This is a genomic window from Alteromonas macleodii (assembly GCF_903772925.1).
Lineage (GTDB): Bacteria > Pseudomonadota > Gammaproteobacteria > Enterobacterales > Alteromonadaceae > Alteromonas > Alteromonas macleodii_A.
In genome coordinates this window covers 115344-173014 of record NZ_LR812090.1, presented here as the reverse complement: position 1 = coordinate 173014, position 57671 = coordinate 115344, and the positions used below count along the sequence as shown (strand labels likewise).

Sequence of the window (57671 nt, the reverse complement as noted above, 5' to 3'; positions counted from 1 at the left end):
ATACTCTCAACACCAAAGCCCATATCGTTTGCTACATTCGAAAGCGTGGTTATCTTACTGCCCCATGGCCCGCTTTCTTTACCGTGAGAAAAAACAACCGTGGTCATTACCAATATCCCTATGTAAAAAATGAAAAATTTCTTCCCACTCTAGCGTACTTACTCGTTACTTGTCTTCCTTATGGAATAGTTTTTCTACCATAACGTAAAACATGGGAACGAAAAATATGGCTAAGAAGGTCGCAGCAAACATACCGCCCATTACTGCAATACCAATAGCATTTTGGCTTGCAGCTCCTGCACCACTGGAAAGTGCTAGAGGCGTAACCCCTAAAATAAATGCCATTGACGTCATCAATATTGGGCGGAAGCGCTGAGCAGCCGCGTTAGATACAGCAGTCATCAGGTCTTCACCTTTTTCGTACTGCTCTTTAGCAAACTCTACGATAAGAATGGCGTTTTTCGCTGCTAAGCCCACCGTTGTTAAGAACGCTACCTGCAAATACACATCATTCGGTAAATTAAAGATGAAAGCTGCGGTAACCGAGCCCAATATTCCTAACGGCACCACTAGCATTACCGCAAACGGTACCGACCAGCTTTCATATAGTGCAGCTAAGCAAAGGAATACGACTAAAATTGAAAGCGCATACAGCATAGGCGCCTGAGACCCGGCCTCTTGTTCTTCATAAGATAAGCCTGACCATTCAATGGCAAAACCAGCAGGCAATTGTTCAACCAACTTCTTCATTTCAGCCATCGCTTCACCTGAAGAGATTCCTGGTGCCGCACTACCTTGTATATTTACCGACGATATACCGTTAAAGCGCTCTAACTTGGGCGAGCCATATACCCACTCAGTTGTAGAGAAGGTGCTGAAAGCTACCATCTCACCGTCGCTATTGCGAACAAACCATTTATCAAGGTCTTCTGGCGTCATACGATGAGGAAGGTCCGCCTGCATGTAAACCCGCTTAATTCGCCCTTTATCAATGAAGTCGTTTACATAGCTTGAACCCCAGGCAATTTGCAGCGCACTATTGATATCACTTAGATTTAAGCCAAGCGCAGACGCCTTTTCACTATCAATATTAATTTTGAATTGGGGAACATCACTTAAACCGTTAGGACGGACACCCGCCAATTTCGGGTTTTGCGCAGCCATACCTAACAGCTGATTACGGGCATTCATTAGGGCTTCATGGCCGTTACCACCGCGGTCCACCAGCTGCATATCAAAGCCCGTGGCATTACCTAATTCCATAATAGGTGGCGGCACAATGGGAAATGCTGATGCATCTTGAATCTGACCAAATGCGCCAAAAGCTCGCTTCATCACTGCGAAGGCCGAGTTACTCTCGTCACGTACACTCCAGTCATTGAAGTTTAAAAACGCCATACCCGCATTTTGCGCTTGTCCTGCAAAGCTAAAGCCCACTACCGCAAACATACCGTTAACTGCTTCGCTCTCTTCTTCAAGAATGTAGTCTTCCACTTGCTTAATGGATTCGAGCGTACGACCCGCGGTAGCGCCTGGAGGTGTGCTGACCAATACCATCATTCGACCTTGGTCTTCATCTGGAAGGAAGGCACCAGGAAGCTGACTGAAGATAAACACCATCCCGCCAACAAGTAAGCCGTATACAACGAAGTAACGCTTAAAACGCTTCGCCATGTGGTTAGTCGTTTTCTGGTAGCGGTCACGCCCTTTGTTAAACGTGCGGTTGAACCACCCAAAGAAACCTTTATTTTTATCGTGATCCTCTGAGTGCTGCTTCAATAAAGTGGCACATAAAGAAGGCGAGAGCACGATAGCTACCAGCACAGAGAACGCCATCGCTGAAACGATAGTTACTGAAAACTGACGATAAATAGCCCCGGCTGATCCGCTAAAGAAGGCCATAGGGATAAAGACCGTTGAAAGTACCGCGGCAATGCCCACAAGTGCGCCAGTGATTTGCGACATAGACTTCTTAGTCGCTTCAGCAGGCGGCAAGCCTTCTTCTTCCATAATACGCTCAACGTTTTCTACAACAACGATAGCGTCATCAACAAGAAGACCGATAGCCAGTACCATGGCAAACATGGTCAATACGTTGATACTAAAACCAAAGGCTAATAGCACCGAGAAAGTCCCAAGTAGTACAACAGGTACGGCAATGGTGGGTATAAGCGTTGCGCGCCAGTTTTGGAGAAACAGCAGCATTACTAAGAAAACTAACACAACCGCTTCGATAAGCGTATGTACTACTGACTCTATAGAAAGCTCGATGAAAGGCGAACTGTCTACTGGGTAAACCACTTTCACCGTATCAGGTAGGTTTGAGCGTAGCTCTTCAACGCGAGCTTTCACTGCTTTGATAGTGTCTAGCGCGTTTGCGCCAGAAGCAAGGCTTATCGCCATGCCTGACGCGGGTTTGCGGTCGTAACGAACAATAACATCGTAACTTTGCGCACCCAGCTCTACTCGTGCCACATCACACACACGTACCTGAGAACCGTCTGTGTTCACACGTAGCACGATATTTTCAAAATCTTCAACGGTTTGAAGGCGGCTTTGCGCCTGAATAGTGGCGTTGATTTGCTGATTTTCGATAGCAGGTAACCCGCCCAACTGACCTGCTGAGACATCGGTATTTTGGACCTGAACTGCGGCCTGTACGTCAGTGGGCGTTAGGTTGAAGCTGTACAGCTTGTCTGGGTCTAGCCAAATACGCATAGAGCGCTGCGCACCAAAAACTCGTACGTTACCTACACCGTTTACCCGGGAAATAGGGTCCTGAAAGTTTGAGACGAGCATGTCACTCAGGTCATACTGTGTCATCGAATCGTCTTCAGAATAGAAGCCTACGGCTAGCGCAAATGCACTGTTTGCCTTGGTAACGGTAACCCCTTGCTGCTGAACCTGCGTTGGCAGTAAAGGTAACGCGCCCTGCACCTTATTTTGAGTCTGTACTTGGGCAATATCAGGGTCTGCACCTGGCTCAAACGTCAGGGTAATTGACATGCTGCTGTTAGAACTACTTGCCGAAAAATAACGGAGATTATCGATACCCGTTAAGCTTTGCTCAATGACCTGCGTTACCGAGTTTTCAACGGTTTCTGCTGAAGCACCAGGATAAGTTGCCGAGATAGTAACCGACGGTGGTGCTACCTTAGGGTATTGTTCAATGGGGAGTGAGGTTATCGCCAACACACCCGCCATCATTGTGATAATTGCCAGCACCCATGCAAACACGGGCCTGTCTATGAAAAAACGAGCCATATTACTTAAATCCCTTGTTTGCTATCGTGAGCCACGTGAAGAGGGTTGCCATTCTGACGGGTTAACTTTCGCCCCAGGCTTTACCTTTTGATAACCAGTTACGATGACTTTTTCGCCTTCATTTACGCCGCTTATTACCACGTACTGATCACGGTATATCTTGCCGATTTCTAAGGTTCGGCCTTCGACCTCGTTGTTCTGGTTCACTACGTAAACCGAAAGCGAACCGTCTGGCTGGCGAGTCGTCGCACGCTGAGGAATCAAAAGCGCGTTTTCACGTCCAGTAATAACATGGCCCTTTACAAATAAGCCGGGAAGCAACACGCCATCAGGGTTTGGCATTTCGGCGCGAAGGGTAACCGAGCCCGTAGATTCATCTACGGTCACTTCTGAAAACTTCACGCTGCCTGTTTTTTCGTAACGCTTGCCAGTGACTTCATCTACCGTCAGCTCAACATCCATTGAGCCCTGCTTACGCATAGACTGACGAAGTGTAATGATAGATGCGCCAGATTCCTGCATATCAATATAAACAGGGTCTAACTGAGTAATAGTGGCTAACTGCTGAGCTTGGTTCGTGGTAACCAATGTGCCTTCGGTAACATATGAACGGCTAATTCGACCGCTTATGGGCGCGTACACCTTGGTGTAGCCCATGTTTACCTTTGCTACATCTACTGCCGCTTCCGCCACACTGATAGCGGCTTGGGCCTGATCTTTTTGCGCAATTACGTCATCGTATTCCTGTTTACTTACTGCATTTTGTGCAACAAGGTCGTCATAACGTCGCGCCTTAGCTTCCAAGGTCTTTAAGTTTGCTTGAACACTTTTCAGATCCGCTTTTGCACTGTTTAACTGGGCTAGGTAACGTGCCTCATCAATTTGATACAGCTGCTGCCCTTTTTCCACATGTGCGCCTTCTTCAAACAAGCGCTCAGTGATAACACCATCCACCTGAGGTCGCACTTGCGATTGGCGCGACGGACTTACTCGCCCTGGCAACACCATTTCATGTACTACAGGTTGCTGTTTCAGCGTAACTACCGACACCGATGGCGCCGGCATACCTTGCTGAGCACCTTGCTGTGCTTGCTCGCCTTCATTCGAACACCCAGTAACACCTAATAGTGTTATTAGTGCTGCAGTAACATAAAAAATGCGACTCATAAATTTTCTATTTCCCAATAACTTTCACATAGAACGCGATTTGCGTTCTATACGGATAAATTAAACGTAAGTTTTGCTTCCAATGCGTCGATTCATCCTAATCCTATAACTTGGACATGAGGACAATCGGAAAAGACGTGGCATAGTTAAGCGATCATTGATACGAATCTACGCTCTTATAGGTCATATTGTGCGCATTTATCACATACAAGAAAAGTCAATGAAGCTGAAATTACCGATGTTGTCGGTCAATTACCGAAGCCTGTATACAATATGCGAATAATAAGAAGTTGAACGCCGATACACGTTCTATTTAAACGAATAATAACGGCAAAGGGTTTGGTAGGCGTGGATGACTGCTTGAGCATCTTGCTGTGTTCCACCTTTATCAGGGTGGGCCGATTGCAGCGAGCGTTTGTAGACACGTTTTAACTGCAGCAGCGTGACAGGCTGGTTCAGGGAAAGACCAAGCAAAAAATGCGCTTTTTCAATATCACCTTGCGTATAGCTGACAGTATCTCCCTTCAGCATTCTTTCCCAAAACGCGTTTAGCAGGTTATCGACCGTATCGCGATCAGCCTCTTCAAAATTTCCCCAGTCGAGGTAATACGTTGCAAGTGGGTCAGGGTTTTCCAGCGTCGTCATACCTAGACCATCATTGCTTTGCGTCAAATGACGCTCTTTAAACAGGTTTAGCTTTATGCCAAGTGCGTGAATCTCTAACACACCTTCGTTTTGTTCTATCCAATACTGCCTCAATTGATACAGTGCATTAAACAGAATAAAGTGCGTTTTAAAAAGCATGAGCGGGTCTCGCAAAGCATCTTCTTCGAAAAGCTGATAAGGCGGCTTTTTTAATATCTCAATAAGCGCATATTCAGTAATACCCTTAGTGAACTGGCTTTTTTGCGTCGATAAGATATCAACGAGGAGTTCAGCTTGCATTGCGTACGTGTGACTGGCGTCCGGTTGTGTATACAAAACCTTAGTACCTATAACTTGATGCCGATAAAAAGATCAGTTTACAAATATGTTGCACGCGGGCCTAGACGAATTTTTCTTTACGAAAGTAAACCAAATTGCCGCTTTCGCTGTTAAAGTAGGTTGGTCAAACTAAAAAGAATAACTTTGGAGTTCCCTTGAAAGCACTCATTGCCCTTACCAGTATTGTTGGTTTTTTGATGGTTGTGTTACCCGGACCACTATATCAGTATGCTGGTGTTAGTTTAGGCACCGCATTTACGTCACTTCGCTTTGGTGTATACGTAGGTGGTGCAGCGCTAATACTCATTATTTTACAAGTATTGATTAATCGTAAGAACGTAAGTTGGGGTAGTACATTTGTATGTGCTGTTCTTGCTTTAGTAGCCGTTGGCATGCCCGTTAGCATGATGAGTAAAGCTAGCGCCGTACCGCCAATTCACGACATTACAACCGATGTTACAAACCCACCTGAATTCGTTGCCATTGCACCGCTTAGAGAAGGCGCGCCAAATTCTATTGCCTATGAAGGCGGTGATGTAACGAAGCAACAGCTTGAAGCGTACCCTGAGATTAAAACTCAGCTACTACCTCAACCTATAAATCAAGTTTATATGGCTGCCGAAAAAGCCATAGAAGTTCTGGGTTGGGAGCGTGTTAATGAGGGCGCACTGCCAAACACACTAGAAGCCACAGATACAACGGCGTGGTTTGGCTTTAAGGACGATGTGGTCATTCGCTTAACAGTTAAAAGCGACGATACCCTTGTTGATATTCGCAGTAAGTCGCGCGTAGGTAAAAGTGACTTAGGCAAAAATGCTGAACGCATCGAAACCTTTATGGCCGAGCTCAGAAATCAGCTGGGTTATCACTAAACCAACCTGAAAAGCTCAGCAGATATTTAAAAGCCTGACAGTGAATCACTGTCAGGCTTTTTATTTTTATCAATCTATTAAACGGGCTAAACACAGCCTTTAAAACCAGAGCTTGGTTTTGTAGTACTAGTGCGCGAGTTTGAGTACCACAACGCCGGCCACAATAAGCGCCACGCCAAAGTAACGCGCTAATGACGACGGGTCGCCGTAAAACATTACGCCTACTAAAAACGTGCCCGCGGCACCTATCCCCGTCCATACAGCATACGCTGTACCTATGGGTATTTGCTTTTGTGCCATCCAAAGGCAAAAACCACTGGCAGCCATGAAGCCTATGGCTAGCAGAATTCCCATAATGCGGGTTTCCGCCTCTTGCGACATCTTAAGTCCTACGGGCCATCCAATTTCCAGTAAGCCCGCAACAATCAAATAAATCCAGCTCACTTATGTATCCTTCAAAACAGCAGGTTTGGCTTATTTGTAAAAGTATACTTATTCGTTGAAAGCAAGATACTCAACGCACCTTAGTATTTTGCTATTCAGCGTTTTTTCACTAAAGGCTCGCCAGCTGGATACTTACCATACCCAAAACCGCAGCATTTAAACGGTTAAACCAACGCCAAAAATTGGGCCGCTGCATATGATGGGCAAAACGTGCTGTAAGCGTACTTAAACCGATAAACCAAACGATAGATGCACCTATCGCACCACCCACAAACCACCATTTATTTTCCTGCCACTGACTTGCCAGATTACCCATTAGCAGCAATGTATCTAAATAAAAGTGTGGATTTAACCAGGTTACTGCTAGCGCAATAAGTAGCGCTTTTTTAAACGACAGCTGCTTTTGTGCCATTTCTAAAACAAGGGCATCATTAGCCAGCGAAGACTTTATTTTGTTAAACGCAATCCACAACAAAAAAGCTACGCCAGCCCACTTAGTTACCGTAACTAGCATCGGGTACTCTTGTAGCAACAAGCCAAAGCCCATGGCGCCCAAGCTGATAGAGATGGCATCGCTTAGAATAAACAGTAAGACAAATAGTGTGGTCCACTGTTTTTTCATCGACTGCTCAATCAGAAAGCTGTTTTGCGCACCTACTGCGATAATAAGGGTGCCGCCCATTACGAAACCACTCGTTGCTGCCGCTAACATGCTAAATGCCTCTTAAAAAATAAATTGAATGTACGGTTCTATTGTTCGGTCTTTCGTTGCTTGGTCTTTCATTACGTGGCTTTATGCCGCCTGATATGCAGACCATTTCTGGATAGTTCTAGCCAAGCAAGAATTCAAAGTGGCGCTATTTTATACACCTTGCGCAACTTAATTAAATTAATGATACTTGTATTGAATTAGTAAAATTAATAGCTTTAACTTTCCTTTCACAGGTTTTAAAAAATGCTCGATTACGATGCGCTACGATGCTTTCATGAAGTACTGCGCTATGGTGGCTTTGAAAAAGGCGCTCAGGCGTTAAACCTTACACAGTCTGCGGTGTCGCAAAAAATCAAACGTCTTGAACAAAGCGTTGGTGGGCCTGTTATGGTGCGAACTAAGCCCCTTCGCGCAACACCACTGGGGCAAGAACTGCTTTCGCATATACAAAAAGTGAGTGTGCTGGAAGAAGCGCTAAACATAAAAAGTGGTTTAGAAGCCTCGGCGGTACCTATCAGCGTAGCGGTGAATAACGATGTGCTTGCTACTTGGTTTTCGCAGGTTATGGCAGTATTTAGTGGTAAGCGGGCCAATCCTGTTCACATTGTTAACGCGGATCAAACTCAAACCCGAGACATTCTTCAGCAAGGCCGAGTTATGGCGTGTATTAGTCAAACAGGTACACCGGTTACTGGCGGGCAATCAATGAGACTGGGCACCATGCGCTATCAGCTTTATGCGTCACCACGGTTTGTTGAGCGATACCTTCACAAGGGCATAACGCCTGACAGCGTGATGAATACGCCTGGCCTTTTGTATGATGAGTACGATGTTACCTTACTTACTGACTATCAAAGGGAATGTTTGAATATTTCGCCTACCTTTACCACGTGTCACTGGTATCCCTCGTCTCATGGCTTTGTAAAAATGGCGCTAGATGGCGTGGTGTGGGCCCTACTCCCGACTCTCCAAGTGGCACAAGAAGTGAAAGAAGGCGAGCTTATTGCGCTTTTTCCAGACAAAGCGCTAGCGGTTCCTCTTTTTTGGCATTATGCAACGCTTGAGTCGGCTGCGCTTGCCGACCTTACTAAAGCTGTTAAGCAAGTCGCAAAGGCACAATTAAAATAACGCCACATTAAGAGCTAGTAGCATATTCGGCGTTTTTACGCTTTTCTTTGACGCTATACATCAATTTGTCAGCTTTGTTTAACAAGGTCGGCAAGTCTTTGTAGCGCTCTTTTGTGATGTAAGCTCCTACACTCGCCGTGGTGTTTATCACTACGTTTTCTGTTCTGATATCGCGCTCGGCTAAGCTTTCCTCAATGCGGGCGGCCAATCGCTCAGACTGACCTTCGCTATAGCAGTGACTCAATACCACAAACTCATCGCCACCTAAGCGCCCCACGGCGTCTTGCTCGCGACAGCGACTCATTAAAATTTTTGCAACCACCTGCAAGACCTTATCTCCTGCGTGGTGCCCATATTGGTCATTAATCTCTTTAAACTTATCAATATCAATGAAAAGCAGTGTTAAGTAGCCACCCTCTTTGTTGAAATTATTCAGCAGCGACTGCGCCACGCCTTCCCAACCGCTGCGGTTTAACACATTACATAATGAGTCTGTCGATGCGCGTTTAAATGCACTAAGCCTGTCGTCATTAAGCTTTTTAACTTTTCTCGACGTAGCGATAGCAAAAATAAAAGCCTCAATAGTTATCCCTAATACAAGAGAATATCGATATAAAAACGGCGATACTTCTGTAAAAACTAAACGGAAAAGCATGGACAAAACCATCACTGCAATCCCAAGCATTACCAAATTTGCACAATGCACTTTGCGATAGGCAGCATAAACACAACTTGATAGCGTGCACGTCATGGTAATAAGTGTAATTAGACTCAACATGCTGTTAATTTTCATGGCATCTGAGACTGGAAGAATAAGCTGAACTACAGCAAACGCGAGTGCTGCACATGCCATTCCAAGCACAAACTGGCGCTGCCAACCTTTCAGTAGCGCTTTAAAATCCAGTAGCTGATCTAAGAATTTCACGCCTGCAAAAAGGGTAATTCCAGCAAAGAGTAAATGCAGTTGGAAATTCGCAAGCAAAGCAACTTGCGGAAATACAATGTTCAACAGCCCTTCTTGGAGCAAAAAGAATACGCCAGCACTGAAAACGTAGAAGCTATACGAATACAGGCCGTAGTTGCGCATACTTGCCCCCAGCATGCCTACGTATAAAGTAAGTGCCAAACAAAAGCCAATAAATAAGCTCATTGTGAGAGTGTGAATAGAAGCAAATTTATGAAAATCACCAAGCGGCGTCACCTTGACCGATACGCGGCGTTCCACCTGTGCGTTGATATCTAAATAAAAGCGGTTGTTTGAATTGTTGATTATGTATGCTTCAAAGGCACTAGGTAATCTTTCAACTTTGCGCATTTTGCTATCGTATAGCTGGTTGTAATTAATATAATTACGAGGGAAATAAAGAACATACTGCGCATCGACATTACAGGTTAGCGCAAGTCGCTGATCACCCGCTTTAAGAAGAAAGCTTGTTGAAGGGGATGCATCAATTTCGTTTTCGAAGTTACATTTAGCAAGCGAGTGGAAACTTGCTGTACATAAGACAAGCCCTATTAATAAGCGAATAAAATTACGTGACACACACCATGCCATAGATTTGCTTCCTACTGGTACCGCAGCCAAATCCGTGTAGCAAAAATATCCCTGTACGGCTATTACACTAAGATAAGTATGCTTGGTTATATCAAGGTATGAAAAACCAACACATATTAAGCTTAGTTTATAAATTTTAGTTCGCTCGAAAAAAGTTACTTTTATTTAACGCCGCTCAATGGCTGGTATTGCAAAGTAAGCATCTAAGTCTGATTCTTTTAACGCTTCGAGTTTGCGCTTTCTCTGAGCTCTTTCGTTAATAGTTTCTCCAAATACTTCCATGTGCAAATCGGCTATAAGGGCCTTACCTTCTTCTTTGCTGATTAAGCCCATTACTTCACCGGCGTGCATGAATCCTTGCACTCGATACTTTTCCGCCTCTACCTTTTTCCCATCTTTACTTGCCTTGTAAAGGCTCACCAGTTGCGTTTTACAGGCGTCTAAAAATAGTTGTTTTTCACTCTTGTTTTGCATTTTCGCATCCCTTTTTATTTGCCCGTATACCTTAGCGGCATTTGCTAGCTTTAGATAGCGCGTTTAGAACCAGCTTAGTGTTGCGTTGCCCTCGCTCTTAGTGCTATCGATAACTGCAACTAAAGTTCATTGGTGAGAACGCCATATACCACCTACGCTATATCAAGTGCTGGAAGTTTAACTTTCAGGAAGTCACAGACAAACGTAAGCGAGCATCACTATGCGAGTAAAAATAGCCTTGGGAATGGTCACAGCCATGGCGTTTGCTCCCCTTGTTACAGCTAAGGGGGCGGCAAAAGGAAATGCTCATCATTGGGAAACGTCACCTCATCACTTATCGGCACTAGTCGGTACCACTTACACAAAAGAGTGTGGCAACGCATTCACTTTGGGCATCGATTATGAGTACCGCCTAAGCGATTTCTTAGGTGTGGGATTTGTTGCTGAATATGCCTTTGAAGATCTAGACGCTTACACTTATTTACTCGTCGCCGACCTTCACATTACCAACAATTTTATCGCACAAATTGGCCCTGGCGTTGAATTTCACGGCAGCCATAAAATGGAAGTGGCCCGGTTGGGCTTTTTATATGAGTTCGAAGTGTCTGGCTTTACCATCTCGCCACAGCTTCATTACGACTATCACCGAAACCACAAAAGTGCGGTTGTTGCTGGATTAGCAATTGGTATGTCGTTTTAAACCACCTGCCCTGCTGCCCAGCCGCTGCTCCAAGCCCACTGAAAGTTAAAACCGCCGAGCCAGCCGGTAACGTCAACCACTTCACCTATGAAGTAAAGGCCTTCGACGTTCTTGGCCATCATGGTTTTTGATGAAAGTTCGTTGGTGTCTACGCCACCTATGGTGACTTCCGCTGTTCTATAGCCTTCAGTGCCGTTTGGCTTTATTTGCCAATTTTCTAGCGTGTCAGCGATAGCGTCGCATTCGCCGTGGGTAAGCTGTTTCACCGGTACATTGCGCCAGCTATGATATTCAATAAAGCTTTGCACCATGCGTTTGGGGAATACTTTATTTAAGCAGGTAGCAAGTAGTGCGTCTGGCGTTTCGGTGCGAGCAGTTTGTATAAGTGCCGTGGCATCATTATTAGGCAGCGTATTAATGCTTAAGCTGTCACCTGCCTCCCAATAACTTGAAATTTGCAACATAGCCGGGCCGCTTAAACCTCGATGAGTAAAGAGCATCGCTTCTTTAAACGTGGTGTCGTTGCAGCTGGCATATACATCAACTGCGATACCGCTAAGCTCTGCCAGAGTCTCTTTGTCTTTATCGTGTAAGGTAAAGGGCACAAGAGCGGCCCGTGTGGGTAATACGTTCAGGCCGAATTGCTCGGCAATTTTATAACCGAATGGCGTCGCCCCCAGCTTTGGCATACTTAAACCACCGGTCGCGATTACTAAAGACTCACAGCTATATTCGCCGTTCGAAGTAGTTAGTAAGTACCCACCTTCAACCTTTTCTACGCTTGTAATTTCACAGCGAGTAGTAATGGTAACGCCTGCTTTTTTACATTCGTTAAGCAATAAATCGACAATATCTTTGGCGCTGTCATCACAAAACAATTGGCCTAAGGTTTTTTCGTGATAGGCAATACCATGCTCGGCAACCAAACCTATAAAGTCCCACTGGGTATAGCGGCTTAATGCCGACTTACAAAAATGTGGGTTTTGCGAAAGGAAATTTTCAGGCCCCGCGTACATATTAGTGAAATTGCAGCGCCCACCGCCAGACATAAGGATCTTACGGCCAACTTTTTTGGCATGGTCAAGTACTTCTACACTGCGACCTCGCGCGCCTGCCTGTGCCGCGCAGAACAGCCCTGCTGCACCTGCTCCAATAACAATAACATCGCGCTTAATCACTCTGTATTCACCTTACATCAAGCTAAAAATACTCACGCCCATTCAAGCGTAGGTTAAGAGTTCGGGATTATACGTAATAAGCCTTGCTGCACAACGCAAAGCCTAATCTTACTGTAAATTTAATCTAGTTCTTTAGTAGAAAATTATGGGTTTTAATACTTTTTAACAATACTAAAAGATTTTTAATTCACCTATAACTACGCACCAGAATTGAGGTGCAACTCAATTTGAACGAACAAACAAACGAACAAAACAAGCAGTAACTACTTCACAAATTACAGAGGATTGTATCCATGGAAGAGTTCTTAGCGTCACTCGATATTAACCAATACTTGCCAGCCGCCTTGGCGTGGGCCACGAACATATTACTTGCTTTGGCAATTTTAATAATTGGCTTATGGGTAGCGAGTAAGGTGTATAACGCTATTGTCGCTATTGCTAATAGCCACCCTCAACTTGATGACACACTATTTAAGTTTTTTGGTAGCGTAGCACGCTATACCATTCTTGCTTTTGTTGGCATAGCGGTACTTAATCGCTTTGGCGTTCAAACAGCATCTATTATTGCTCTGTTAGGTGCTGCCGGTCTTGCTATTGGTTTAGCACTCCAAGGCACGCTTTCCAACTTGGCTGCAGGTGTTATGTTGCTTATCTTCCGCCCCTATAAAGTTAATGACTTTGTCGATGCGGCGGGCAAGTTCGGTAAAGTAACTGAAATCGACTTATTCACTACTATTTTGCAAACCTTCGATAATAAGCAAATTATCATTCCAAACAGCCAAATTTGGGGCGAGCAAATTGTTAACCACTCTCATCATGAAATTCGCGGTGTAGACATGACCTTTGGTATTGCCTACAACGAAAACATTGATGCTGCTCGTGCCGTTATCGATAAAGTATTGGCAGACCACCCGCACATACTTAAAGACCCAGCACCATTTGTTGAGGTATCTACCCTTAACGATAGCTCAGTTGACTTTATTGTTCGTCCATTCTGTCACGGCGAGCATTACTTCGACATTCTGTTCTCAGTGCCAGAGCAGATTAAGAAAGCGCTAGATGAAGCTAACATTGAAATTCCGTTCCCGCACCGTAAAGTGATTGTGGTAAACGAAAACGCATAGCGCGCAGGTAAAAAATAACGTCCTAGTAAGCAAAAGGGCAGCCGACTGGCTGCCCTTTTTATGTTCTGATTTAAAGTCAGCTAAAAACGAATTACGCTCTATCTTTTTTAGGAAACACGGCCAAAGGGTGTGTAGTAATTAACTGAACAAACGCACGAGTATTTGGCTTAATGGCATTCTCGTGACTTACGCGCACTTTCAGTTCATCACCGCTATCTAGCACAACAGCATAAAGGCGGCTTTCGCCCTCATAACGCACCCACTTCACCGTACAGTTAGTTTCGCTATGGGCTGCATCTAAACTTAAATCATCAGGGCGTACGAGCAAATCTACATTGCCGTTAGCACCTTGAAGCGGTGTGCCTGGCACCTTGCCGATCTCTGTCACGACCGTTTTGTCTGTATTTACTTCATTAGCATCAAATGTGGCACTTAAAAAGCTTGCCTCGCCCATAAACCGCGCTACAAAGCGGCTTGCTGGCGAAGAATAACAGGCTTCAGGTGTGTCTAATTGCTCTAACACACCTTTATTTAATATGCCCACTCTATCACCAACACTTAACGCTTCCTCTTGGTCATGGGTTACCCAAATTGCGGGCACGCCGGCCTTTTTAAGCGCGTCGCGAATTTCCCAACGCAAGCTGTCTTTTAACGCTGCATCTAAGTTTGAAAGGGGTTCGTCTAGCAGTACAAAAGAAGGTTCATGCGCTAGGGTACGGGCTAGCGCAACACGCTGCTTCTGCCCGCCTGAAAGACGTGCAGGTTTAGCATCGCGGAAATTATCTAGACCTAACAGTTTCAGCCAATGATCGGCAAGCTTAGTGTCTTTTAAACGAAAACATACGTTTTGCTGAACGGTAAGATGGGGGAATAGCGCAAAATCTTGGAACACCATGCCGACGTTACGCTTTTCAGGTGGCACGTGTTTGTTTGCTGTACTTTCCCAATTACCTAGGCTCATAGCGCCTTCTGAAATAGGGATAAGCCCTGCCAATGCCTGCAAAATAGTAGTTTTACCGCAGCCAGTTGGCCCCACCAACATCAGGATTTCGTCTTGCGCAAGCTCAAGATTTAACTTGTCGACAACGCGGGTAGACCCATAATTCACTGACAAATTACTTACACTAAGCATTACGAACGATCATCCTCGGTAACAGTAAACTGGGCTTTTCTTTCGCCCGACAGCATGAGAACCAGCCCCACGCCAGATAATAAAACCAGTAGAAGTCCAGGTACGGCAGCGCGTCCAAAGTAACCCGCCTCGTAAACACGCCACATGTAAGTGGCTAAGGTTTCAAAGCCTGTAGGCCCCAACATTAATGTAGCAGGCAGTTCACGCATGGCTTCCAAAAACACTAATGCAGCCCCTGCAATCATACCACGAAGGGTTAAGGGCAGCGTAACTCGTATAAAGGCCTCTCTTGGGCTAGCGCCAAGTACGCGTGCAGCTTTCACTAGGCCCGAATCTATATTCTCGGCGGTACTTCTAACACTTCCCACCGCTAAAGGAATAAAACGCAGCACATAGGCCATAACCAATAAACTTAAGGTTTGATACAACGCAGGCAAGTACTTAAGGCCCACGTACACCAGCGCTGTTCCCATAACTATACCTGGTACACCAAAGCCAAAATAGGTAATGCGCTCCATAAAGCGGCCAGCTTTGCCTGCAATAGCCGCGTGAGCAACCGGAATGGCAAGAAGCACGGCCACAATCGCGGCAATAAATGATGCATGGGCTGAATTCCATGCATAGCTTAATTCAAAGCCACCTGTGCCCTCTCGCACTAACCACAGCGTGAAAATAGCTAGGGGAAGTACAATAGCCATAAATACAACAGGCATAGTCGCAAGCAACATTAGGTTGCGCTGCCAGCGTGCAGGAAATAAGGATAAGTGCTTTCCTGGGCGTTCTTGCGCCCCACCTATTCGGCTTTCTATAAACAGAATAAGCCCAACAATCACCATAAGCTGCAGGCTTAGCATGGCCGCCTGGCTTAACCCAAAAGCGTTGTATTCAACAAAAATAACGCGAGTAAAGGTGTCGAAGCCCATTATTGCAGGCGTACCAAAATCAGATAACGCGTAAAGCGCAGCAAGAAGTGCCCCCGCAGCAACGCTGTTTACTACGCGCGGTAGCACCACACGCCATAAGCTAGCACCTAACGACAGACCTAGCGTACGCGCCGCGTTAACCAAGCTGGCATCTAAACTCAGCAAGCTTGAACGGGTTGTCATCATCACAAAAGGATAGGTGTATAGGCTCATGACCAGAGCCGAGCCCCACAAACCGCTAATTGGCGGCGTGCTAATACCTAAAACGTTCTCTATTTCTCCGCCAATACCAAATGAGAAGTACATGGCGAATGCGCCAATATAACTAGGCAACGCCAGTGGCGCAGCCAACAAGATAAGCCAGAAGCGCTTAAATGGCATTTGCACATAGGCAGTTAAAAAAGCAAGGGGGACACCTATAAGCACCGAACCAATGATAGTAAGCACTACCAATGAAATAGTATTGCCTAGTACACGAAGGTTATGGGTATCGAAAAGCTGGGCACTATCTTGAGCTAAAGAAAATAAAACGCCGACGGGCAATAAAGCCATCAGCGCAATAAGTAGTGCCAGTGGATACGACTTTGGCCAGTTTGTCACAGTACGCCAACTTCCCTCATAAGGTTTAGTGTTGGGCGTAAATCAGCCAGTTTACGAAGGTCCATTTCGGGTGGCGATAGCGTACTTAGTTCCGCTAAGCCTTGTGGTGGTTCAACTCCTTGAACCAAAGGTATTTCGTATGCTTCGCGAGCAAGATAAGACTGCACTTCGTGCGACAGCAGATATCGAATAAAGTTAACCGGCAAATCACCGTCGCTCAACGCAACAATACCTGATGCGTTAACTAAGCAGCCTGCATCACCTTTGCTATAAGCAAGGGCCACATTCGCGTTTGGCTTACCTGATTTAAGTCGAAGCGTGTAATAGTGATTAGCAAAACCAATATCTACTTCACCACGTTCAACGCCCATTACTACACCAAGTTCACCCGCATACTTTTTAGAGTGCTTGTTAATGCCTTTAAGCCATGATTTTGTTGCTTTTTCGCCTTCTAAAATACGCATAGCGGTAACAAAAGACTGGAACGACGAATAAGCCGGCGCCCAGCCAATTTTTAAATCGCTATCGGCTAACGCCATTACGCTTTCTGGGATTTGTTCGGGCTTAACACGCTCGGTGTTATACGGCAGTGTGCGCACACGACCTGTTACCGGTGACCAGCTCGGGTATTGAAAATCTTCGCGAAGCTGTGAACGTAAATCATCAGGCAGCGACTTTGCAGCGCCTGCGTCAGTCACAACGCCAATTGAGCCCGTATCTACAGCCCAAAACAAATCAGCGCGTTTCACGCCCGCTTTTGTTTCAGCAACAATGGTGTTTGCCAATGCTGCTGACCCGCCGCGTCGAACCTTCAGGTTGAGCTTGGGATTGCGCTTTTCAATGGCTTTTAGAACATTTTCGTACAGACCGCCTTCACCACGCCCTAAATAAAGGGTGAGATCGCCTTCTAATTTAGGCAAAGACTCTACTGACACGCTGCCAGTTTGAGTCATAGCGTGGGCAAAACTAAACGGCAAGCCAGTTAACGCACCAGCTGCGGCTAGCCCTTGCAAAAATGTTCTACGTTGCATACCCCTTCCTTAAAATACGTCTTTACGACTTTTCTCTACTTCAACTAACAGTGTACGAGCGCGATCAAGTTTAGCCTGCATAGATTCTACAACTTTGCGTACCGCATCTACGCCATTATCTTTCGAAATAGCTTGCGGAAGCGTTACGTTAAAATCTTTTTCTAGGTCTTCAACCAAGGCTGCGTCTTTCGCAATCAAGTCACCCTCTACACCTTCAAAACGTTGAAGATAGGTGTCGTGCACTAGTGTTGTTGCAACCTCGTGAAGCTGCTCTGCATATTTAGCAACAACGCGATCAAGACGTGTTTTAATATCGTCGATAACTTCAGGGCCTGTGGTAGGTTCTTTCTCAGTGGTTTGAACTTTTCCAACCAGACCTTTCTTCTGATATTGAGACGCAAGTTTAACTGCGCCTAGCGCCTGCCACAAGGCATGATTTAGCTTCTCTTGTTCTACGCGCACATCAGCAATAGGCTTACCTTCATCAATAGCTACCTTTACACCATAAATACCTTGCCAAATAGAGGCATAAATAGGCACGTATTGGGTTTCAATGGCAGAGTGAAAGTCTACTTCTTCCCAGTACTCGATTAGCGCGTCTGTTTTAAGCGATTTATCTTTTGCTTCATACGCATCAACAACACTGCCAAACTTACTTTCTAACCAATGTACTTCTTCGGTGTACTCACCAATATGTGCATGTAAATTGTTTACGTGATCACCAATTGCACCGTTTGCAAGCGCATGTGAAGAAAACATCGAGAAAGTAACGGCCGAAGCCAGTACTAAGGCGCTTATTTTTTTCAGTGTTATTGTCATAATTTTTTCCTAAAACGTTTGTCTTTTCGCGCAAATGATACTTATTATCATTAAGCAAGTAAAGGTAACTAAACGAGGCTACACGCTAAGTAACGCAGTGCATCGGCCTTACGTTAGCCTTTAGTTTCTCTACGTTTTTGACCCACAATAATGCAGGTTAAATGATTAACCCTCGCTGAACATATTGATATTCAACGCAATTAGCAAACTGCTAGATCATAGTTGCGTTACATTTTAATGAAAATGACCGCCAAGTATACGCATATCTAAATTAATGAATATTCACAAAAAACTAAACGAAAAAAGCCCGCAACAATTGTTGCGGGCTTTGAGTATTTAAGGCCTTTTAAAAATTAAAGGCTATCTAACATGGTTTGGGCATCGCTCACGTCGAAACGACCAGGGTCTTCAACGTTTAGCTTTTTAACTTCGCCATCTTCTACAAGCATAGAATAACGAAGCGAACGTAAGCCTCCGAAGTTACCTGTACTCATGTCTAAGCCAATTTGCTTGGTAAAGAAACCGTTGCCATCCGCTAGCATGGTAATTTCTTCTGCATTGTTTGCTTTACCCCACGCATCCATAACGAATGCATCGTTCACACTTAGGCAAATAATACTATCAACACCTTTTGCCTTAAGCTTATCAGCAAGCGCTACATAGCCTGGCAAATGTGCTTGTGAGCAAGTAGGTGTAAAAGCGCCGGGTACAGCGAATAGTACAACGCGCTTTTCTGAAAACAGTTCGTTCGTTCCTGGGTTAGTTATTTCGCCATTCTCTAAAAGGCTAAAATCTACTTCAGGCAAAGTGCCCCCAACTTGTATCATGCTACTCTCCTAGATTTTTTCGACACAAATACACATCAAATCTGTGTTTTTTGCTTTCAATAGCCATTGATGCTTTTATTCCTGCCAGCACATCTGCACTGTTTGGGCGTTTAACCACTACCCGGTGCGTAGCTAGCTTGAGTGCTGGCGGTAACAGCGCATCTGCGTCTGGGTCATGACCAAGCAGTTGCTGAAACAGCCGCATTTCCTTTTTCACCAAGGCTGACTTCTTTTTATGTGGGAACATGGGATCTAGATAAATAGCGTTCACATTCTCACCAGTGAAGTATTGCATTACCTCAGCGCTATTTCCATGTTGAAGCGACATTTTAGCTGCAAGTTCTGGAAAACTAAGTGCTAATCTGCGAATACCGTCTTCAAGTAAGGCGGCCACCACAGGCGAGCGTTCAATCATAGTGACCCTGCAGCCCACGCTAACCAACACAAAGGCATCACGCCCAAGCCCTGGCGTTGCATCTACCACATGCCACGCTTCATTACCTTTAAGGCCAATCGCTTTAACAATAGGCTCTTTGCGCCCACCGCCGTGCTGTTTACGGTACAAACTCGCTGGCGAAGCAAAATCTACCTCTACCGGGTTTACTTTTTTCTCGCCTGCGTCAGCAAGGCCCAGCACACCATTTTGTACCTGTAAGTACAAGCCTTCGACGGGCTTTTCACTGCTACTAACAACAGGAAAGCCCCATTTTTCGCTGATTGCGCTAATTAGCCCAGCATCTTCGCTATTTGCTTTAGCGCTGTCGCCGTTATCGCAATCAATCAAAGGCACACTTTTAAGCATGACCGTATTGCTCCTTATGCCCTATCCATCTATTAATGATGGCTTGGGCATGAGACGGGTATTTATCCCAAAGGGTATAGGCAATTTCTTGGACTTTTGGAATAAGTGCAGCATCGCGAACCAAATCTGCTATTTTAAGCTCTGCCATTCCGGTTTGTTTCGTCCCCATAAATTCACCTGGGCCACGAATTTCTAAATCGCGCTGTGCAATGTAGAATCCGTCATTAGACTCACGCAATACGCCTAGTCGCTGAGTAGCGGTTTTCGATAGCGGGCTTTGGTACATAAGTACACACTGACTTTCTACCGCCCCCCTACCAACTCGGCCTCTAAGCTGGTGAAGCTGTGCTAACCCCAATCGTTCTGGATTTTCAATAATCATAATGCTGGCATTCGGCACATCTACGCCTACCTCAATAACCGTAGTCGCTACTAGTAAATCCAGTTTACCGTCTTTAAAGTCGGCCATAACCTGCGCTTTTTCAGCGGGCTTTAACCGCCCGTGTACCAAACCAACTTGTAAGTCTGGCAATGCGGTACGCAGGGTAACTGCGGCATCTTCAGCGGCCTGACACTCCAATACTTCCGACTCATCAATAAGCGTACATACCCAATAAGCCTGTCTGCCATTATCTTTACAAGCCTGACGCACGCGTTCTATCACATCGGCCCTGCGCGTGTCTGGTAGCACAACGGTTTGTACTGGCGTTCTGCCCGGTGGCAATTCGTCTATGACCGAGGTATCTAGGTCGGCATAAGCTGTCATGGCCAGCGTTCTTGGAATAGGCGTTGCCGTCATGATCAACTGGTGAGGGTAGCGACCTTGCTGTTCGCCCTTATCTCGAAGGGCCAAGCGCTGATGCACGCCAAAACGGTGCTGCTCATCTACGATAACCAGTGCTAGCTGCTGGTAACTCACACTTTCCTGGAAAATAGCGTGAGTACCCACCAACATTTGGATATCGCCAGCTTCTAAGCGCGCTAATACTTCGTTACGGGCTTTACCTTTAAGTTTTCCTGCAAGCCAGCCTACCTCAATACCTAGTGGTTCTAACCAGCCACGAAAGTTATTCGCGTGTTGTTCAGCCAATAGCTCAGTGGGAGCCATTAACGCCACCTGGTGGCCAGCCCCAATGGCTGATAGTGCAGCCAATGCCGCAACTAGGGTTTTGCCCGAGCCCACGTCACCTTGTACAAGGCGCATCATAGGCCGCGCATGCTGCATATCTTTTTGAATATCTTCTACTACTCTTGCCTGCGCGCCGGTTGGTGAGAATGGCAGTTGAGCGAGCATTTTATCGATAAGCGGCTGATTCACCTTAATAGGAATACCGGGCTGTGCGTCAGATAGCTTGCGTACTTTCAATACGCTTAGGTGATGTGACAACAACTCTTCAAGAATTAATCGATATTGAGCTGGATGCAGCCCCTCTTCCATTTCGTGTACGTCTACATCTGGTGGCGGGCGATGCACCAAATGAAGCGCCTCGTTAAGGCTAATTTGGTCATCATAAATGCCGTCGGGCAGTAGGTCGGCCAGCGCGCCTTTATCTAGAAGTTTTAAGGCCTGGTCGGTTAGATTACGTAGGGTTAACTGCTTAACACCGTCTGTGGTTGGGTAAACTGGCGTCAATGATTCTTCTGTAGGTGGCGCGTCTTCGTCCACTAGCTTAAATTCGGGGTGCATCATTTCAATGCCCCACTTGCCAGTACGCACTTCACCGAAACAGCGCACAGTGTTTCCCGGCGTCATAATTGACCGCTGAACGGCACCAAAGTGGAAAAACCTTAGGGTTATAGTACCTGTGCCATCACTTAGCTTTACCACCAGCATGCGTTTTTTGCCGTACTGAATGTCGGCGCTCATCACCTCGCCCTGCACGCTTACATGGGTAAACGGTCGGCACTCAGCCACGCTGTAAATACGGGTTCTGTCTTCGTAGCGATGAGGAAGGTGAAACAGTATATCTTGAAGGGTAAACAAGCCTATTTTATTAAGTTTTTCTGCCACCTTTGCGCCCACGCCTTTAAGCGCAGTTATGGGTGTAGTGGCCAGTGCTTGCATCAAGCGACATCCTTCTTTTGAAACATAAATGACTTAACCTTTGAAAAGGCACAAGCTGGTGTTATTCAACATGTTATAGGAAAAGAAGTGTAAAGGATTGTTGAGAGGTTGGCGAGTACGCTTTAGGCCAGTTTTTGACGTTGATAACAAAATAATAATTGCCAATATCGATTGACCTCGCGTGCTCTGGATTTCAACAAATTACCCTCTATTAAAAACATCAATTGATTCAAGAATCGATTTATTTCTGCTTAATTAATCTTGATGGCATAAACATTAATAATTTACGGTCAGTCTGCGGTTGCCACCTACGAATTTACACCATAGCATGAGATAGCATAGTTTGGAGTACATTGCAGGTTCATAATAAGAAGACTAAGACAACGCCCGCCAAAATCATGAAATCTGCCATGGTGGCGATTAGTGCCGATTCAACATTGCTGTAATGCTCTGTCGAACGCAAGTCATTAACACTCTGTAACTTTTTCATAAAAAGTTTTTTCTTTAAAAAAAACATATTGATACTCATGCCCAGAAAGATTAATGCCCATCCATACTCTAAGGCCTCCCACATAAAAATAGAAAAAACAAAACAAATCGACGAAGCTATTATCTTGATACTTTTTTTCATTCTTTATTATCCTGAGTTGGCAGAAGATAGTGAACTCGTCCAACTATCGTCTGACGTTTGATGGAAAATAGCCAACTTATTTCCGAGTTGGACTACCTAACGGAAATAGGTCCATGCTTTATCGGCAAGCCACTCGTCAATACCTGTATTTGCTGCAAGCCAACCACCAGCAGCGAAACCGGCCGCGAAAGATGCTCCAACCAGACCTAATCCCCTAAAAGAAGTCACAGCTATGTTAGCTTTCATTCCTGGGTGAATATTAGTAGGAGGAGCAAATCCTGCGCTAACTTCTTCAGTTTCTCTTTTATTAATTTCGATCATAATGATTCCTTATTTATTGATTACATAAAACAAACATCTATTGCCTTTCACATTACGTTTCAAAATGGAACAAAATGGTGCTCTGAGCCAGATAGCTGAATAGATTCCACAATCTTCAATCAAGTTGAAAGCCGCCATCATGTGAAGGCCATATTAGATTCTTTATGTAAGCATCAATTGTCAAATTGATAAAAAAACAATTTTTACATCACAAAGAAACACAAAAATATAGTTATCAATAAGATAGAAATGATAGTTATGAAAATATTATTCAAATAATATACTTAGAAATAAGTGACTTGATGTCGAGACATAAAGGCTTGCAGAAAGGGGCAACATACTTCTTACACTAAAATATTATCAATTAATAGAAAGTCTCACAGATACCAAAGTATCGATAATCCGACTTAGCATAGCGTTAGCAAAAAGTTCATTTGTTCAAAGTCGAATATTTGCTATTCGTTAGCATCCCATAAAGAGAATTCCGCTTTAGTGATCTGCATTTCTTTCCACCAGCTATCGTCAGCATCCACTTCACCTATAGCGTTAATAGCAGGCAGTGGCAAACCTTTGCGCTGGCATAGTTTGTACAAGCGAGGATAACCGTTTTGAAATGCCAAAGCCTGACATTCTTCTTCCGGCAACTGCTGTGTATTGTACATACCCGCAATAGTGCGTTGGCGCTGTGCTTCATAAAGAACCAGAGCTGCGGCTACCGATACATTTAGCGACTGCACCATACCCATCATGGGAATAACGATGTCTTGATCGGCAATGGCTTTCGCCTCATCAGAAGCACCATACTTTTCCTGACCAAACAAAATTGCGGTAGGTTTGGTGTAATCGACATCGCGAAAATCTACCGCGGTGTCAGACAAATGGGTAACCAACACCTGCATGCCTTGGCCTTTTAACTCAGCCATCGCATCGCTAATACCATCGTGGTTGGTTTGACGCACCCATTGCTGGCTGCCCATAGCCGTACCACGGCGAAACTGGTATTTCTTTTCCCACACGGTGTGAACACGATGAATGCCTACGGCGTCACAAGTTCTTACTATTGCCGAAACATTATGAGGCTTGTGCACATTTTCAAGGCATACCGTTAAATCGGTTTGTCTTTTTTCCAACACATCTCTAATGCGCTGGTAACGCTCAGGTGACATGGCTTACTCCGGCAGCTCCATTACACCATCAATTTCAATTTGTGCACCTTTAGGCAATGCAGACACCTGAACGGCAGCGCGCGCTGGGTAAGGCTTATTGAAGTAACGGCTCATAATTTCATTAACCGTTGCAAAGTGACCTAGGTCAATAAGAAAGATGTTCACTTTCACTAAGTCGTTTGTGGTGCCGCCAGCAGCGTCACACACCGCTTTAATGTTCTCAAAAACTTGTACTGCTTGCGCTTCAAAGTCGTTAGAAACCATTTCCATAGTTTCAGCAACAAGAGGAATTTGCCCCGAAAGATAAACGGTAGTGCCAGCTTTAACCGCTTGGCTATAAGTACCAATAGCAGCAGGTGCCTTATCGGTCTGAATAATAGACTTAGACATAGTAGTTCCTAAATTTTGTAGTAATTAGTGTCGTGATTGACTATGACGAGACACTTTTTGAACTTCCGGCATGGTGCGAATCTTCTTCATTACGCGCGCCAAGTGCACACGGTTGTGCGTGGTAAGTTCTAGGTCGATAAAGTAGATATTACTCTCTTTTTCTTCAGTTTGCAGACCAATGATGTTGGAATCGCACCCTGAAATAGTGTTCGTTAATGTTGCCAGCGTGCCCTGATGGTTTATCAGTTCTATACGCAGAGACGCTTTGAACTCACCCTGAGGGTTGTCGTCCCATTGCATAGGCAAGACGCGCTGCGGCTCTTCACGGGTAAGCTTACGAATATTGTTGCAGCCAATTTGGTGAATGGTCATACCGCGGCCGGGGCTCAATACTGCTACAATTTCATCGTCAGGAATGGGGTGGCAACAGCGAGAATAGTGAACAAGCAGGCCTTCTGTGCCGCGAATAGCTACATTACCTTTCTTATCTGATAAGTCTGTTGTGCTCTCACCTAATAAACGGCGCGCTACAATTGCACTTAGCTCGTTACCAAGGCCAATATCTACTAACAAATCGTCAAAATTAGCATGCTTGGTTTCGGCCACCACACGTTCAATATCTTCGTTTGGAATATCGTCTAGTTTTACGCTACCTAAGGCATGACGCAGTAGACGGTTACCCATGTTCACCGCTTCTTGAGAATGCTGTTTACGCAGATACTGACGAATACGGGTACGCGCGCGGGCACTCACTACAAAGTTTAGCCAGTTCGCATTCGGCTTCGCTTTCGGCGAGGTAATAATTTCCACGGTTTGACCGTTTTCAAGGGGCTTACTCAAGCTGAAATTTCTGCGCTCAACGCGCACACCTACACAGGTATTACCTACATCAGAGTGTACCGCGTAGGCAAAATCTACAGCGGTTGCGCCCATAGGTAATTCAATGATTCGGCCATCTGGGGTGAATACATAAATTTCGTCAGGAAACAGGTCAGTCTTAACCGACTCGATGAATTCAAACGATGAACTGGCCGATTGTTGTAGCTCAAGCAAGCTTTGCATCCACTTGCGCGCACGTAGCTGTGCAGTAGTGCCGTTATCACCAGGCTCTTTATAAAGCCAGTGGGCCGCTACCCCTTTATCCGCCATTTGGTCCATTTCCTGAGTACGAATTTGAATTTCAACAGGAATACCATGAGGACCAATTAATGACGTGTGCAACGACTGATAGCCGTTAGTACGAGGTATAGCGATATAGTCTTTAAAGCGGTTTTCAATTGGCTTGTATAAACCATGCATAGCGCCAAGCGCGCGATAGCAGCTGTCTACGGATTTAACGACTATACGAAAAGCATAGATATCCATTACCTCGTTGAACATGAGTTCTTTGTTTTTCATTTTTCGGTAAATGGAATACAGGTGCTTCTCGCGGCCTAATACATCAGATTCTATCTCGTAGGCATCAAGGCGCGTGTTAAGCTCTTCGCGAATATTCTCGATGATTTCTTTACGATTGCCACGTGCCTGACGCACGGCAGATTTTAATGCGCGATGACGCATGGGGTACATGGCTTGGAAACCTAAGTCTTCAAGCTCATTTTTAATATCGTGAATACCCAAACGGTGGGCAATAGGTGCATATATTTCTAGCGTTTCGCGAGCTATGCGACGGCGCTTATCTGGTCGAAGCGAGCCCAGCGTGCGCATATTGTGCGTGCGGTCGGCAAGTTTAATAAGAATAACCCTGATGTCTTGCACCATGGCCATCATCATTTTGCGGAAGTTTTCCGCTTGCGCTTCTTGTTTAGTGCTAAAGGCAAGCTTATCTAGCTTACTAACCCCTTCTACCAATTCGGCAACGGTCTCACCAAACGCTTCAGCTAAATCTTCTTTGCTGTAATGGGTATCTTCAATAACATCGTGAAGAAGCGCCGCCATGATCGTTTCGTGATCAAGGTGCATGTCGGCAAGAATACCCGCAACCGCGACAGGGTGAGTAATGTACGGGTCGCCACTTGAGCGCATTTGTCCATCGTGCGCTTCTTGGGCTAGCACAAAAGATTCCTGGACCAGCTGTACGCGCTCTGCTGGCAAATACTCTAAAACTTTCTGCTTTAAACCTTCAAACAAATACACAGTGGAGCGTGACCCTTATCTAACGTTACAACCCTAAGAATACGTTTAATTGTGCAATAAGCCAATACACCAAAAGTAAAGCGCCAGTGCTTTTTTCAAAGCACTGGCGCCAAAATATCGATAAAACCGTTAAAAAGAGGTCTTATTGATCAGATAGAATATTTGCTACTGATGCAAATTCAGCGTGTTCTTGCTGCTCTTGTGCTTGAAGTTCTGCTTGTTCAAGTGTCGATGCAGTTACAAGACCTTCTTCGATTTCGCGAAGTGCTGTAACAGTTGGCTTGTCGTTTTGAACGTCAACCATAGGATCTTTGCCTTCAGTGGCAATTTGACGTGCACGGCGTGCAGCAACAAGCACTAGGTCAAAGCGGTTACCAATTTTATCTACGGCATCTTCTACAGTTACGCGAGCCATGTATTTCTCCGAAAATTAGGTTGAGCAAGTTATTCAAAAAACGGCCGCGTAGTATACACAGATACGTAGCGCGATCCTAGCATTTTGTTTGAATTTGAAGCAGTCAGATCGTACGAAATATGCAGCGATCGCTGTAAATTAAAACAAAACACTTATTGTTCGGTTAAGCTTACGCGCTACCGAGCAGTTCGTCCAATAGCACTTGATGACGCATTTGCTGTTTTACTGTACGCAAACGCTGCGCTGTCACAATGGCTTCTAAGTCACTCAATGCAGTCGCAAAATCATCGTTAATGATCACGCTATCAAATTCACTAAAGTGAGACATCTCTGCTACTGCTTGTGCCATACGCCCTGCAATCACTTCTTCACTATCTTGGCCGCGGTTGTTTAAGCGCTGTTCTAATACATCGAGTGAGGGTGGAAGAATGAAAATACCACATGTGTCTGGCATAAGCTTTTTGACTTGGCGAGCACCCTGCCAATCAATATCTAAAAACACATCAATACCGCGATGCAGTGTTTGCTCGATAGTCACGCGGGAGGTGCCGTAATAATTGCCAAACACTTCCGCATACTCAAAGAACACGCCCTGTTCGATAAGCGCTTCAAACTGCTCTCGGCTTACAAAATGATAATGCACTCCGTCGACTTCACCCGGACGCGGTTGACGCGTGGTATGAGATACAGACACCTGCATAGGCGTGGCTGCATTGCCTTCATACTTTTCCATTAGTGCCTTGATAAGGCTTGATTTTCCTGCTCCTGAAGGAGCAGCAAGAATAAATAAATTGCCGAGTAGTGAAGCCATAGGATATTAAAATTCTATCAAAATGTGGTTATTTCAAGTGGCAATGATAGCATATGAAGCCATTGCGCCGTAACTGCGATTATCTGGTTTATCCATTGATGGTGCATACTCTTTAGTCGCAGACCGGTGTTAGCAAAATAAATAACAATAATAATTTTCTAAAGATGATGGTGGTAGAAAAAGTACTCTGACCCCACGCTTTTTTTGGAAAAGACAGAGATTGCCCGTGAGAAAGGATAACCATTGGTAATAGGGTAACAACAAAATTAGGAAACAAAGAATGACTCAGCAACTTCTGCCGTGCGTAGAGATAAACCCATCCACTACGCCTGATGCCTGCGTTATCTGGCTACACGGTCTAGGCGATTCAGGCCACGGTTTTGCGCCTATCGTGCCTGAACTAAAGCTTCCTGAATCAATGGCCGTCAAATTTCTATTCCCCCATGCACCTGAACGCCCCGTAACCATTAACGGTGGAATGCGTATGCGTGCATGGTACGACATCAAATCACTGGACTTTGAAAGCCGTGCCGATTTAGAAGGCGTAAAAGAATCAGCTGCCCAAGTAGAAGCACTTATTGAAGCGCAAATTGAAAGTGGTATTCCTAGCGAACGCATAGTACTTGCTGGGTTTTCTCAAGGCGGGGTAATTGCACTTCATCTAGCACCTCGATATGCCCGTAAGTTTGCTGGCGTTATTGCACTATCAACTTATATGAGTGAGCCATCGCTACTTGCAAGTGAGGCAACAGACACAAATCGTGAAACGCCTATTATGATGGCGCACGGCGAGCAGGACGAAGTGGTACCCGTATTCATGGGCAATGCGGCATTTAAAACGTTAAACGAAAACGGTTTTAAAGCCACATGGCAAACCTACAACATGCAGCATAATGTATGTATGGATGAGCTAAGCGATATCAGTGATTGGCTTCAGAAAGTTCTAAACTAAGTTTCACGAAGCATTATTCAGTGTGATAGTTAGCTATAAAAAAGCGAATTATCACACTTATCTAATTACCACACTATGTCGAGCACCTTTGTGGTTATTACCGTTATATTCACGCGTTGCGTCCATACTTTGCATTAAGATTCCAAACAGGACGTTTCAAACATCCCTCTATTCTGCAACGCGGTTTCTCCCCCCATTTTTAGCTTTATAGAGATTATCATCAGCGTGCTTTAAGCTAGCGTGCAGTTTGTCGTCAGTAAGCGCGGTAGCCACGCCAAAACTGGCGGTAATGTTGTGATTGATATCCCCTTCTATAAATGGATTTTCTTCAACAACCTTTCTCATTTTTTCCGCAAGTTTTACGCCTTGGCTCAAAGGCGCTAGAGGAAAGAGTACCAAGAACTCTTCTCCGCCGGTACGCGCAACAATGTCAGATGCTCTAACAGCACCTTTGATAATGCTAGTGAAGTGGATTAGCACCTCATCACCAATATCATGACCATAGGTGTCGTTAATCTTCTTGAAATGGTCTATATCGACAACCACTGTTGTAAGAGGGAAATAGGCGCCAGGGTCTTTCATGGCACGTTCAAAAAAGACGGTTTCTAAAAAACGTCTATTTGGTAATTTGGTTAGCGGGTCTGTGTTAGCTTGCTTCATGCGCTCTAAGTTTTCACGCAGCATTTCTTTTCGGCTTTTGTGCCAGAAATTTTCTCCAATAAAAGCAACGCAAATAAAACAGAATGTCGCAATTAAAAATCGTGAAACATGCTCATCAGGGTATTTTGCAACAATAGCGTCTTGGTTATACAGCATATAAATCGACAACCCTATGGTGACTGCAACATAGAGCATAGCGGGTTTAAATCGCACCACTATTATTTGAATAAAAAGTAGTGGAAATATGAAGTACAAGCCCGTGTTGTTCAGCCCGCCGGTATAAACCAAGGCATTGATGGTAAAAAGAACAATAAGCCCTGCGAAATAATAAAACACATCACTTTTGGGGAAAATATGTGAAAGCGCAACGTTGAGGTAAATAACGGTGGCAGATGTAGCTAATACACTAACCAACAATGGGTTATTGGTACCAAAATTGAGCCACGCCATAAATGCGATTATGGTGCCACCAACATAGGAAATGAAATACAACGTCAGTTTGCGTCTTTTTACTTCAGCTTCGTCTTGTTGCGCGTTTCTTAGTAATTGTCCAATTGGCGTGTTGTCCATCTAACAACTCTACTCCCCAAATTTATAAGCAGACACTTCGTCCAACTACAGCATAGACGTATATTTGCACAAAAACCAAGTAGAAAACTGCGCCTAATTTCAAACATTAACCCAGAAAATGCGTATACTACGAAGTATCTCGTATAACGTTGTGTTACAGCGTTTAAGTTTCTTTTTTTTACAGAGTTTGGAATAGCCATGAGTCACCTCAACACTACCCGCACCGTTCGAATTGCTACTAGAAAAAGCGCGCTAGCGCTTTGGCAAGCAGAGTATGTGAAGGCAAAATTAATGGAGCACTATCCATCAATGACCGTTGAGCTTGTGCCTATGAGTACGCAGGGCGATAAAATTTTAGATACGCCATTGGCGAAAATTGGCGGTAAAGGACTGTTCATTAAAGAACTTGAAATAGCCATGTTGGAAGGCCGTGCTGATATCGCGGTTCACTCAATGAAAGACGTCCCAGTAGAGTTTCCTGAAGGTTTTGGTTTACACGCTATTTGTGAACGCGAAAACCCGTTTGATGCCTTTGTTTCTAATGACCACGATAGCCTAGATGCGTTGCCACAAGGAGCAGTTGTCGGCACATCTAGCCTTCGCAGACAGTGCCAAGTTCGCAAATATCGTCCAGATCTCATCATTAAAGATTTACGCGGTAATGTGAACACGCGATTAGCAAAGCTAGATGCGGGTGAATACGACGCCATTATCCTAGCTTCCGCTGGCCTTATTCGTCTTGAAATGGAATCTCGTATTCGTATGCCGTTGCCTGCCGACATTTCGCTGCCGGCTGTAGGCCAAGGTGCAGTAGGTATTGAATGCCGTAACGACGACGAAGAGCTAATTAACTTGCTACAAGCGTTAAATCATACCGATACCAATACCCGTGTTACCGCAGAGCGCGCCATGAATGAGAGATTGGAAGGCGGCTGCCAAGTACCTATTGGTAGTTTTGCTACCCTAGACGGCGACGTACTAACCTTAACTGGTATGGTTGGAAAACCAGATGGCTCTGAGCTGCTGTTTGCGTCTGCTACTGCGTCACGCGAAAAAGCCGCAGACATAGGTGTTGAAGTAGCGGAAGCGCTATTAGAGCAAGGTGCCGGGGAAATTCTTAAAGCACTTTATAACTAAGTTATACGTAAAAGAAGCGCGCATTTCTGCGCACATAGAAATGCGCAGCAAACTTAAAAGGATGAGAGTTCGATAATATGCTTCTGTTCACGCGCCCACTGCCAAAATTAAAAGCGAGTGCTTCGGCTTTCGAGCAAGCGGGCATTAAAGCGGTAGGGGTAGCCACCTCTGACATTATTGATATCTCGTCTGAACGAAAAGCCGCAGCAGAATATTTAGCTTCAAATACAGTAAACGCAATTATTGTTACCAGCGTATACGCTGTGAATAGTGTTATTTCGGGGCTGCGTGACATAGCCTCCCCACTCCCTTTAATTATTGCTGTTGGCGATGCCACTGCGCGCAAACTGCAGGCAGGCCTTGAAACGTTTTCTTCGGCGAACGTTGTTACTCCAAAGGTCCATACATCCGAAGGTATACTGGCAATGCATCAGCTTAATGAGGCAAACTGTAAGCATGTCGTTATTATTAAAGGTGAAGGTGGACGAGAAGCCATAGCAAAAGGATTAGACGAAAAAGGTATTTTAGTAAATAGCTTTTGCGTTTATAAAAGGGAGCAACTTACACGCCCAGTTTACACAAAACGTTGGAAAATGGGCGAAGTTAGCGGCATTATCGCTACAAGCGAAGCAATGGCACTGCAACTGATAGAACAATTTGGTAACGCTTTGTTAGCCTTTAAATGGTTAACAGTGAGTGACCGAGTCGCCCAAACCCTTAACAGTAAAGGTGTTAAAGAGGTAGCGGTTTGTCAGCGAGCCACCGATCAGGCACTCATCGCCTGGGTAAAGGATAACTGGGAGTATTGAATGGCCAACAATAATGAAAATAGCCCACAAAAAGAGGAACTCGTAAAAGTGGAAGCTGAAAAAGAAGTAATTGAGTCTTCTGCCACGCAGAGTGAATCGACTGAATCTGGAGCTAAGAAAAAGAAATCATCAGGCAATGGCCTGCTATGGTTCGTTGTAATCATTTTGTTCTTAGCCGTAATAGGCATGGCTGGCGCGGGCTATTGGTATTATATGCAGCAACAGTCGGCTAGCGCAGATTCCGCCAACACACAGCAAAGCAACACGGCAAAGTTAAACAATATAGAACGAGAACGTAGCGACATCTTAGCGTCGCTAGAAGACGTGTCGCGAACGAATAAAGCCTTACAAGATACGGTCGATGAACTTAAGTCTGAGAACGAGAAACTTAGCTTACAGGCCGAGTCTACCCTTCAACAGCTTAATAATATGGAAGGTCGCCGCCCAGCCGACTGGCTAATTGCAGAAGCTGACTATTTAGTTCGTATGGCGGGTAGAAAGCTTTGGCTGGAAAACGATGTTCGCACAGCAATTTTGCTATTGGTCAATGCAGATAAGCGCTTAAAGTCTTTGGCTGACCCGTCGGTACTACCCGTTCGCGCTAACCTAGCTGAAGATATTCAAACACTACAGCAGCTAAACCCTGTGTCACAAAGCTCAGTAGCGCTTGCCCTTACTGGCATGATTGCGCAAATCGACAAGTTGCCATTGGATACCTTCGAAAAGCCTGAAGATGCTAACGCAGAAGACACCACCTTGTCAGAGTCGGCTGACGACTGGCAGGACAACCTTGCGAAGGTGTGGCGTTCGTTGGTAAATGATTTTCTTACCGTTAAAACTATTGAAGGCCCGGTTGAGCCCGTACTGTCATTAGAAGCACAGTTCTTGGCAAAAGAGCAGCTTCGTCTGCAGCTTATGCACGCTCAAACTGCCGCGCTTCAAGGCGATGCGGGGCTTTACAGTCAATCGCTTCAATATGCACAAACGCTGCTTATTGAAAAGTACGACACAGAGAAAAGTCAGGTAACCGGCTTTGTTGACGCACTACAAAACCTGATTGCCACCGATATTTCACGCCCAATTCCTACAGAGCTAGCGTCACAAAAACCGCTAGAGCGTTTACTGGATAGCCGTGTTAAGCAGGTGTTTGGACAAGGAGCAAGTGCACTATGAAATGGTTAGCTATTGCCCTTGCGGTATTAGCCGCATTCGTTGTTGCGCTTATTGTTGGTCCAATGATACTTGGCGATAAAGGTTACGTACTTATTTCTCTAGGCAGCACAGCTATTGAAATGACCGTGATCAGCTTTTGTATTTTGGTCATTGGTGCCGTTATTGCCTGGTATGTGTTATCCCGTTTTGTTTTGTGGGCGTTAAGCTTAATTACAGGCTCACATAAATGGTTCGGCACTTTAGGTGAACGCAAGCGCAAGCGCGCATTTTACGATGGCTTGCACGCCATGGCCGCAGGTGATTTTGATTCGGCACAAAAAGCATTAGGCAAAACCACCAATGGTGATTTTGAAGGAGTAAACTATTTGGCTTCAGCGCAGATTGCGTTTGCCAACGACGACCTAGCCAAAGCCCGATATTTTCTGGTTCAGGCCACTGATTTTCCGAAAGCGAAAGTAGCCGCAACGGTAATGCATGCACGCATTGATGTAGCTGAAGAAAAGTTTGAGGCGGCACTCGAAAAGCTTAACGAACTAGACGAGCAAGATCGTGACAACAAGCAGGTTGTGCAGCTAAAAGCGCAAATTCTTGCCAAGTTAGGTAAGTGGCAGGTGCTTCAAGAGAATTTATCGGGTTGGCGTAAAGCCTTGCCTAAAGCTGACTACACCACGTGGAGCCAGCGTATTGCTAAAGGTAAGTTTGCAGAAATTGCCAGTAAGCAAGGTGCCGTTGAGCTTAAATCATACTGGGACACCCTGCCTCGTAAATTACGTCACGACGACGCTTATCGCGCTGCTTACGTGCAACAGTTACTTGACCAAGGTATGCATGCCGATGCACAGAACTTGCTGGTTGAATGGCAAAAACGTGGGCCGAACAGCGCGCTATTCCCGCTGTTTACGCAGCTTAATATTCCTGATGCATCACCATCATTACGTTTACTTGAAAGCTGGATAAAGCAAGACGAAGAGAACGTTGAGCTTTATTCCACGCTAGGCCAAGTGGCGTTCAACTCGGGCGATGATGTGTTAGCTGAAAAAGCCTTGCTTAAAGCTACCAAAATGGAGTCGCGCAAAGAAGACTTATTGCTGCTATCTGCCATTAGTGAACGCAAGCAAGACACAGCCACCGCCCTTCAGCTTTACAAAGAAGGACAGCAACTAGCTAGCTAAATGAATATTCGTTTAGCTTTCTGGTAGTACTTGTAATCCAACTAAAGTTGAAGATATAGTAAAAGGGAATTCTCAATTCGGGCTACTTCAACAAAAAACAGCCCGAATTGAAACAAACAACTTGTCGGAGTGCTTCACTGGTAACCCAGTAAGCTGAGACCGCGAAAGTGGGATCCGTAGAACCTGATCAGGCTAGTACCTGCGAAGGGAACAAGAAAATACAATGTGCACGATGTTAAGCAACAGTTTGGCATTGTGAAGCAAGGTTAGATTACTTAGTGGTTTGTTTGTCACTTTCATAACGGGTACCGAGCGTTAACTTTGAGATAAAGCATCAAATTTCAATGATGTAATTTCTAACTCAAAGTAAATTGCTTAAGGCCTTAAGAGCAAACGACAGTAAACATTAACGGGCTCATTCTTAGCTCCTTTACTTTCAACCTCGCTACAGTAGAAGGTTCCGCCCTTCAAACACTTACACACTGTATTCTCCTTCACTCCTGACAAGCATTTTTAGAACCTAAATTTACAAGGTAAAATGCTATGTCGAACAGACGCGAACAACGCCAACAAGCTCAGCAATTCATTAATGAACTAGCGGGCGAAGCTTACCCCAATTCAACGCGCCACTACGAGTGTGGCAGCCGCGACGATATCCGAGTGGCCATGCGCCTTATCCACCAGCATGACAGCCTAGTCGGTGGCACCGAAGAAAACCCTATCTTAGAGCCAAACCCACCTATTCCGGTGTATGACACCTCAGGGCCCTACGGCGATCCGCTAGAAAATATTGATGTTCACAAAGGCTTAAGCCCACTTCGCCAAAAGTGGATTGAAGAGCGCAGCGATACCGTTGAGCTTGAAGGCGTTTCATCAAGCTTCGCGAAAGAGCGTGAAAACGACATCTTTACTGAAGATTTTCGCTTTATTCGCAGCCGCAAACCGTTAAAAGCGAAAGCGGGCAAGAACGTCACCCAGCTTCACTACGCAAGACAAGGCATTGTTACCCCTGAAATGGAATACATTGCCATTCGTGAAAACATGGGCCGTCAAGCCATTAAAGATGCGGAGCTAACGCAGCAGCATAAAGGAGAGCACTTTGGCGCGAATTTGCCCGATACCATCACGCCTGAATTTGTTCGCCAAGAAGTAGCCGCAGGCCGCGCCATCATTCCATGTAATATTAATCACCCCGAACTAGAGCCAATGATTATCGGCCGCAACTTCTTGGTGAAAATTAACGCGAATATTGGTAATTCGGCAGTTACCTCGTCAATCGAAGAAGAGGTAGAAAAGCTGGTGTGGTCAACGCGCTGGGGCGCCGATACCATCATGGACTTATCTACCGGTAGAAATATTCACGAAACCCGCGAGTGGCTGCTGCGAAATAGCCCGGTACCTCTTGGCACCGTACCTATTTACCAAGCGCTAGAAAAAGTGAATGGCGTAGCCGAAGATTTAACCTGGGAGATGTTTAAAGACACGCTTATCGAACAAGCTGAGCAAGGTGTGGATTACTTCACCATTCACGCAGGCGTGTTGCTTGAATACGTTCACCTTACCGCAAAGCGAGTTACTGGCATTGTATCGCGCGGTGGTTCAATCATGGCGAAGTGGTGTTTGAGTCACCACCAGCAAAGCTTTTTGTATGAACACTTCCATGATATCTGCGAAATTTGCGCGAAATACGATGTAGCATTGTCGCTAGGTGATGGCTTGCGCCCTGGTAGCGTGGCCGATGCCAACGACGATGCGCAATTCTCTGAGTTACGTACCCTTGGTGAGCTGACCAAAATAGCCTGGGAATACGATGTTCAGGTAATGATTGAAGGCCCAGGGCATGTGCCAATGCACATGATTAAAGTGAACATGGAAGAGCAGCTTAAGCACTGTCACGAAGCGCCGTTTTATACCCTTGGCCCACTTACCACAGACATTGCACCTGGCTACGATCACTTTACCTCAGGTATTGGCGCCGCCATGATTGGTTGGTACGGATGCGCAATGCTGTGCTACGTAACGCCTAAAGAGCATTTGGGTTTACCTAACAAAGAAGACGTTAAACAGGGGCTTATCACCTACAAAATAGCGGCGCACGCTGCCGACCTGGCGAAGGGCCACCCCGGCGCGCAAATACGCGACAATGCTATGTCGAAAGCGCGCTTCGAGTTTAGATGGGAAGATCAGTTTAACCTAGCATTAGACCCTCATACTGCTCGCGCTTATCACGATGAAACCTTGCCGCAGGCCTCTGGCAAAGTTGCGCACTTTTGCTCTATGTGCGGCCCAAAATTCTGCAGCATGAAAATTTCTCAAGAAGTACGTGATGTCGCTAAACAAGCTGAAACCCAAGAGCTCGAGAAAGAGAAAGGCATGAAAGACATGGCTGATGCGTTTAATCAGTCGGGTGCTCAGCTTTATCACACTGCCGATAGCAAGGTAGAGTTGCCATGACAAACAGCCACCTAACCAAACCCGTACTAGAGCCGCCTAGCGTTAGGTTGCCGGTGGTATGGTGCATAGGCGGCGTTGACTCAAGTGGTGGCGCGGGTATAACCCGCGACGCCATCACGCTTGCCGATTTAAGCGCTCATGCCTGTGTGCTCACCACACAAATTACTGTGCAATCAAACCAGCAACTGCTTAGTAAAGACAGTGTGAGTGCATCTGCGTTAAACCAGCAGTGGCAAGTACTATACGAAGATACGCCGCCACGCGCTATTAAAATTGGCGCTATCGCAAGCGATGAGCAAGCGCTTTTACTTTGCGCACGTATTCAGTCGTTAATAAAGCCTCGCCCGTTTGTGATATGGGACCCTGTGCAGGCTTCTTCATCTGGCGGTATGTTAAGCGACTTAACTGAAAGCGTTGTTGATGAGTTGTTGAACACGGTTGATTTGGTTACCCCAAATATCGACGAGCTCGCTTGGCTGTCTAATTTGCCGGTAAACGACGATACCAGCTTAGCGTCAGCAATAAACCGGCTTATTGGAAAAGGGGCAAAGAGTGTTTACGTTAAAGGCGGCCACGCCGAGTGGCAAACAAAGGTATATGATACCTTTGTTTGCGCCTCGCACACCCTTCACTTTAGTCAGCCGATAATCAATAACGGTAAACTTCGGGGCACTGGCTGCATGTTAGCTAGTGCGATTGCGGCTTTTTTTGTTAACGACTATTGCATTGAAGATGCGCTCACCCTAGCTAATGCCTATGTGTGTGAAGTAAGGCGAAAGACCCTTTGCGAGCCTGATACGGACGGCGCTAAGGCGCATAATAATGGGGCTGATTTGCCCACGTACTTCCCACGAACTAACGGTTTCCCCACACACGCCGCAAGTTTTCCAAAGGTAAATTTTCACCAAGGTAGCGCTGTTTTTTACAATAAAGATTTGTGCCTAGAGACTTTGTCGAAGAGCGACCTCCCCTCAGAAAGTGTGCAAGGTAATATAGCTCACTTCCCTACACTCACTCATACGAACCTAGGCATATACCCCGTAGTAGATAGCGTTCAGTGGATAGCGAGGCTTTGGCCAACGGGTGTAAAAATCATTCAGCTAAGGGTGAAGGAAGGGTCACCACAAGACATTCGCCAACAGATAAAAGAGGCCATTGAGTTAGTGGAACACACCAACTGTCAGTTATTTATTAACGACTATTGGGAGTTAGCCATAGAGCTTGGGGCTTATGGCGTACATCTAGGTCAAGAAGATCTCGACACTGCAGATTTAAACGCTATTCGCAGTGCCGGACTAAGACTGGGCATTTCAACTCATGGATTCGCTGAGATTCAGCGGGTTCGCGCACTAAACCCTTCTTACATTGCCCTTGGCCATATCTTTCCAACCAATACTAAAGACATGCCGTCTAAACCCCAGGGTGTAGAGCGCTTGGCAAAATATGTGAAGCTGTGCGAAGGCATACCCACCGTTGCCATTGGCGGTATTAACTTATCGCGTATAAGTGACGTGGCTAAAACCAAGGTTGACGGTATTGCCGTGGTTAGTGCCATTACTCATGCGAAGCATCCGCTGCAAGCATACCAAGCGCTGGCACAGGAGGCGGGTTTTGCTTAGTCAATCACCACCTCATGCCGCTAATGGCTCAATCAATAAGGCTAATGGCTTTAGCCCCCAACTTGCGCAACAAGATATACAGCGTTACAGCAGGCAGCTCTTGCTCGACTGTATCGACCAAGACGGCCAGCTTAATTTAGCAAACGCACACACTGTGGTTGTTGGGTTAGGCGGCCTAGGAAGCTTAACAGCCCGCTATTTAGCTGGCGCAGGTGTTGGCAATATTACCTTGATAGACGGTGACACTGTCGATATCAGTAACTTACAGCGCCAGGTTAGCTACAACGAAATGCACTTAGGTGAACTTAAAGCTAAGTCGCTGTATAACGAACTTCGCAAAGTTGACTCTAACTTAAACATTCAGTTTAAAAGTAAGTTTGCTGATAGTAATAACTTACCAACCTTAATTTCATCTGCCACCTGTGTACTGGATTGCACCGACAACATTGCGGTAAGACGGCAGATCAATGCGGCCACCTATCGCGCCTCTATTCCGCTTTTTATTGCGGCCGCTAGCGGCCTTACATGGCAAGCACTTAATTTGCCGCAAAATTCGAACTCCTGCGGTTGTTACGAGTGCCTAGTAAATAAGGTGTCCGTGCGTGAAGACTGTTTGAGCAAAGGCGTACTTGGCCCTGTTGTTGGTATGGCCGCTTGCCATCAGGCAACACAAGCTTTGTTGTTTTTAGCAAAAGGATTCCAAGCCGACATTAAGTGGGGGCACTACCTAACTGGGAATGCAGGCCTAGGTTCGCTACAAAGCTTTGCATTACCCCCCTCTTCTACTTGCGAGGTTTGCAATGACGCAAATTAAAGTAAACGTAAACAATCAACCTATGAACGTGATCTCGCCCATCTCACTTAGCGAGTTAATTGCCCTTAAACAACTGAATGACGACGGTACCGCCATTGCTAGAAATGCGGCCATAGTGAGTAAAAAAGAATGGTCGACCACTTATCTTAAAGACAACGACACCGTTGATATCTTCACCCTAGTTGCAGGAGGCTAATATGCTAACGCTTGCAAACCACACTTTTTCATCACGTCTTTTAACCGGTACAGGAAAGTTCAGCAACGCCACCACTATGAAAGACGCAGTGGCCGCTGCACAAAGTAACATTGTAACCCTAGCAATGAAGCGCGTGGCGAGTAATAGCGGGCAAGACGAAACGCTAAAGGCGCTTCGAGAGTTAGGAGTTACCCTGCTGCCTAACACATCGGGGGCTAAAAATGCCCAAGAAGCGATATTTGCCGCAGAACTTTCTTATGAAGCGCTAGGTAGCCCATGGATAAAGTTGGAAATTCATCCCGACCAGCGCTACCTGCTGCCCGACCCAATCGAAACTCTTCAGGCCGCCGAAGCTTTGGTAAAAAAAGGGTTTAACGTACTGCCTTACTGTGGCGCAGACCCCGTTTTGTGTAAACGCCTAGAAGAAGTGGGCTGCGCCGCTGTTATGCCGTTAGGTGCACCCATTGGTAGCAATCAGGGCTTACAAACTAAGCCTTTCTTGCAAATTATTGTTGAACAAGCGTCTATTCCGGTCATTGTAGATGCAGGTATTGGCAAGCCTAGTGAAGCCATGGCGGCAATGGAACTGGGCGTAGATGCGGTGTTGGTGAATACGGCTATTGCCACTGCCCAAAACCCTGTAGCCATGGCAGAGGCCTTTGCAAACGCTGTAGAAACAGGCCGAAAAGCATTTGAAGCAGGGCTTGGTGCAACATCTGTTTTGGCGCAGGCCTCTAGCCCGCTTACCGCCTTTTTGGAGCCAGCGGTATGAAGGTAGCACAAGCGCTAATACAGCAAGACTTAGCTCATCTAGCTATGTCAATTAACAGTAAAACCGCGAGCGATGTAGAGCGAGCGTTAAATGCAAATACACTTTCGTTAGACGATTTTATGGCGCTTATCTCGCCTGCCGGCTCACATTACTTGGAAGCAATGGCAAGTCGCGCGCAGGCACTCACCCGTCACCGGTTTGGCAATACCATGCAACTATTTGTGCCTTTGTACCTGTCGAACCTGTGTGCCAACGAATGTACCTATTGCGGCTTTACCATGAGTAACAAAATAAAGCGCAAGACCCTATCTATAAGTGAAGTGCTTACCGAAATCGAAGCTATTAAGGATATGGGCTTTTCTCAGGTGTTGCTGGTTACTGGCGAACACGAAACCAAAGTGGGCATGGACTATTTCGAGCAAACCCTCAGCGCCATTCGCGACAAGGTAAGCTACCTTATGATGGAGGTACAGCCATTAAAGAAAGAGCAATACGAAACCCTAAAACACCAAGGTTTAGATGCTGTTTTAGTGTATCAAGAAACTTATTCGCCGCAGCAATACGCCAACTACCATACCCGAGGTAAGAAACAGGATTTTTTATGGCGACTGGAAGCCAGCGACCGTATTGGGAAAGCAGGTATAGATAAAATAGGCATAGGTGCGCTACTTGGTTTAGGTGATTGGCGGGTTGATAGCGCTATGACCGCCCTTCACGGCAAATTAATCCAGCAGCATTATTGGCAAAGCCGTGTATCTATTGCCTTTCCGCGCCTTCGAAGCTGTGAAGGCAACAACACTGGCGGTAATGCGCTCACCAACAGTAAGCTGCCAAATGAGCGAGACTTGCTGCAGCTAATTTGCGCCCACCGCTTGTTCAACCCGCAAGCGGAATTATCCCTATCAACCCGCGAGTCGGCTGCGTTTAGAGACGGCGTAATGCCGCTTGGGATAACATCAATGAGTGCTGCATCTCAAACTCAACCGGGTGGCTATAGCGAGCCCTCGCAGGCATTAAATCAGTTTGATATTGATGATAGTCGCTCGGTGCCAGAAGTGGTAAACGCGATTGCAAGTAAAGGACTAGAGCCTGTTTGGAAGGATTGGATGCAATTTAGGCTCTAGCCGACAAAGCTTCCGTAAAAATTTTTTCTAAAGGCGACAAGTCAAGGTGGACACCAGCAATGTTAGCTTCTATCCAAGCATTCTGAGAAATCTTAGGCCAGTTGATGTCATACCCCAGAACAAATAGTAATTCTTCAAAAAAGAATCGCTGTACTCTACCATTTCCCTCTCTAAAAGGATGAATAATATTTAACTCGCAAAACAAGTTAGCTATTTCTTTAACTAGTTCTTGTTTGGTTGCTAAACCTTCTAATTGAGATACGCCTTTGAGGAGCTTATTTGCCTCTGGTTTTATACGCGTCCATGTGCAAAAGCGCGTATTTCCTTTGGAAATATCTACATCTCTAAGGTTTCCAGCCCAATCATAGATATCTTGAAACAGATATCTATGTAAGTACGAAAGATGATTTAGGCTGAAGTCCGTAAGACTCTCTACTGGTGAATGATAAGTTCTATAACGTTCAGCTGTAAGCTCTGTTTCTGCTTCAGATAAAAGTTCGGCGTTACGAATATTCAATAAATTCTTCAGAACATCCGAACCAGGATAGCAATATTTATCCTGTTCTACGCCATATTTATCTCGCATATTTTCGCTTTAAATCGACAATAGTCTTGCGCTCATTGGTTTTCTTTAACTCCAAACCTTCATAACTAAGACTTACCTCGTAGTTTTGAATATTAGGAGAAAACCTCTCTTTCCGGTGGTTACTATTTTTTGAAACAGTATGTGCCATATACACCTCCTATAACTAACAATCCTACCTCGTTCCAGTATAAATAGCTATTTTTGATGTTGATTCCAAGCTTTTAGTTTGTGAAAGAACATTAGTTTTTTTAGGGCAAAACAAATAAAAAATTTGTTTTGCTTTCGTGTAAAACCCTCCGTAGAATCCGCCCAAATTTTAGCCAGACGCTATTTTTAAACGTCTGGCTTTTTCGTCTTATTTATCCCATATTACATTTATCAGAAGTTAAGGAATTGGCGTTGGATACTTTTGAATTTATTCAAATTCGAAAATTTATTGTGAAGCTTGGAAAAATGCTTCACAAATACGGTACGCCTGCATTTCGGCTAGAGGCCTACTTAGGCGACGTGGCAGAGTATTTAGGCGTACATGCCTCTTTTATCTCTACTCCAACCTCGCTTACTTTTGTTATCTGGAGCGACCGTCACGAAGACGAATACAACCACTCGGCGCGATTACAGCCAGGCGATTTAGATATGAATGCGCTGTCGCTAACCGATGAATTAGCCAGCGAGCTACTATCGGGAAACCTTTCGCTAGCTGAAGCCGATAAGCGCCTAAATGAAATAGATGCGATGGGCAGCCCCTACGGTAAATTATCTACCGGTACGGCATTTGCCATGGCCACCGGCGCATTCGCTATGCTAATGGGTGCAAGCTGGAGCGAAATAGGTTGGTCTGCTGCGCTGGGAATTGTGGCCTACCTGTGGACGTTATGGGCAGAACGTTCGAAGCGCGTAAACCTAATGCTAGAGCCTGTTACCGCATTTGTAGGCGGCATTCTTGCCTGCGCCATTGGTCAGTACGTTGACCCAGGTATCAATATTCCGCTAGTTGTACTTTCGTCGGTCATTGTATTTGTGCCGGGGCTTGCGCTGACTATGGGCCTTGCAGAGCTTTCATCTCGCAATATGGTGTCGGGTACGGCCCGTACAATGGACGCCATTATGCAGTTATTTAAACTGTATTTCGGTGCATTCTTAGGTGTTTCGGTAGGTTTTAGTGTGTTTGGTGAAAACGTGTATACCCCTGCTGAATCCCTGCCTTATTGGGCTACCTGGCTGGCGGTATTTTTACTATGTATTGCACTAGTTGCCATTTTCAGAACCCGAGTTAAACACATTCCGTGGGCACTGGCAGCTGCGTTTATTGCTTATAGCGCTACCGCATGGAGCTCTGATTACATGAGCCCTGGTCTTGGTGCGTTTGTAGGTGCATTTGCCTTAGGCATTTTTGCTAATGCATTCACCCGCATTGCCGATCAGCCCGCCACCATTGTTGCAATGCACGGGCTTATTGTGCTGGTGCCGGGGTCTAAAACCTATATTGGCTTGAACTCGTTTATGACCGGCCAAGACTTTGTAAAAGCCGATCATTTAGGTCAAGAAGTGTTTCTCATCTTTATGTCGCTAGTGGCGGGGTTAATCTTTGCTAACGTAGTGGTGCCTACCAAAAAAGCACTGTAACAACACGTTTTGGGCAGCCAGAAAGAACTAAGCTTATGTTGCGCTATAACGCTGCCTTTTGAATGCAAGATTCCTTCAAGCCAGGGTAGACAAAAACAGCGCAATCAAAGACAGCCTAAACAAAGTCAGTGTAATGAGGCAGCGTGGCTATAACCGCTATTTAAGTAGCTTGATTAACGCTCGTCCTAAACGGGCGTTAAGCGCCCCTGCCGCAATGGCTTCAGCCGAGTTTTCCATAAACTTGGCCGACAAACTGCCGCCAATCTGGTTGGCTACTTCGTCGGTGGCTAGGTCGAATACGCCCTGCGCAGCAATATTTTGTGCCAGCACTTTTAGCAGCTTCCAATTCCCCACTGTGCTTGGCCTTAGCCCATATACACGGGCCATACGGCGAATGGTACGAAAGCTAATCCACACGACTGCAAAAGTTTGAATTAGGTTGTTTGGGCTTATAAATGCCAAGCTTCCTGCCGTTACCGACTCTTTATTTAGCACCTTATGCGCTTTTTCCTGCACCGGTTTCAAAACCGTATCTTCGTACAGCCCAAGGCGTTCTGGCCCCGTCATGTCTTCTTGAAGCTGCTGCTGATAGCGTTCGAAACAATGGGCTGCGTAAGAACCGCGGGAAAAGCGTTTGCCGTGCTGGGTCAATACACGGTCTATTTCTTGTGGCGAGGATGGTGTATCCACTGAAGACTGTTGGCCCGCTGAGGGCTGTTGATCCGCTAAAGGCTTTTTACCCGCTGAAGGTTTTTTTCCCGCTGAAGGCTCACCTTTATAAGCCAGTAAATCACGGATAACACTGGCGTCTTCCATCGCTGTGTTTACTTGCTTGTAGCCTCGCCACTCTTTAAAGCTTAAAAAGCTAAAGCAGCTAACAAAGCCCACCAGCAGCGCACCCACAACGCCTGTTCCAATGGGATGCTCAGACATGTTCGCGGCAAGAGTTGTATAGGCTTCAAAAACAAAAAAGCCAATTAACGACACTACACCAAACCCTAGAGTTGCAGCACCTAACGAAAAACCGTCTTTCTTAGCTTCAACTTCCCATACATCTTCACCAACTTGCTGCGGAAGCTTGGTTTCAGGCTGCGCGATATCTAACGTTTGTGTTTTAACTTTAGTTTTGTACTGAGGCTTGTTCACTTCACTACTATTTTGCTCGCCCTGAGACGCGGTTTGAAATTGAGTGTTTGCTTCATCTTGCTGATCGCTGTTCGCGCCATAAAGCGCTTCGCTTCTTTCGCTTCTAGAAATGGACGAACTGGGCGAATTGCTAAGATCGGACGAGCTAGGCGGCTCAGGGGTTTCGTCAAATTTATAAGGTCTATCACTCATTGTTTCTCTCCTTTGCCCAGTAAAAACTGAAGCAATCTGTCTACACCCTTACCCGCTAAAATACGTGCTTTAAAATCGCTGGGCACACTTACATTAGGTACTGGGAAGTGGCTCCCCTCTTCCATATCTTTTAGTGTGCTGGGTATGGCTTCAAACGTAGATTCTACATAGTGACCATCAGTGTCTTTATAGCGAATAGCGTCTTCATTGCTGCCGTCGTCAGTGACTTGCATGCTAGACACTAAAAAGTGCTCGAACTGGATAGGTTTTCCATCGAACCGGGCTCTGGCCCCTTCGGTAATTTGGGTAAGCAAATTAAGTAAATTACCGCGCTGACTTACCGGTACTAAGTCAGACTTCGTGGCCACAAATGCCACTTTACCTATTTGCTCTTTTTTCAAAATATTACGTGAAAACCACGTACTTTGCCCGTACACAAAGGTATCGGCTAAATGGCTTAAGGTTTCCTTTAACTGATACAAATGCTGCCTGCTATGGTTTAGCCCTTCAAACAAGTCCACCAGAATTATTTGTTTATCGGTTTCTTTAAAAATGGACTGTTTTAACGGCGTTAGCCAAGCACTTTGAAACTTCGAAAAATGCTTATCAAATGTTTTAAACCACGGGTGCGACACATCGCTGGTAATACTAGAGGGCAGCGGCGTAAAGCCAAAAGCCTGCCAATCAAAGTCGCTCGATTCCAATAAAAAGCTGCCCGGCTGTAGCAAAGATATACCGTTAGCTTTAGCTTCAACCAAATAATCACGGTAGGCGTTAACAAGCAGTTGAATGCGCTGTTCTGTGGGCTCTTGTTCAAAGTCGAACTGATTAACAAAGGCTTTCCACTGGCTTGCAAAGTACTGTTGCGGCCCGCTGCTAAGCTGCGCCCACGCAGAGTCTGACCAATGGGCATAGGTTTTACTTAACATGGGAATGTCAGTAACCCACTCGCCAGGGTAGTCAATGAATTCAAACACCACTTCGGTATGGGGCAAAACATGACGCTTAAGTGAAGCGGTTTCTTTTAAACGAACCACTAACTTAAAGCCAAATGCTTCTTCAGTAGCTTTAGGCCACTGGCCGTTTTCCAGATCAGCAATATTCTCTAGATGCGGGAAGGGTTTATAGCCTTCAATGGGATCAATGCGCATATCAAGCACGTGAGAAGGCGGCAAATATCGCAGCAAAGGTAAGCAAGCATAACCCTCTTCACTACGGCTTTTCAGCATAGTGATAAGGCTGGTAAATAGCATGGACTTACCGCTTCGACTAAGCCCAGTAATAGTAAATCGGTGCGTTTCTTTGTTAAACGCACTACTTAGTTTGTCGCCGGTTAGCGACGCTATTTCCCGAGTTTTGTCAAAAAGCGTAGCGATATTTTTCTGCATTATTGTTTTATATTCTGCCTTTGCAGCTCCTATACCTTTGAGCCTATCTCAACAAACATAACGTGCCGAGAGGGGCTGCACTTACCTTGCTATAAAGTTCGCGATATAAGAGTAATGAGGTTTTGTACCTGTAAAAGCAAGGGCAGTGCCATTTAAACACGCCGCTTAGCAGGAAAAGCCAGGTTACCCTTAGCCTGCAAGTTAATGCTCGCGCGTTTGATTGAAGAGCTTTTTCTTTATACGGTTTTTGCTGGAGTGCCAGTGATTCTTAGGTTTGCGAGGTGCATTCTCGATAACATGCTCAAAATCAATATCTGACTTTTTAGTTGGCGGTACATGTGCACAAAAGAATGTATCAATTTGTGACTGCGCCAGCTTTTTTAAGCTTTCACGATATTGATTAGGATGGCATAGCGGATACGGTGGTACTAGTTCGCCTTTAACTTGTACTAACACATCGGCAATATAAGCCTGCTGAGTAGGAATGTGCTGAAGTGTTAAGTCGTGATCGGTATGACCCGGCGTGTACATTACCTGCCAATCGGGAAAACCCGGCAACCGCTGATTGTCGGTAAGTGTGATATCTGGCGCTAATATTGGGTTATACCAAATAGGCATCCTAGGCTTGCCAATACGGTTTGCCACCCACCAGGTTAGCAGCAAATCAATAGCGTGAGCGGTACGTCCGGCGAAGCCCGCATACCACTTAATAGCTTTGGGGTGTGATGCTACCTGCGCGCCTGTGCGCTTTCGCAATTTAATGGCGCCACCGGCGTGATCGGGGTGCATGTGAGTAACAACAATAAGCTTTAGGTCTGCTAAGGGGCGACCTAACGTTTGCGTGATGTACTGACACACCTTGTCTACATCGGCTCGGCTACAGCCATCTAGCAATAGTATACCCTTGCTGTCTTCAACCAGATAAATATGCTGAATATAGCCTGCTAATGTGTGAATTTTCATTACCGCTTCCTTTTCACCCGAACCTGCAACGCTTGCTAAAAGTACTTCCCAATAAGCCTAAGCACTTATCTCTACTTACCCATGTATTACCCATATATCGGGGCGCTTTTTACTGTGAAAGTTGCCAGCCATTGCTACGCAAAACCTTATGTTAATACACGCATTTCATTAGTGTTGCTTGGAACGAATCCTACCAAAACCTATCTGGTATGACCAGATTCAGCAAACAAGTGTAGCATCAAATCCCGCAGCCACATCAACCCTGGCTCGCCTTCTTGTTGGCTATGCCAGTAAAGGTGTGTTTCCAATGCGGGTATTTGATAAGGGAGTTTGGTGCTAATAAGGTTATCGTCGCTCACCGCATCGGCCACCGAACCAGGCAAGGTTAACAGGGCATTGGTGTTAGCCACTACATCGGCAGCCGCACGATAGTTTTGGCAGCGCCACAGCGAGGGCCGACTTACGCCCAATTGTTGCAGGGCAATCTCTTCCACTGACGCCCCTTTAGCACGATTAGATACGGTAATGTGGCGGGCCGCCACATACTTTTTCTTATCTAAACTTTGTGCCAATGGGTTTTGCTTATTCATCAGCACTTTGTAGGTATCGCGACGCAATAACGAGTGTGAAATAGGCGCGGCAACCGCACGACCAATATCAATAACTAAATGGAGGTTTCGATTTGAGAGGTCTGCCAACATGGTATCGCGATGTAAGCGAGTGCTTACTATTTCGATATTAGGCGCTTGTTTTTCTAAGGTTGAAAGCAGTATAGGCAACACACCTAACTCTAACGACTCCTGCATGGCAACAACAAAACGTTGATGGCTGTGTAGCGGGTCGAAATCGGCAAACTCCCCTAACGCCTTTCGAATATCGCCCAAGGCTTTTAGAATAGCGGGCGCTAGTCTTTCACAGGCAGCGGTAGGCAACATGCTTTGCTTTTCTTTTACAAAAAGCGGGTCGCCTAAAATATCTCGAAACCGGCGCATGGCATGACTGACTGCCGACGGCGTAATGTGCAGCGTTTCAGCGACGCGGGTCATATTTCTATGCTGCCAGAGTGCTTCGAAAACCTTTAGTAAGTTCAAATCTAGCTTTTCAAATTGCCTATTTTCTACCACCTACGCCACCATGAATAAAATTCACACCATTTAAGGATTATATTTCATTTCATTCACCTAGCAAGTTTAACTACTATGGACGCATCGAATAGTTTTTGCACGACGGCAATCCAAGCCTAAGCATTTAGGCTTGCTGTTTTTAAGCGACGTTAAATGCGCGGTGCAAATCACAATACGCAATACTCAATGCGCAAATAGTAAGTGCATAAAAATATAAAGAGGTGCCCTATGGATTTTTCACATAACGATAAAACAAAAGCCTTGTTAGAAAAGCTGGATAACTTTATTGCTGAGCACATAGCGCCAATCGAGAATGAAGTTTACGACTTTCACCATAAAGAGAATAACCATGGCGACTGGAAAAGCTGGAAGCTGCACCCTGGCACTGAAGCACTTAAAGCTAAAGCACGCGAAGCGGGCTTAGCGAATTTGTTTCTGCCCGATGCAGAGCTAGGCCAAGGCCTTACCACGCTAGAATATGCGCCAATGGCTGAGCGCATGGGTAAATACTTGTTTGCCCCTGAAATATTCAACTGTAATGCGCCAGACACCGGTAACATGGAAGTGCTTTATCACTTCGGCAACGATGCACAAAAAGAACAGTGGCTAAAACCCTTACTGGCTGGCGAGATTCGTTCAGTGTTTGGCATGACTGAACCTGACGTTGCATCGTCTGATGCCACCAATATGGCGGCAACCATCATTGAAGATGGTGACGACGTAGTTATTAACGGCAAGAAGTGGTGGTCGACAGGCTTAGGGCATCCTAACGCAGCTTTCACAATATTCATGGGTTTATCGAACCCCGACAACGGCAAGCACAGCCGCCACAGTATGGTAATAGTGCCGCTAGACACGCCCGGAATTACCATAAAGCGCATGCTAGATGCTTACGGCGATTACGATGCGCCATACGGCCACGGCGAAATGCACTTTGATAATGTGCGCGTAAGTAAAAACAACATTGTAATGGGTTTAGGCAAAGGGTTTGCAATAGCACAAGGTCGCTTAGGCCCTGGCCGTATTCACCACTGCATGCGCGCTATCGGCATGGCGGAAAAAGCACTAGAGCTTGCGCTTAAACGCGGCCACGAGCGCGTAGCTTTTGGTAAGCCTATCATTCGTTTAGGAGGTAACCTAGAGCGTGTTGCTGATGCTCGCATGACAATAGAGCAAGCGCGTTTGCTTACCCTTCACGCGGCGTGGAAGATAGATAACCTTGGCGTTAAGCACGCTATGACAGAGATCTCAGCCATCAAAGTAGTAGTGCCAAACATGCTACAAAGCGTGGTGGATATGGCATTACAAATTCACGGTGGCGCAGGTATGTGTAGCGACTTCCCATTAGCCCGTTTTGCAGCTGGCGCAAGAGCCCTTCGCCTAGCTGACGGCCCTGACGAAGTGCATAAAGGCATGGTGTCTCGCTTAGAGCTTAAAAAGTACCAGTAATAGAAAGCCATAAAAAAATGCCGCTTCTTGTTATAAGAAGCGGCATTTTGTTTTGTTTAGCTTACTAGTAGTTTGCTATCGGCTTAGTAAGTATAACGTGCCTGCACGTACCACATACCACCGTTGAATCCAAACGGGCTAGACTCAGAGTAAAGCTGACCTAGGCTTCCTGCACTTGGATTTTCTTCTGGGTATTCGTCGAATAGGTTGTTCACACCAATAACAAGATCAAGGTTTTCGCTATAAGAGTACTTGGCTTCTACGTCTATCAAGATAGCTGCATCAATACCATCTACACCATTACCTGTATCGTCCCAACCACCGTAGTAGTTAGCGCGTACTAGAGTGCGAAGTGCGCCTTGCGTGTGTGTCCATGAAATATTACCGCGAAGGTTTGGCAGTAAGTCTTCAATTGCAGCAACACGGCCTTCGCCAATTGGGTTAAGCGTACCTACATCGTCCACTTCAGTTTCGTTGTAGTTCGCCGCTAGCGTAATACGTGAATTACCTTCCCATAAATCGAAGCTGTAGTTACCTACAATGTCGATACCGCGTGTAGTGGTGTCGAAGCTGTTCGAGAAGAAGCGGAACTGTGATAGGTCGTCTAGACCGATAAAGTCTGAACGGTCGATAATGCCCGACGCATCAAGCTCGGTAAGCGCTTCAGATACGGTTGCGTAGTCTGTACCGCCACCAGCAAAGTTAAGCGCATCTAGGAAGTTAACGTTGGCACCTAGTGCAACACGGTTTTCCATTTCGATGTTGTAGAAATCGATGGTCCAGCTCATGTCTGCCACATCAATTGATGCACCAAACGAGAAGTTAACCGCTTCTTCTGGCCCTAAGTCTGGGCGACCATTACCTTGGCTTTCAATAAAGTCAGCTGCTAGCTGACCTGCCGCCGATGACAATGGCAATGTACCTTGGTCAATTAGCACGCCGTTTACGTTTTGCGTGGTAACGTTAGTAATGCTTGCCTGCCCCGCTGTTGGCGCGTGGAAACCAGTTGAGTACGCACCGCGTAAACGGAAGTCGTCAGTTACGTGGAAAATACCCGCTAGTTTAAAGTCGGTAGTATCGCCAAACTCACTGAAGTCTTCGCGGCGTACCGCTGCTTGCAAGGTTAGTTGCTCGGTTACGTCAGCTTCTAGGTCAATATAAACCGCAGTACTGTCTTGCGACGCGCTAGTATCACGAGGGAAGCCACCAAAACCGTTAGAGCTAGACGAGAACCCTTGGCTAGCTAGTGGGCCTAGGGCGTAAGACGCTTCATCACCGGCAAATAAGTCAAACTCTTCTTTACGGTATTCTGCACCAAACGCAACGTTTAAGTCAGACGCTAAGCCAACATCTACACCGTACACAAAGTTAAGGTTAACTAGGGTTTCGGTTTGCTCTTGGCCACCAGGCGTAAAGTCACGTGGTGTATCAGGCCCTAATGAAGCGTTGATGGTGTTTTTAATGAAGAAGTCAGTACGGTTAGATCCGCGCTGGGCACTGAAGTCATAGCCTAAACCGTTACCAATTTCTAAGTCACCACGCACACCTACAGTAAACGCCATGTCTTCGTTGTCGCCACCAAAGCGAGGTACAAAACCTGTTGGGATGGTTTCAATGAACGAGAAACAGTTATCGTCAGCCTGTACTTGCGCTAGGAAAGTTGGATCTGGGAATACATTGCCTTCACCGCCAATTGGAATACCGTCAATACAGCTTCCACCTACGCCAACACCATCAAGGTCGCCTACAAGCACAGAGTGTACGCCGTCTGGGTCGGCTAAACCTGTTAGTGGGTCAACCAATGGACCTGCGTATACACCGCCGCGCTGGCTACCTTCCGTTACCGGGTTACGGTAGAAGAAGCCACCGGTAACTGTACGTTTACCGTAGTTACCAAATAGGTAAAGCTCAGCTTTGTCGTTTAGCTCGTACGCTGAGTTAATAAAAACTTTATAGTCGTCTTCTACGTCTGGCTGGCCCCAATACTGTGGCACTTCATTGGTATAGGTATTGATAGTAGAAAAGTCTGACTGGCTTAAGTAACCCGCATCAACCATACCTTGAACGTCGTCGCGCACAACTGAGCGTACGGTACCTTCAACGTCTCGAATTTCACCTGTGATGTTCACAAAGCCGTCTGCACCTAACGAGAAACCAGCGTTAGCTGAAATAGTGTAGTTGTCGCCATCGCCTTCATAGGTAGAGCCATAGTTAGCGCGGAACTCAAAACCTTCATCATCATCGCGAAGTAAGAAGTTAAGTACCCCTGCGATAGCGTCTGAACCATACTGCGACGATGCACCGTCACGAAGTACTTCTACTTGTTTTAGCGCTAGCGAAGGAATGGCTGAAATATCAACACCCTGTGCGCCGTCAGAAATACCACCACCTAAGAAAGAAATGATAGAGCCGCGGTGACGACGCTTACCGTTTACCAACACCAACACGTTATCAGGTGATAGACCGCGCATGTTAGCCGGGCGCACAATGGTAGCCGCATCACTAATTGGCTGGGTGTTTACATCGAACGACGGTACGTTAGTACGCAGCATGTCTTGCACGTCGCTTGAAGAGTTTTGACGGAATTCATCACCAGTAATTACGTCTACAGGTACCGGAGAGTCAGCCGCAGAGCGATTGCTCATACGCGTACCGGTTACAATGATATTTTCAAAGTCTTCTGCTTTTTCTTCTGCATCTTGCGCAAACGTAGGCGCTGACATCGCCGCAAAAAACGGTAATGAACTAGCAATAATGGCTGAGGTTATTCGATTAAGTTTTTTCCCCTTAGGGAAGTTACCTTGATCCACTGTGTATCTCCTTCAAGACTTGTTGTTTTTTATATGGTTTTAATATTTTTATTATTGGCGTGAGCAATACTTATAAGTGGCTGCAGTAAAAATGTGTGACAGCCAATCTAATAAACATCGTATAATTAGAACAGAACAACTAAAAAAGCTTATTGAAAGAGATAATTATCACTCATAAGGCGTGATTTATATTAGCCTTTAGGATAATGCTGCTATTGAATATTTTAGAAGAATGGGGTTAACACCGTATTTAACGGTAGAACTCGCTGAACGTAGAAGGATTAATGATTCTTAAGGTTTTGTAATTAGGGGAGTTATTAGACAAGCGGTAGCTAACCGTAAACGATTAGCTACCTTTGCCAATTAATAGCGCTTTAATTAAAAGCTATACGAAGCACTTAGCTGCGCGTTAATGCCTGCGCCGTAGTAACCCACGGTATGAAGGCTGTTAATGTATTTCTTATCAAAGATATTGTTGATGTTCATGCGAACGGTTAGGTTTTCAGTAAACGCTTGTGATGCATACACATTACCCAAGAAGTACGCACCTTGTTCAACGTTATAATCAACATTGCTTATTTCAGACTGCCAGCGACCGCCAAAGCCTATTTCTACCTCTGGTGCTTGCGGTACTGTATACGCTAGCTGGAAAGTAACAACATCACGTGGTGCCCATAGGTTAGCATCGTTACCTTGCTCGTCTTCTACGTCGATAGCGGTATAAGACGCATTAACACGCAGAGCATCGGTTACTTGGCCGGCCACTTCAATTTCAAAACCATCAGACTCTACCGACACACCTTTATAGTAAAACTGCAGGGTTTCTGGGTTAGTGCCAGCGTAGGCGGCTAGGTTGTCTTGCTCTGCGGTAAAGTAAGCGAACGTTGTTAATAAACGGTCGTCGAACCACTGCGCTTTAACGCCTGCCTCAAAGTTTTGACCTTTAGTTGGGTCTAGGTACTGGCCGTTAATGTCGTACTGCTCTTGCGGCTGGTACACATCTGAATAACTTACATACGCGTTCACGTCTTCTGTTACCGCGTAAGTAGCACCAACGTAGGGGCTGGCTTCGCTTTCTGAGTTATCAATAACCGCGCCTGCGTTTTGCCCTGTACGCTCAAAATCAATAGCATTGAAACCAGCAATAACATGCATTTCATCGGTAACGCTGAAACGCGCAGAACCAAAATAGCGCGTTAGGTTTTGCTCAATGTTTGAGTACTCGGCAGCAGCTAGCCAATCAGGTTCGGCAATAGCATCTAACGCATAAGGGAACGCAGGCGTTGGGCCATAGGCAGGAGTAGCAGCGTAATCAAATGCGTGAACATAAGACACATCGTCGCTGGTAGCGTGACTTACACCAAAGTTCACTTCGTGATTGCGGCCAAACAGCTCGAAATCACCAAATGCACGGCCTTCTACAAGATGAGAATCGCGCTCAGAGTCGTAACGACCCGGCCAGCCAACAAGACCTAAGCCTGTGTCTTTATCAATTGCGCCGTAGGCGTAAAACAGTTTGCTTTGATCTTCAAAGTCGCGGTAGTTATAGCTAAGCAGAAGCTGCCAATCGTTGTCGAATACGTAATCTAGCTCTACAAACGCGTTGGTAGTTTCAGTATCCCATTTCGACCACTCTTGTGCTGTGGTATCACTAATGTCCCACTCGGCTTGGGTGCCATCGGTATAATTAAATACTAGGCCGCCCCAGGTGTTGCCGTCGGTATTAGCATCTTGGTAAGACAACCCAAAGGTAACGGTAGCGTTATCGGTTAACTGGCCGTCGATAACACCGTAAACAAAGCTGCGATCGTTCTCTAGGCCATCAAGGTGCGACTCTTTATCTTCAACGCTTGCTACTACGCGAGCAGCCCAGCTGCCGTCTTCAGTAAGCAGCATTGAATAGTCGCCCTGTACGCGCTTAAAGTTGTACGAGCCAATGCTTGCACCAATTTCACCGCCCTCTTCATTAGTTGGGCGCTTGCGTACATAGTTAATGGTGCCCGACGCATTACCCACACCGGTTAAAAGACCATTGGCACCACGAATAACTTCAATTTCTTCATAACCGTAAGCTTCAACAGAGCCGGTAACAATGCCCCAGTCGTTCGGCAAGCCCACACCGTCAATTTGAGTGTTTTTAATTTCAAAACCACGGGCTGTGTAGTTGGTACGGTTAGTTTCCCACTCTTCTACATTAATACCCGGTGCTAGCTTTAGCGCATCATTAATATTAAACGCACCAAACGACTGCATTAGGTCTTCAGAAAGAATGCTAATAGACTGCGGCGTTTCGCTAATTTCCATGGTTAAGCCCGTTGCACCGCGGCTAACGCGGTTTTGACGAACGCCAACAATACGAATTTTTTCAACGTCTGCTTCTTTAACTTCTACCGTATCGCTTTGCGTAGTTTGCGCATTTACCGACAATGCAAACGCGATAGGCGTTAGTGCAAATAAACTGCTTAATTTCATGGTTTTCTCTGTTATTGGTTTTGAAGGGTTGGTTTTTCGGGCAGAAGTATAAAACAGCTTAAACTTAATTTAAATGATAATTGTTATTATTTACGCAACAATCATTGGAGAAATGCTGTAACGCTGGCTGCGCAAAGCCTAATGCGATAATCTGTACTTCAGATCAGGGAGGCATCGACGTTTTGACCAGCAGTACAAAAAACACCATTACGCATTACAGCGAAAAAGCGCAGCACTACTACGATTTATACAATTCGGTAGAGGCCGAAAGTGTGCACAGCGATTGGAAAGCATTCTTACAAAACGCCAATAAAGGTACTGCGCTAGACGTAGGTGCTGGTAGTGGCAGAGACGCCAACTGGTTAGCCAAACAAGGATGGAAAGTAGTAGCTGCAGAACCTGCCGATGAGCTAAGAAACTTAGCACAGGCCAATTCACATAACAGTGTTACATGGTGTAACGCCAGCTTACCCGCGCTGACTGCCCTACCCCAAGCGCCAAAAACATACGACCTAATACTGCTTTCAGCGGTATGGATGCACTTGCCTAAAGATGAAAGGCCACCCGCGTTAAAAAAGTTAGCAGAATTGCTTTCAGAAAATGGAACCATGTATATCAGCCTTCGGTTCGGCCCCAACGATGAAGCAAGGCCCATGCACCCTGTTAGCTATGAGGAATTAGCGACGTTAGCACAGAGCACCGGCCTAACTACACGCAATTTAAATCCAGTTCCTAGTCAGGATGGGTTGAAGCGAGATGATGTGAAGTGGGTTACTGTTGAAGTGGTGAAGGGATAGTGTGGCACCGATATGGTGCCACAGCATTTAGTTAAGCCTAAAGCATTTCGAATAGCTCTTTATTCAACTCACTTCTTGGAATCCGTCGCCATTCAACAGCGCTGACAATACCATAATTTCCAGCAGAATTAGGCCTACGCCATTTTGCGTGAGGCATGTTTATTAAGTAGTCCAAGGCCTCATCAAAAGACTCAACTTTAATTTCATCACCTTTTTCACCAACGGTATAACCGCCTCTTTTATAGGCACAAGCATAAGAAAAATAAGTGCCGTCTGAGGCAACCGGAACATTAACATACTCTTTTTCTAACCCTGTCATCCCTGACAAATTTTTAGTTGGCTTATATTCTTTGCGCGACTTCAGCCATTCAGCTGCTTCTTCAATTTTCAATAATTGCTTACCTGTAGCTTCTTTACTAAAAGCACTGGCTGGCATCTTCGACAGCTCATTTCGTACAGCGCCTTCACTAGTATTCGAAAGAGCAACTAGTTCTCTAACAGAAAGCGCATTTTCATGGCTGATATAAAACTTTGTATCGTAAATATCTTCGATTGGAATTCCTTCGTGTAGGCATAATTTTAGCCGCCCTGACAAGGCATGAAATAGAGTGGCGCAAATGCCGTTTTGTGTAAGAACATCTATGACACTCTCTAGCTTCGCAAACTTCTCAATGTCATCTAAGTCATTGGGGGCAAGATCCCCCTCAATAACCTGCCCATTAATCCCACATCGAAACAACCGCTCTAACATATCAAGAAATTGTTCATTTCCAACAGTTTCATAGTCAATACGTGGAGTTTCGTATCCAGAGTATTCATTTAGGCAATAGGTGAAGTAAGTTAATAATGACTTTGCAACCATCGTGAAAGCTTGCTCGTTTAAATTTTGATGCTTTTCCATTTCAAACCCCAATGTTATTTTAAAAATCACGGACAGGTTAATTCAAAATAAAACAAAGTCAACCTTAAGGTGAAAATAAAAATAATGTTTAGGATTTTTGTTATTTTTGTCATATACCCAAGAGCCTTAAAATGAAATATGATGGATCGTATGCACAAATTGAATAGCCAAGAAACTGCACAAGCATTGAACATCAGCGACTGCGAGCTAATGCACTTACGCGAACGAGGTGGCATTGCCTATGAGAAACGCGGTCGAGCATTCTTCTACTCTTTACCTGTTGGACATTCAGTACTTGCCCACCCGCTAGGTCAAAGCTTATTAAACTGGTACAAAAGCAGGCACGACTTTTCACAATCTAATGAACCTATTGCTGATAGCTCGATACTCGCACTAGAAGAATTAGTCAGTGAAATACTTCTACCTGTCAACCGTACCTTGGGAAAACCCATAATCACTTACGGCTTCACTTCCTTCCCTCTGAAAAAATTTATTCAGAAAGCATCATCAAGCGGCACTGCGCCAACACTTGACCAGCATTCATCTCACGAAACTAATAGTATGGGTAAGCAAATATGTAGTAGAGGTGGTGCTGCGTGTGATTTTTTTGTAGAAGGTGTAGCAACTTCCGATATCGTACGTTTCATCACGCAAAGGCTAAATTACGATCGTATTTACTATTATGGTAATAATAGGCCATTTCATGTCAGTATTCATTTAACTGAACCGCTTAAACATTTACAGATTATGTGTGAGAGCGTAAATGGTAGACGTTACCCAGGTAGAAAGGCATTTGGTGATCAAGCGGTAATACTGGCAGAGGATTTGTAGTGGACGCAGCTTTATTTAAAACACTAGTTAGTGAATTGAAAATTGGGAAGAAGCTTCCCGACGCCATTTATATTCATGAGAGCACATTGCCACAGCTACCCGATAAACTACGAAACGTCATTCTGGCTATAGGCAAGGCGCTTAAAATTCCAAGGGAACAGTGGAATTTAATAAAGTTATCTAGAAAACAGTTTTCATTAAGCCTTCTGCACTATCCTACCTTCGAAGAGGAGTCCTACCCGGCATTAAAGCAAAGTGTAACG

General features: G+C 45.5%; 52 protein-coding genes and 1 riboswitch (2 of these 53 cut by a window edge). Of the genes, 20 read left to right on the top strand and 32 right to left on the bottom strand.

All coding sequences use genetic code 11. From position 1 onward, the window contains the following. The 4 genes from PCAR9_RS00770 to PCAR9_RS00755 all read right to left on the bottom strand — a co-directional run. A protein-coding gene (locus PCAR9_RS00770) for an alpha/beta hydrolase (protein ID WP_118490741.1) crosses the window boundary here: on the bottom strand, window positions 1-107 show its beginning. It extends 391 nt beyond the left edge of the window; the window shows 107 of its 498 coding nt (coding positions 1-107); it begins with the start codon at window positions 105-107; its stop codon lies off the left edge, out of view. Window positions 108-165: 58 nt separating this feature from the next. Continuing rightward, window positions 166-3264: an efflux RND transporter permease subunit gene (locus PCAR9_RS00765; protein ID WP_179981988.1), complete on the bottom strand. Its 3099-nt coding sequence runs from the start codon at window positions 3262-3264 to the stop codon at window positions 166-168. Between the two features lie 21 nt (window positions 3265-3285). Beyond that, the gene (locus PCAR9_RS00760) at window positions 3286-4431 is read right to left on the bottom strand and encodes an efflux RND transporter periplasmic adaptor subunit (protein WP_179981987.1); all 1146 of its coding nucleotides are present in this window, start codon (window positions 4429-4431) and stop codon (window positions 3286-3288) included. A 309-nt stretch (window positions 4432-4740) separates the two neighbouring features. Continuing rightward, window positions 4741-5412 carry a DNA-J related domain-containing protein gene (locus tag PCAR9_RS00755; RefSeq protein ID WP_179981986.1) on the bottom strand — a complete coding sequence of 224 codons (672 nt, stop codon included), beginning with the start codon at window positions 5410-5412 and terminating at the stop codon, window positions 4741-4743. 158 nt (window positions 5413-5570) lie between these two features. Between PCAR9_RS00755 and PCAR9_RS00750 the strand changes: the two genes are divergently transcribed. Further along, a complete protein-coding gene (locus PCAR9_RS00750; RefSeq protein WP_179981985.1) occupies window positions 5571-6287 on the top strand; it encodes a DUF1499 domain-containing protein in 717 nt (238 codons plus the stop codon). A gap of 126 nt (window positions 6288-6413) precedes the next feature. Here PCAR9_RS00750 and PCAR9_RS00745 read toward each other — a convergent pair whose 3' ends face one another. Then, window positions 6414-6731: a DMT family transporter gene (locus tag PCAR9_RS00745; protein WP_118490751.1), complete on the bottom strand. Its 318-nt coding sequence runs from the start codon at window positions 6729-6731 to the stop codon at window positions 6414-6416. 109 nt (window positions 6732-6840) lie between these two features. Then, entirely contained in the window at window positions 6841-7443 is a 603-nt protein-coding gene (locus tag PCAR9_RS00740) for a LysE/ArgO family amino acid transporter (protein ID WP_179981984.1), read from the bottom strand. A 243-nt stretch (window positions 7444-7686) separates the two neighbouring features. Here PCAR9_RS00740 and PCAR9_RS00735 point away from each other — a divergent pair, with 243 nt between their 5' ends. Continuing rightward, on the top strand, window positions 7687-8571 hold the full coding sequence (locus tag PCAR9_RS00735) for an ArgP/LysG family DNA-binding transcriptional regulator (RefSeq protein WP_179981983.1): 885 nt from the start codon (window positions 7687-7689) through the stop codon (window positions 8569-8571). A 7-nt stretch (window positions 8572-8578) separates the two neighbouring features. Here PCAR9_RS00735 and PCAR9_RS00730 read toward each other — a convergent pair whose 3' ends face one another. Continuing rightward, a complete protein-coding gene (locus PCAR9_RS00730; RefSeq protein ID WP_232091081.1) occupies window positions 8579-10114 on the bottom strand; it encodes a GGDEF domain-containing protein in 1536 nt (511 codons plus the stop codon). A 177-nt stretch (window positions 10115-10291) separates the two neighbouring features. Beyond that, a complete protein-coding gene (locus PCAR9_RS00725) occupies window positions 10292-10600 on the bottom strand; it encodes a hypothetical protein (RefSeq protein ID WP_179981981.1) in 309 nt (102 codons plus the stop codon). A gap of 220 nt (window positions 10601-10820) precedes the next feature. Here PCAR9_RS00725 and PCAR9_RS00720 point away from each other — a divergent pair, with 220 nt between their 5' ends. Continuing rightward, on the top strand, window positions 10821-11300 hold the full coding sequence (locus PCAR9_RS00720; protein ID WP_179981980.1) for a hypothetical protein: 480 nt from the start codon (window positions 10821-10823) through the stop codon (window positions 11298-11300). Here PCAR9_RS00720 and PCAR9_RS00715 read toward each other — a convergent pair. Then, the gene (locus PCAR9_RS00715; RefSeq protein ID WP_179981979.1) at window positions 11297-12478 is read right to left on the bottom strand and encodes a BaiN/RdsA family NAD(P)/FAD-dependent oxidoreductase; all 1182 of its coding nucleotides are present in this window, start codon (window positions 12476-12478) and stop codon (window positions 11297-11299) included. The genes PCAR9_RS00720 and PCAR9_RS00715 overlap by 4 nt on opposite strands. A gap of 293 nt (window positions 12479-12771) precedes the next feature. On the opposite strand from PCAR9_RS00715, the gene PCAR9_RS00710 reads away from it, so the two are divergent. After that, window positions 12772-13602, top strand: coding sequence for a mechanosensitive ion channel family protein (locus PCAR9_RS00710; protein WP_179981978.1), 831 nt, complete (start codon window positions 12772-12774; stop codon window positions 13600-13602). A 91-nt stretch (window positions 13603-13693) separates the two neighbouring features. On the opposite strand, the gene PCAR9_RS00705 is transcribed toward PCAR9_RS00710, so the two are convergent. From PCAR9_RS00705 to gmk, 14 genes are all read right to left on the bottom strand, one after another. Beyond that, window positions 13694-14734 carry an ABC transporter ATP-binding protein gene (locus PCAR9_RS00705; RefSeq protein WP_179981977.1) on the bottom strand — a complete coding sequence of 347 codons (1041 nt, stop codon included), beginning with the start codon at window positions 14732-14734 and terminating at the stop codon, window positions 13694-13696. Beyond that, a complete protein-coding gene (locus PCAR9_RS00700; protein ID WP_179981976.1) occupies window positions 14734-16257 on the bottom strand; it encodes an ABC transporter permease in 1524 nt (507 codons plus the stop codon). The genes PCAR9_RS00705 and PCAR9_RS00700 overlap by 1 nt, the downstream gene beginning before the upstream one ends. Beyond that, window positions 16254-17288 carry an extracellular solute-binding protein gene (locus tag PCAR9_RS00695; protein ID WP_179981975.1) on the bottom strand — a complete coding sequence of 345 codons (1035 nt, stop codon included), beginning with the start codon at window positions 17286-17288 and terminating at the stop codon, window positions 16254-16256. The genes PCAR9_RS00700 and PCAR9_RS00695 overlap by 4 nt, the downstream gene beginning before the upstream one ends. 9 nt (window positions 17289-17297) lie before the next feature. Beyond that, window positions 17298-18107, bottom strand: coding sequence for a hypothetical protein (locus PCAR9_RS00690; protein ID WP_179981974.1), 810 nt, complete (start codon window positions 18105-18107; stop codon window positions 17298-17300). 353 nt (window positions 18108-18460) lie between these two features. Further along, window positions 18461-18934, bottom strand: coding sequence for a peroxiredoxin (locus tag PCAR9_RS00685; RefSeq protein WP_179981973.1), 474 nt, complete (start codon window positions 18932-18934; stop codon window positions 18461-18463). 1 nt (window position 18935) lies between these two features. Continuing rightward, the gene (locus PCAR9_RS00680) at window positions 18936-19736 is read right to left on the bottom strand and encodes a class I SAM-dependent methyltransferase (protein WP_179981972.1); all 801 of its coding nucleotides are present in this window, start codon (window positions 19734-19736) and stop codon (window positions 18936-18938) included. Beyond that, complete coding sequence (gene recG, locus PCAR9_RS00675; RefSeq protein WP_179985113.1) at window positions 19729-21801, bottom strand: ATP-dependent DNA helicase RecG; 2073 nt, start codon at window positions 21799-21801, stop codon at window positions 19729-19731. The genes PCAR9_RS00680 and recG overlap by 8 nt, the downstream gene beginning before the upstream one ends. 361 nt (window positions 21802-22162) lie before the next feature. Then, window positions 22163-22291: a hypothetical protein gene (locus PCAR9_RS20155; RefSeq protein WP_269475033.1), complete on the bottom strand. Its 129-nt coding sequence runs from the start codon at window positions 22289-22291 to the stop codon at window positions 22163-22165. 237 nt (window positions 22292-22528) lie between these two features. Continuing rightward, a complete protein-coding gene (locus PCAR9_RS00670; RefSeq protein WP_179981971.1) occupies window positions 22529-22753 on the bottom strand; it encodes a hypothetical protein in 225 nt (74 codons plus the stop codon). Window positions 22754-23208: 455 nt separating this feature from the next. Next, window positions 23209-23919 (bottom strand): tRNA (guanosine(18)-2'-O)-methyltransferase TrmH, encoded by a 711-nt coding sequence (gene trmH, locus PCAR9_RS00665; protein WP_179981970.1) that lies wholly within the window; start codon window positions 23917-23919, stop codon window positions 23209-23211. 3 nt (window positions 23920-23922) lie between these two features. Beyond that, window positions 23923-24309, bottom strand: coding sequence for a deaminase RidA (gene ridA, locus PCAR9_RS00660; protein WP_179981969.1), 387 nt, complete (start codon window positions 24307-24309; stop codon window positions 23923-23925). A gap of 24 nt (window positions 24310-24333) precedes the next feature. Next, entirely contained in the window at window positions 24334-26445 is a 2112-nt protein-coding gene (gene spoT, locus PCAR9_RS00655; RefSeq protein ID WP_179981968.1) for a bifunctional GTP diphosphokinase/guanosine-3',5'-bis pyrophosphate 3'-pyrophosphohydrolase, read from the bottom strand. A 142-nt stretch (window positions 26446-26587) separates the two neighbouring features. Then, complete coding sequence (gene rpoZ / locus PCAR9_RS00650; protein ID WP_179981967.1) at window positions 26588-26860, bottom strand: DNA-directed RNA polymerase subunit omega; 273 nt, start codon at window positions 26858-26860, stop codon at window positions 26588-26590. A 169-nt stretch (window positions 26861-27029) separates the two neighbouring features. Beyond that, entirely contained in the window at window positions 27030-27671 is a 642-nt protein-coding gene (gene gmk, locus PCAR9_RS00645; RefSeq protein WP_179981966.1) for a guanylate kinase, read from the bottom strand. A gap of 280 nt (window positions 27672-27951) precedes the next feature. Here gmk and PCAR9_RS00640 point away from each other — a divergent pair, with 280 nt between their 5' ends. Continuing rightward, entirely contained in the window at window positions 27952-28623 is a 672-nt protein-coding gene (locus PCAR9_RS00640) for an alpha/beta hydrolase (protein ID WP_179981965.1), read from the top strand. A 168-nt stretch (window positions 28624-28791) separates the two neighbouring features. On the opposite strand, the gene PCAR9_RS00635 is transcribed toward PCAR9_RS00640, so the two are convergent. Beyond that, on the bottom strand, window positions 28792-29853 hold the full coding sequence (locus PCAR9_RS00635; RefSeq protein WP_179981964.1) for a GGDEF domain-containing protein: 1062 nt from the start codon (window positions 29851-29853) through the stop codon (window positions 28792-28794). Window positions 29854-30051: 198 nt separating this feature from the next. Between PCAR9_RS00635 and hemC the strand changes: the two genes are divergently transcribed. From hemC to thiH, 10 genes are all read left to right on the top strand, one after another. Next, window positions 30052-30990 (top strand): hydroxymethylbilane synthase, encoded by a 939-nt coding sequence (hemC, locus tag PCAR9_RS00630; RefSeq protein ID WP_179981963.1) that lies wholly within the window; start codon window positions 30052-30054, stop codon window positions 30988-30990. A gap of 77 nt (window positions 30991-31067) precedes the next feature. Further along, the gene (locus tag PCAR9_RS00625; RefSeq protein ID WP_179981962.1) at window positions 31068-31799 is read left to right on the top strand and encodes a uroporphyrinogen-III synthase; all 732 of its coding nucleotides are present in this window, start codon (window positions 31068-31070) and stop codon (window positions 31797-31799) included. Beyond that, window positions 31800-32972 (top strand): uroporphyrinogen-III C-methyltransferase, encoded by a 1173-nt coding sequence (locus PCAR9_RS00620; RefSeq protein WP_179981961.1) that lies wholly within the window; start codon window positions 31800-31802, stop codon window positions 32970-32972. After that, window positions 32969-34144, top strand: a complete 1176-nt coding sequence (locus tag PCAR9_RS00615) for a heme biosynthesis HemY N-terminal domain-containing protein (RefSeq protein WP_179981960.1) — start codon at window positions 32969-32971, stop codon at window positions 34142-34144. The genes PCAR9_RS00620 and PCAR9_RS00615 overlap by 4 nt, the downstream gene beginning before the upstream one ends. Before the next feature lie 115 nt (window positions 34145-34259). Beyond that, a riboswitch (TPP riboswitch) is annotated at window positions 34260-34371 on the top strand. A 316-nt stretch (window positions 34372-34687) separates the two neighbouring features. Then, window positions 34688-36598, top strand: coding sequence for a phosphomethylpyrimidine synthase ThiC (thiC, locus tag PCAR9_RS00610; protein WP_197964231.1), 1911 nt, complete (start codon window positions 34688-34690; stop codon window positions 36596-36598). Then, window positions 36595-38217: a thiamine phosphate synthase gene (gene thiE, locus PCAR9_RS00605; RefSeq protein ID WP_179981959.1), complete on the top strand. Its 1623-nt coding sequence runs from the start codon at window positions 36595-36597 to the stop codon at window positions 38215-38217. Before thiC ends, thiE begins: the two co-directional genes overlap by 4 nt. Then, window positions 38210-39031 (top strand): HesA/MoeB/ThiF family protein, encoded by an 822-nt coding sequence (locus PCAR9_RS00600; protein WP_179981958.1) that lies wholly within the window; start codon window positions 38210-38212, stop codon window positions 39029-39031. The genes thiE and PCAR9_RS00600 overlap by 8 nt, the downstream gene beginning before the upstream one ends. Continuing rightward, window positions 39018-39227 (top strand): sulfur carrier protein ThiS, encoded by a 210-nt coding sequence (gene thiS / locus PCAR9_RS00595; protein ID WP_179981957.1) that lies wholly within the window; start codon window positions 39018-39020, stop codon window positions 39225-39227. Before PCAR9_RS00600 ends, thiS begins: the two co-directional genes overlap by 14 nt. Window position 39228: 1 nt before the next feature. After that, the gene (locus PCAR9_RS00590; protein WP_179981956.1) at window positions 39229-39999 is read left to right on the top strand and encodes a thiazole synthase; all 771 of its coding nucleotides are present in this window, start codon (window positions 39229-39231) and stop codon (window positions 39997-39999) included. Further along, complete coding sequence (thiH, locus tag PCAR9_RS00585) at window positions 39996-41123, top strand: 2-iminoacetate synthase ThiH (RefSeq protein WP_179981955.1); 1128 nt, start codon at window positions 39996-39998, stop codon at window positions 41121-41123. Before PCAR9_RS00590 ends, thiH begins: the two co-directional genes overlap by 4 nt. On the opposite strand, the gene PCAR9_RS00580 is transcribed toward thiH, so the two are convergent. Continuing rightward, window positions 41113-41709, bottom strand: a complete 597-nt coding sequence (locus PCAR9_RS00580) for a putative adenosine monophosphate-protein transferase Fic (protein WP_179981954.1) — start codon at window positions 41707-41709, stop codon at window positions 41113-41115. The genes thiH and PCAR9_RS00580 overlap by 11 nt on opposite strands. A gap of 399 nt (window positions 41710-42108) precedes the next feature. Between PCAR9_RS00580 and PCAR9_RS00575 the strand changes: the two genes are divergently transcribed. Then, window positions 42109-43335 (top strand): threonine/serine exporter family protein, encoded by a 1227-nt coding sequence (locus tag PCAR9_RS00575; RefSeq protein WP_179981953.1) that lies wholly within the window; start codon window positions 42109-42111, stop codon window positions 43333-43335. 156 nt (window positions 43336-43491) lie between these two features. Here the strand turns inward: PCAR9_RS00575 and PCAR9_RS00570 are convergent, their stop codons facing one another. From PCAR9_RS00570 to PCAR9_RS00555, 4 genes are all read right to left on the bottom strand, one after another. Continuing rightward, window positions 43492-44673, bottom strand: a complete 1182-nt coding sequence (locus PCAR9_RS00570; RefSeq protein WP_179981952.1) for a YcjF family protein — start codon at window positions 44671-44673, stop codon at window positions 43492-43494. Further along, window positions 44670-46061, bottom strand: coding sequence for a YcjX family protein (locus PCAR9_RS00565; RefSeq protein ID WP_179981951.1), 1392 nt, complete (start codon window positions 46059-46061; stop codon window positions 44670-44672). Before PCAR9_RS00565 ends, PCAR9_RS00570 begins: the two co-directional genes overlap by 4 nt. Before the next feature lie 201 nt (window positions 46062-46262). Further along, window positions 46263-47024 (bottom strand): MBL fold metallo-hydrolase, encoded by a 762-nt coding sequence (locus PCAR9_RS00560; RefSeq protein WP_179981950.1) that lies wholly within the window; start codon window positions 47022-47024, stop codon window positions 46263-46265. A gap of 200 nt (window positions 47025-47224) precedes the next feature. Further along, window positions 47225-48148, bottom strand: a complete 924-nt coding sequence (locus PCAR9_RS00555) for a LysR family transcriptional regulator (protein ID WP_179981949.1) — start codon at window positions 48146-48148, stop codon at window positions 47225-47227. Window positions 48149-48376: 228 nt separating this feature from the next. On the opposite strand from PCAR9_RS00555, the gene PCAR9_RS00550 reads away from it, so the two are divergent. After that, a complete protein-coding gene (locus PCAR9_RS00550; protein WP_179981948.1) occupies window positions 48377-49597 on the top strand; it encodes an acyl-CoA dehydrogenase family protein in 1221 nt (406 codons plus the stop codon). 83 nt (window positions 49598-49680) lie between these two features. Here PCAR9_RS00550 and PCAR9_RS00545 read toward each other — a convergent pair whose 3' ends face one another. Then, the gene (locus PCAR9_RS00545; protein WP_232091080.1) at window positions 49681-52407 is read right to left on the bottom strand and encodes a TonB-dependent receptor plug domain-containing protein; all 2727 of its coding nucleotides are present in this window, start codon (window positions 52405-52407) and stop codon (window positions 49681-49683) included. 378 nt (window positions 52408-52785) lie between these two features. Beyond that, complete coding sequence (locus tag PCAR9_RS00540; RefSeq protein ID WP_179981947.1) at window positions 52786-54879, bottom strand: TonB-dependent siderophore receptor; 2094 nt, start codon at window positions 54877-54879, stop codon at window positions 52786-52788. Window positions 54880-55061: 182 nt separating this feature from the next. Here PCAR9_RS00540 and PCAR9_RS00535 point away from each other — a divergent pair, with 182 nt between their 5' ends. Next, entirely contained in the window at window positions 55062-55676 is a 615-nt protein-coding gene (locus PCAR9_RS00535) for a class I SAM-dependent methyltransferase (RefSeq protein WP_179981946.1), read from the top strand. Window positions 55677-55713: 37 nt separating this feature from the next. Here the strand turns inward: PCAR9_RS00535 and PCAR9_RS00530 are convergent, their stop codons facing one another. Then, the gene (locus tag PCAR9_RS00530) at window positions 55714-56577 is read right to left on the bottom strand and encodes a hypothetical protein (protein ID WP_197964230.1); all 864 of its coding nucleotides are present in this window, start codon (window positions 56575-56577) and stop codon (window positions 55714-55716) included. 150 nt (window positions 56578-56727) lie between these two features. Between PCAR9_RS00530 and PCAR9_RS00525 the strand changes: the two genes are divergently transcribed. Together PCAR9_RS00525 and PCAR9_RS00520 are read left to right on the top strand one after the other, a co-directional pair. Then, window positions 56728-57408, top strand: a complete 681-nt coding sequence (locus PCAR9_RS00525) for a hypothetical protein (protein ID WP_179981945.1) — start codon at window positions 56728-56730, stop codon at window positions 57406-57408. Next, window positions 57408-57671: the beginning of a DNA phosphorothioation-associated putative methyltransferase gene (locus PCAR9_RS00520; RefSeq protein ID WP_179981944.1), read on the top strand. 1605 nt of this gene lie beyond the right edge of the window; 264 of the gene's 1869 nt are visible here — the first part of the coding sequence; it begins with the start codon at window positions 57408-57410; the stop codon falls past the right edge of the window. Before PCAR9_RS00525 ends, PCAR9_RS00520 begins: the two co-directional genes overlap by 1 nt.

What these genes read in the sequence shown, in the direction of transcription:
- PCAR9_RS00765 (WP_179981988.1), bottom strand. Translation starts at nt 3,264, where the DNA reads ATGGCTCGTTTTTTCATAGACAGGCCCGTGTTTGCATGGGTGCTGGCA.
- PCAR9_RS00760 (WP_179981987.1), bottom strand. Translation starts at nt 4,431, where the DNA reads ATGAGTCGCATTTTTTATGTTACTGCAGCACTAATAACACTATTAGGT.
- PCAR9_RS00740 (WP_179981984.1), bottom strand. Translation starts at nt 7,443, where the DNA reads ATGTTAGCGGCAGCAACGAGTGGTTTCGTAATGGGCGGCACCCTTATT.
- PCAR9_RS00735 (WP_179981983.1), top strand. Translation starts at nt 7,687, where the DNA reads ATGCTCGATTACGATGCGCTACGATGCTTTCATGAAGTACTGCGCTAT.
- PCAR9_RS00725 (WP_179981981.1), bottom strand. Translation starts at nt 10,600, where the DNA reads ATGCAAAACAAGAGTGAAAAACAACTATTTTTAGACGCCTGTAAAACG.
- PCAR9_RS00720 (WP_179981980.1), top strand. Translation starts at nt 10,821, where the DNA reads ATGCGAGTAAAAATAGCCTTGGGAATGGTCACAGCCATGGCGTTTGCT.
- PCAR9_RS00710 (WP_179981978.1), top strand. Translation starts at nt 12,772, where the DNA reads ATGGAAGAGTTCTTAGCGTCACTCGATATTAACCAATACTTGCCAGCC.
- PCAR9_RS00705 (WP_179981977.1), bottom strand. Translation starts at nt 14,734, where the DNA reads ATGCTTAGTGTAAGTAATTTGTCAGTGAATTATGGGTCTACCCGCGTT.
- PCAR9_RS00695 (WP_179981975.1), bottom strand. Translation starts at nt 17,288, where the DNA reads ATGCAACGTAGAACATTTTTGCAAGGGCTAGCCGCAGCTGGTGCGTTA.
- PCAR9_RS00690 (WP_179981974.1), bottom strand. Translation starts at nt 18,107, where the DNA reads ATGACAATAACACTGAAAAAAATAAGCGCCTTAGTACTGGCTTCGGCC.
- PCAR9_RS00685 (WP_179981973.1), bottom strand. Translation starts at nt 18,934, where the DNA reads ATGATACAAGTTGGGGGCACTTTGCCTGAAGTAGATTTTAGCCTTTTA.
- PCAR9_RS00680 (WP_179981972.1), bottom strand. Translation starts at nt 19,736, where the DNA reads ATGCTTAAAAGTGTGCCTTTGATTGATTGCGATAACGGCGACAGCGCT.
- recG (WP_179985113.1), bottom strand. Translation starts at nt 21,801, where the DNA reads ATGCAAGCACTGGCCACTACACCCATAACTGCGCTTAAAGGCGTGGGC.
- PCAR9_RS20155 (WP_269475033.1), bottom strand. Translation starts at nt 22,291, where the DNA reads ATGAAAAAGTTACAGAGTGTTAATGACTTGCGTTCGACAGAGCATTAC.
- PCAR9_RS00670 (WP_179981971.1), bottom strand. Translation starts at nt 22,753, where the DNA reads ATGATCGAAATTAATAAAAGAGAAACTGAAGAAGTTAGCGCAGGATTT.
- trmH (WP_179981970.1), bottom strand. Translation starts at nt 23,919, where the DNA reads ATGTCACCTGAGCGTTACCAGCGCATTAGAGATGTGTTGGAAAAAAGA.
- ridA (WP_179981969.1), bottom strand. Translation starts at nt 24,309, where the DNA reads ATGTCTAAGTCTATTATTCAGACCGATAAGGCACCTGCTGCTATTGGT.
- rpoZ (WP_179981967.1), bottom strand. Translation starts at nt 26,860, where the DNA reads ATGGCTCGCGTAACTGTAGAAGATGCCGTAGATAAAATTGGTAACCGC.
- gmk (WP_179981966.1), bottom strand. Translation starts at nt 27,671, where the DNA reads ATGGCTTCACTACTCGGCAATTTATTTATTCTTGCTGCTCCTTCAGGA.
- PCAR9_RS00640 (WP_179981965.1), top strand. Translation starts at nt 27,952, where the DNA reads ATGACTCAGCAACTTCTGCCGTGCGTAGAGATAAACCCATCCACTACG.
- PCAR9_RS00635 (WP_179981964.1), bottom strand. Translation starts at nt 29,853, where the DNA reads ATGGACAACACGCCAATTGGACAATTACTAAGAAACGCGCAACAAGAC.
- hemC (WP_179981963.1), top strand. Translation starts at nt 30,052, where the DNA reads ATGAGTCACCTCAACACTACCCGCACCGTTCGAATTGCTACTAGAAAA.
- PCAR9_RS00625 (WP_179981962.1), top strand. Translation starts at nt 31,068, where the DNA reads ATGCTTCTGTTCACGCGCCCACTGCCAAAATTAAAAGCGAGTGCTTCG.
- PCAR9_RS00620 (WP_179981961.1), top strand. Translation starts at nt 31,800, where the DNA reads ATGGCCAACAATAATGAAAATAGCCCACAAAAAGAGGAACTCGTAAAA.
- PCAR9_RS00615 (WP_179981960.1), top strand. Translation starts at nt 32,969, where the DNA reads ATGAAATGGTTAGCTATTGCCCTTGCGGTATTAGCCGCATTCGTTGTT.
- thiC (WP_197964231.1), top strand. Translation starts at nt 34,688, where the DNA reads ATGTCGAACAGACGCGAACAACGCCAACAAGCTCAGCAATTCATTAAT.
- thiE (WP_179981959.1), top strand. Translation starts at nt 36,595, where the DNA reads ATGACAAACAGCCACCTAACCAAACCCGTACTAGAGCCGCCTAGCGTT.
- thiS (WP_179981957.1), top strand. Translation starts at nt 39,018, where the DNA reads ATGACGCAAATTAAAGTAAACGTAAACAATCAACCTATGAACGTGATC.
- PCAR9_RS00590 (WP_179981956.1), top strand. Translation starts at nt 39,229, where the DNA reads ATGCTAACGCTTGCAAACCACACTTTTTCATCACGTCTTTTAACCGGT.
- thiH (WP_179981955.1), top strand. Translation starts at nt 39,996, where the DNA reads ATGAAGGTAGCACAAGCGCTAATACAGCAAGACTTAGCTCATCTAGCT.
- PCAR9_RS00580 (WP_179981954.1), bottom strand. Translation starts at nt 41,709, where the DNA reads ATGCGAGATAAATATGGCGTAGAACAGGATAAATATTGCTATCCTGGT.
- PCAR9_RS00570 (WP_179981952.1), bottom strand. Translation starts at nt 44,673, where the DNA reads ATGAGTGATAGACCTTATAAATTTGACGAAACCCCTGAGCCGCCTAGC.
- PCAR9_RS00565 (WP_179981951.1), bottom strand. Translation starts at nt 46,061, where the DNA reads ATGCAGAAAAATATCGCTACGCTTTTTGACAAAACTCGGGAAATAGCG.
- PCAR9_RS00560 (WP_179981950.1), bottom strand. Translation starts at nt 47,024, where the DNA reads ATGAAAATTCACACATTAGCAGGCTATATTCAGCATATTTATCTGGTT.
- PCAR9_RS00550 (WP_179981948.1), top strand. Translation starts at nt 48,377, where the DNA reads ATGGATTTTTCACATAACGATAAAACAAAAGCCTTGTTAGAAAAGCTG.
- PCAR9_RS00540 (WP_179981947.1), bottom strand. Translation starts at nt 54,879, where the DNA reads ATGAAATTAAGCAGTTTATTTGCACTAACGCCTATCGCGTTTGCATTG.
- PCAR9_RS00530 (WP_197964230.1), bottom strand. Translation starts at nt 56,577, where the DNA reads ATGGAAAAGCATCAAAATTTAAACGAGCAAGCTTTCACGATGGTTGCA.
- PCAR9_RS00525 (WP_179981945.1), top strand. Translation starts at nt 56,728, where the DNA reads ATGCACAAATTGAATAGCCAAGAAACTGCACAAGCATTGAACATCAGC.